Annotated in this window: 49 protein-coding genes and 2 pseudogenes (1 of these 51 running past the window's edge); 26 read left to right on the top strand and 25 right to left on the bottom strand. The window is 62.5% G+C overall.

The genetic code is table 11. The features are described from left to right. Positions 1-134: 134 nt before the first annotated feature. The 3 genes from ACI7M0_RS25935 (at position 135) to ACI7M0_RS25945 (ending at position 4091) form a co-directional block, all read left to right on the top strand. On the top strand, positions 135-1121 hold the full coding sequence (locus ACI7M0_RS25935; RefSeq protein WP_014592824.1) for a GlxA family transcriptional regulator: 987 nt from the start codon (positions 135-137) through the stop codon (positions 1119-1121). A gap of 198 nt (positions 1122-1319) precedes the next feature. Continuing rightward, positions 1320-3107, top strand: coding sequence for a monovalent cation:proton antiporter-2 (CPA2) family protein (locus ACI7M0_RS25940; protein WP_104962806.1), 1788 nt, complete (start codon positions 1320-1322; stop codon positions 3105-3107). Positions 3108-3797: 690 nt separating this feature from the next. Further along, positions 3798-4091, top strand: coding sequence for a hypothetical protein (locus ACI7M0_RS25945; protein WP_012054079.1), 294 nt, complete (start codon positions 3798-3800; stop codon positions 4089-4091). Between the two features lie 349 nt (positions 4092-4440). Here the strand turns inward: ACI7M0_RS25945 and ycaC (ACI7M0_RS25950) are convergent, their stop codons facing one another. Continuing rightward, positions 4441-5070, bottom strand: coding sequence for an isochorismate family cysteine hydrolase YcaC (ycaC, locus tag ACI7M0_RS25950; RefSeq protein ID WP_129931891.1), 630 nt, complete (start codon positions 5068-5070; stop codon positions 4441-4443). Positions 5071-5298: 228 nt separating this feature from the next. Here ycaC (ACI7M0_RS25950) and ACI7M0_RS25955 point away from each other — a divergent pair, with 228 nt between their 5' ends. The 3 genes from ACI7M0_RS25955 to ACI7M0_RS25965 all read left to right on the top strand — a co-directional run bounded on the left by ACI7M0_RS25955 (position 5299) and on the right by ACI7M0_RS25965 (position 9280). Next, a complete protein-coding gene (locus ACI7M0_RS25955) occupies positions 5299-6210 on the top strand; it encodes a LysR substrate-binding domain-containing protein (protein ID WP_010955764.1) in 912 nt (303 codons plus the stop codon). A 207-nt stretch (positions 6211-6417) separates the two neighbouring features. Beyond that, on the top strand, positions 6418-7680 hold the full coding sequence (locus ACI7M0_RS25960; protein WP_104962807.1) for an OprD family porin: 1263 nt from the start codon (positions 6418-6420) through the stop codon (positions 7678-7680). A gap of 1 nt (position 7681) precedes the next feature. Continuing rightward, complete coding sequence (locus ACI7M0_RS25965; protein WP_129931890.1) at positions 7682-9280, top strand: MFS transporter; 1599 nt, start codon at positions 7682-7684, stop codon at positions 9278-9280. A 178-nt stretch (positions 9281-9458) separates the two neighbouring features. Here the strand turns inward: ACI7M0_RS25965 and ACI7M0_RS25970 are convergent, their stop codons facing one another. From ACI7M0_RS25970 to ycaC (ACI7M0_RS25985), 4 genes are all read right to left on the bottom strand, one after another. Continuing rightward, positions 9459-11441, bottom strand: coding sequence for an amidohydrolase (locus ACI7M0_RS25970; protein WP_129931889.1), 1983 nt, complete (start codon positions 11439-11441; stop codon positions 9459-9461). Between the two features lie 199 nt (positions 11442-11640). Beyond that, positions 11641-12459, bottom strand: a complete 819-nt coding sequence (locus tag ACI7M0_RS25975) for an alpha/beta fold hydrolase (RefSeq protein ID WP_129931888.1) — start codon at positions 12457-12459, stop codon at positions 11641-11643. A gap of 40 nt (positions 12460-12499) precedes the next feature. Beyond that, complete coding sequence (locus ACI7M0_RS25980) at positions 12500-12808, bottom strand: hypothetical protein (protein WP_020193757.1); 309 nt, start codon at positions 12806-12808, stop codon at positions 12500-12502. A 117-nt stretch (positions 12809-12925) separates the two neighbouring features. Beyond that, positions 12926-13555, bottom strand: a complete 630-nt coding sequence (ycaC, locus tag ACI7M0_RS25985; RefSeq protein ID WP_003253552.1) for an isochorismate family cysteine hydrolase YcaC — start codon at positions 13553-13555, stop codon at positions 12926-12928. Between the two features lie 312 nt (positions 13556-13867). Here ycaC (ACI7M0_RS25985) and ACI7M0_RS25990 point away from each other — a divergent pair, with 312 nt between their 5' ends. Then, complete coding sequence (locus ACI7M0_RS25990) at positions 13868-15295, top strand: mechanosensitive ion channel family protein (protein WP_104962811.1); 1428 nt, start codon at positions 13868-13870, stop codon at positions 15293-15295. Positions 15296-15403: 108 nt separating this feature from the next. On the opposite strand, the gene ACI7M0_RS25995 is transcribed toward ACI7M0_RS25990, so the two are convergent. Both ACI7M0_RS25995 and ACI7M0_RS26000 read right to left on the bottom strand, forming a co-directional pair. After that, on the bottom strand, positions 15404-16690 hold the full coding sequence (locus tag ACI7M0_RS25995) for an FAD-binding oxidoreductase (RefSeq protein WP_104962812.1): 1287 nt from the start codon (positions 16688-16690) through the stop codon (positions 15404-15406). A 157-nt stretch (positions 16691-16847) separates the two neighbouring features. Next, complete coding sequence (locus ACI7M0_RS26000; protein ID WP_129931887.1) at positions 16848-18338, bottom strand: aldehyde dehydrogenase family protein; 1491 nt, start codon at positions 18336-18338, stop codon at positions 16848-16850. Positions 18339-18473: 135 nt separating this feature from the next. Between ACI7M0_RS26000 and ACI7M0_RS26005 the strand changes: the two genes are divergently transcribed. Then, complete coding sequence (locus ACI7M0_RS26005; protein ID WP_104962813.1) at positions 18474-19364, top strand: LysR family transcriptional regulator; 891 nt, start codon at positions 18474-18476, stop codon at positions 19362-19364. A gap of 175 nt (positions 19365-19539) precedes the next feature. After that, complete coding sequence (locus ACI7M0_RS26010; protein ID WP_019436536.1) at positions 19540-20934, top strand: VOC family protein; 1395 nt, start codon at positions 19540-19542, stop codon at positions 20932-20934. Between the two features lie 98 nt (positions 20935-21032). Here the strand turns inward: ACI7M0_RS26010 and ACI7M0_RS26015 are convergent, their stop codons facing one another. Continuing rightward, complete coding sequence (locus tag ACI7M0_RS26015; RefSeq protein WP_014592836.1) at positions 21033-21959, bottom strand: LysR substrate-binding domain-containing protein; 927 nt, start codon at positions 21957-21959, stop codon at positions 21033-21035. 157 nt (positions 21960-22116) lie between these two features. Here ACI7M0_RS26015 and ACI7M0_RS26020 point away from each other — a divergent pair, with 157 nt between their 5' ends. Next, positions 22117-23505, top strand: a complete 1389-nt coding sequence (locus ACI7M0_RS26020; RefSeq protein ID WP_070096152.1) for a NorM family multidrug efflux MATE transporter — start codon at positions 22117-22119, stop codon at positions 23503-23505. Between the two features lie 183 nt (positions 23506-23688). Here the strand turns inward: ACI7M0_RS26020 and ACI7M0_RS26025 are convergent, their stop codons facing one another. Further along, entirely contained in the window at positions 23689-25356 is a 1668-nt protein-coding gene (locus tag ACI7M0_RS26025; protein ID WP_014592838.1) for a bifunctional diguanylate cyclase/phosphodiesterase, read from the bottom strand. Between the two features lie 297 nt (positions 25357-25653). On the opposite strand from ACI7M0_RS26025, the gene rep reads away from it, so the two are divergent. Continuing rightward, entirely contained in the window at positions 25654-27663 is a 2010-nt protein-coding gene (gene rep / locus ACI7M0_RS26030) for a DNA helicase Rep (RefSeq protein WP_003253537.1), read from the top strand. 111 nt (positions 27664-27774) lie between these two features. After that, entirely contained in the window at positions 27775-28347 is a 573-nt protein-coding gene (locus tag ACI7M0_RS26035; RefSeq protein ID WP_003253535.1) for a xanthine phosphoribosyltransferase, read from the top strand. A gap of 109 nt (positions 28348-28456) precedes the next feature. Here ACI7M0_RS26035 and ACI7M0_RS26040 read toward each other — a convergent pair whose 3' ends face one another. From ACI7M0_RS26040 to dadA, 6 genes and pseudogenes are all read right to left on the bottom strand, one after another. Further along, positions 28457-30316: an acetyl-CoA hydrolase/transferase C-terminal domain-containing protein gene (locus ACI7M0_RS26040; RefSeq protein ID WP_129931886.1), complete on the bottom strand. Its 1860-nt coding sequence runs from the start codon at positions 30314-30316 to the stop codon at positions 28457-28459. Positions 30317-30393: 77 nt separating this feature from the next. Next, positions 30394-31152: pseudogene (locus tag ACI7M0_RS26045) on the bottom strand (RHS repeat-associated core domain-containing protein); the annotation flags it as partial. A 398-nt stretch (positions 31153-31550) separates the two neighbouring features. After that, positions 31551-31955 carry a cytochrome c5 family protein gene (locus ACI7M0_RS26050; RefSeq protein ID WP_033724653.1) on the bottom strand — a complete coding sequence of 135 codons (405 nt, stop codon included), beginning with the start codon at positions 31953-31955 and terminating at the stop codon, positions 31551-31553. Between the two features lie 154 nt (positions 31956-32109). Then, positions 32110-32658, bottom strand: a complete 549-nt coding sequence (locus ACI7M0_RS26055) for a cupin domain-containing protein (RefSeq protein ID WP_003253526.1) — start codon at positions 32656-32658, stop codon at positions 32110-32112. 107 nt (positions 32659-32765) lie between these two features. Next, positions 32766-33839, bottom strand: a complete 1074-nt coding sequence (gene alr, locus ACI7M0_RS26060; RefSeq protein ID WP_129931884.1) for an alanine racemase — start codon at positions 33837-33839, stop codon at positions 32766-32768. 127 nt (positions 33840-33966) lie between these two features. Next, positions 33967-35271: a D-amino acid dehydrogenase gene (gene dadA, locus ACI7M0_RS26065; RefSeq protein ID WP_014592842.1), complete on the bottom strand. Its 1305-nt coding sequence runs from the start codon at positions 35269-35271 to the stop codon at positions 33967-33969. Between the two features lie 156 nt (positions 35272-35427). On the opposite strand from dadA, the gene ACI7M0_RS26070 reads away from it, so the two are divergent. Further along, a complete protein-coding gene (locus tag ACI7M0_RS26070; RefSeq protein ID WP_003253520.1) occupies positions 35428-35916 on the top strand; it encodes an Lrp/AsnC ligand binding domain-containing protein in 489 nt (162 codons plus the stop codon). A 2-nt stretch (positions 35917-35918) separates the two neighbouring features. On the opposite strand, the gene ACI7M0_RS26075 is transcribed toward ACI7M0_RS26070, so the two are convergent. Continuing rightward, positions 35919-36272 (bottom strand): YkgJ family cysteine cluster protein, encoded by a 354-nt coding sequence (locus ACI7M0_RS26075; protein WP_003253518.1) that lies wholly within the window; start codon positions 36270-36272, stop codon positions 35919-35921. Positions 36273-36415: 143 nt separating this feature from the next. On the opposite strand from ACI7M0_RS26075, the gene ACI7M0_RS26080 reads away from it, so the two are divergent. Further along, positions 36416-37708 carry an FAD-binding oxidoreductase gene (locus tag ACI7M0_RS26080; protein WP_129931883.1) on the top strand — a complete coding sequence of 431 codons (1293 nt, stop codon included), beginning with the start codon at positions 36416-36418 and terminating at the stop codon, positions 37706-37708. A gap of 200 nt (positions 37709-37908) precedes the next feature. Here ACI7M0_RS26080 and ACI7M0_RS26085 read toward each other — a convergent pair whose 3' ends face one another. Further along, positions 37909-38139, bottom strand: coding sequence for a DUF1127 domain-containing protein (locus ACI7M0_RS26085; RefSeq protein WP_020193660.1), 231 nt, complete (start codon positions 38137-38139; stop codon positions 37909-37911). Positions 38140-38317: 178 nt separating this feature from the next. Between ACI7M0_RS26085 and ACI7M0_RS26090 the strand changes: the two genes are divergently transcribed. Together ACI7M0_RS26090 and ACI7M0_RS26095 are read left to right on the top strand one after the other, a co-directional pair. Further along, positions 38318-39748, top strand: a complete 1431-nt coding sequence (locus tag ACI7M0_RS26090; RefSeq protein WP_162497232.1) for a PLP-dependent aminotransferase family protein — start codon at positions 38318-38320, stop codon at positions 39746-39748. A gap of 61 nt (positions 39749-39809) precedes the next feature. Continuing rightward, positions 39810-41363, top strand: coding sequence for a phospholipase D family protein (locus ACI7M0_RS26095; RefSeq protein WP_129931882.1), 1554 nt, complete (start codon positions 39810-39812; stop codon positions 41361-41363). A gap of 34 nt (positions 41364-41397) precedes the next feature. Here the strand turns inward: ACI7M0_RS26095 and ACI7M0_RS26100 are convergent, their stop codons facing one another. Both ACI7M0_RS26100 and ACI7M0_RS26105 read right to left on the bottom strand, forming a co-directional pair. Next, the gene (locus ACI7M0_RS26100) at positions 41398-42537 is read right to left on the bottom strand and encodes an MFS transporter (RefSeq protein WP_003253511.1); all 1140 of its coding nucleotides are present in this window, start codon (positions 42535-42537) and stop codon (positions 41398-41400) included. Positions 42538-42647: 110 nt separating this feature from the next. Next, entirely contained in the window at positions 42648-44141 is a 1494-nt protein-coding gene (locus ACI7M0_RS26105) for an aldehyde dehydrogenase (RefSeq protein WP_010955785.1), read from the bottom strand. Positions 44142-44337: 196 nt separating this feature from the next. Between ACI7M0_RS26105 and ACI7M0_RS26110 the strand changes: the two genes are divergently transcribed. Both ACI7M0_RS26110 and ACI7M0_RS26115 read left to right on the top strand, forming a co-directional pair. After that, positions 44338-44697 (top strand): cupin domain-containing protein, encoded by a 360-nt coding sequence (locus tag ACI7M0_RS26110; protein WP_003258971.1) that lies wholly within the window; start codon positions 44338-44340, stop codon positions 44695-44697. A gap of 83 nt (positions 44698-44780) precedes the next feature. Further along, a complete protein-coding gene (locus ACI7M0_RS26115; protein ID WP_064493079.1) occupies positions 44781-44984 on the top strand; it encodes a hypothetical protein in 204 nt (67 codons plus the stop codon). Positions 44985-45051: 67 nt separating this feature from the next. On the opposite strand, the gene rpmG is transcribed toward ACI7M0_RS26115, so the two are convergent. Continuing rightward, the gene (gene rpmG / locus ACI7M0_RS26120; RefSeq protein ID WP_003253507.1) at positions 45052-45207 is read right to left on the bottom strand and encodes a 50S ribosomal protein L33; all 156 of its coding nucleotides are present in this window, start codon (positions 45205-45207) and stop codon (positions 45052-45054) included. An 11-nt stretch (positions 45208-45218) separates the two neighbouring features. After that, positions 45219-45455, bottom strand: coding sequence for a 50S ribosomal protein L28 (rpmB, locus tag ACI7M0_RS26125; RefSeq protein WP_003253504.1), 237 nt, complete (start codon positions 45453-45455; stop codon positions 45219-45221). A 361-nt stretch (positions 45456-45816) separates the two neighbouring features. Here rpmB and ACI7M0_RS26130 point away from each other — a divergent pair, with 361 nt between their 5' ends. Then, on the top strand, positions 45817-47406 hold the full coding sequence (locus ACI7M0_RS26130) for an ABC transporter substrate-binding protein (protein WP_129931881.1): 1590 nt from the start codon (positions 45817-45819) through the stop codon (positions 47404-47406). Between the two features lie 134 nt (positions 47407-47540). Here ACI7M0_RS26130 and radC read toward each other — a convergent pair whose 3' ends face one another. Then, positions 47541-48221: a DNA repair protein RadC gene (gene radC, locus ACI7M0_RS26135; RefSeq protein ID WP_020190327.1), complete on the bottom strand. Its 681-nt coding sequence runs from the start codon at positions 48219-48221 to the stop codon at positions 47541-47543. Between the two features lie 125 nt (positions 48222-48346). On the opposite strand from radC, the gene coaBC reads away from it, so the two are divergent. The 4 genes and pseudogenes from coaBC to argB all read left to right on the top strand — a co-directional run bounded on the left by coaBC (position 48347) and on the right by argB (position 52467). After that, on the top strand, positions 48347-49558 hold the full coding sequence (gene coaBC / locus ACI7M0_RS26140) for a bifunctional phosphopantothenoylcysteine decarboxylase/phosphopantothenate--cysteine ligase CoaBC (protein WP_003253409.1): 1212 nt from the start codon (positions 48347-48349) through the stop codon (positions 49556-49558). A gap of 5 nt (positions 49559-49563) precedes the next feature. Further along, complete coding sequence (gene dut, locus ACI7M0_RS26145) at positions 49564-50019, top strand: dUTP diphosphatase (RefSeq protein WP_064493082.1); 456 nt, start codon at positions 49564-49566, stop codon at positions 50017-50019. Positions 50020-50163: 144 nt separating this feature from the next. After that, a pseudogene (locus tag ACI7M0_RS26150) lies at positions 50164-51531 on the top strand (phosphomannomutase/phosphoglucomutase); the annotation flags it as partial. A 30-nt stretch (positions 51532-51561) separates the two neighbouring features. Continuing rightward, a complete protein-coding gene (gene argB / locus ACI7M0_RS26155; RefSeq protein WP_004575216.1) occupies positions 51562-52467 on the top strand; it encodes an acetylglutamate kinase in 906 nt (301 codons plus the stop codon). Between the two features lie 159 nt (positions 52468-52626). Here argB and pyrE read toward each other — a convergent pair whose 3' ends face one another. Continuing rightward, the gene (gene pyrE, locus ACI7M0_RS26160; protein WP_003253405.1) at positions 52627-53268 is read right to left on the bottom strand and encodes an orotate phosphoribosyltransferase; all 642 of its coding nucleotides are present in this window, start codon (positions 53266-53268) and stop codon (positions 52627-52629) included. Between the two features lie 80 nt (positions 53269-53348). Between pyrE and ACI7M0_RS26165 the strand changes: the two genes are divergently transcribed. Further along, positions 53349-54128 (top strand): exodeoxyribonuclease III, encoded by a 780-nt coding sequence (locus tag ACI7M0_RS26165; protein ID WP_003253401.1) that lies wholly within the window; start codon positions 53349-53351, stop codon positions 54126-54128. Positions 54129-54161: 33 nt separating this feature from the next. Here ACI7M0_RS26165 and ACI7M0_RS26170 read toward each other — a convergent pair whose 3' ends face one another. Beyond that, the gene (locus tag ACI7M0_RS26170) at positions 54162-54530 is read right to left on the bottom strand and encodes a DUF4870 domain-containing protein (protein WP_003253399.1); all 369 of its coding nucleotides are present in this window, start codon (positions 54528-54530) and stop codon (positions 54162-54164) included. Positions 54531-54553: 23 nt separating this feature from the next. Continuing rightward, positions 54554-55276, bottom strand: coding sequence for a ribonuclease PH (rph, locus tag ACI7M0_RS26175; RefSeq protein WP_003253397.1), 723 nt, complete (start codon positions 55274-55276; stop codon positions 54554-54556). A gap of 227 nt (positions 55277-55503) precedes the next feature. Here rph and ACI7M0_RS26180 point away from each other — a divergent pair, with 227 nt between their 5' ends. Both ACI7M0_RS26180 and gmk read left to right on the top strand, forming a co-directional pair. Then, positions 55504-56367 carry a YicC/YloC family endoribonuclease gene (locus ACI7M0_RS26180; protein WP_010955794.1) on the top strand — a complete coding sequence of 288 codons (864 nt, stop codon included), beginning with the start codon at positions 55504-55506 and terminating at the stop codon, positions 56365-56367. A 13-nt stretch (positions 56368-56380) separates the two neighbouring features. Beyond that, positions 56381-56420: the 5' portion of a guanylate kinase gene (gene gmk, locus ACI7M0_RS26185; protein WP_129931879.1), read on the top strand. Its footprint extends 581 nt past the window's final position; 40 of the gene's 621 nt are visible here — the first part of the coding sequence; the start codon lies at positions 56381-56383; the stop codon falls past the right edge of the window.

Genomic DNA, 56420 nt, shown 5'->3' on the forward strand with positions numbered 1-56420 from the left:
CGAAGTCCTGAGCCAAACCTGAATTGTTGTTAATTGTGCGCTGCTGGCCCTGGGCGTTTTGCCGATACCTTAAGATGCGTTTCGTATTCAGCTTCTGGCCGCTAACCGCGGCCGGCATTCAAGGCGAAAGAGGTATGCAGGAAAAACCCGCCCACCGCACCGTGGCCATGGTGCTGTTCAATGATGTGCTACTGCTGGATGTCACCGGCCCCATGGATGCATTCGCCATCGCCAACCGGTTCTTGCCTGCAGCACGGCAATATCGGCTGCTGACCTTGGCCGAGGGGCAGGCAGTGGTACGCGGCTCATGCGGCCTGAAGGTAGTGGCCGACCGGCGCCTGGAAGACTTGCCGGAGGCCGTCGACCTGTTGCTGGTGCCGGGCGGCCCTGGGGCCTATGACATCGCCCTGCCAGGGATCGAGCGCTGGCTGCCCAAGGCCGTGCGCCAGGCAAAGCGCTTCGGTGCCATCTGCACCGGGGTGTTCCTGCTGGGGCGGGCCGGGTTACTCAATGGCTATCGCTGCACCACCCACTGGAATTACGTGGAGCGCCTGGCACAGGCGTTTCCCGAAGCCAAGGTGGAGACCGAGCAGATTTACGTGATGGACCGCTGCCTGATCACCTCGGGCGGTATCACTGCAGGGATCGACCTGGCACTGGCGGTGGTCGCCGAGGACCATGGCAAGGCGCTGGCCCTGGAAGTAGCCAAGGTACTGCTGGTAGCCCGCCACCGTCAGGGTGGGCAGACACCCTACGGGCCATTGCTGGCTGCGGTACCACGCGATGACTCGCCGATTGCCCGGGTGCAGGCCTATATCGTCGACCACATCGAGCAGGCGTTCACCGTGCAGAAAATGGCCGAACTGGTGGCCATGAGCGGGCGTAACTTTGCCCGGACGTTTCTGCGCGAGGTGGGCATTACGCCGCTGCAGTACCTGCAGAATGCGCGCATCGACCGTGCGCGCAAGCTGCTCGAATGCGGTGACCTGCCGATGAAGGTGGTGGCGGCGCAGTGCGGGTTTGGCAGTGACCGACACATGCGCAAGGTATTCTTTGAGCGAATTGGCATGACGCCGGCGCAGTATCGGGCACAGTTTGGTGGCGGTGAACAGTCGGATTAGCGCTGCCTTCTTCGCGGGCGCGCCCGCTCCCACAGAGATAGCACAGGCCTTGAGCCCAGATAAGCGCCGGCACCGATTGTCACCCTGAACAGGACAATGTTTCTTCCCGTTAGATGATTGTCTGACGCCACCCTACCCCTCAGAATTGTCCGTCAAACTGTTCGAACGCTGCCCCGGCAGCTCATGGAGTAAGAGCCAATGCCACACGAAGGCAGCCTTCTGCAAACCGCGGTGATCTTCCTGCTTGCCGCCGTCCTCGCCGTCCCCCTGGCCAAGCGCTTGCAACTGGGTGCCATGCTCGGCTACCTGCTCGCCGGTGTGGTCATCGGCCCGCAAGCACTTGGCCTGGTCCACGACACAGAAAGGGTGGCGCACATTTCCGAACTGGGCGTGGTCTTGCTGCTGTTCATCATCGGCCTGGAGCTGTCGCCCAAACGCTTGTGGCTGATGCGCAAGTCGGTGTTCGGTGTTGGCACTGCCCAAGTGTTGCTGACCGGCGCGGTTATCGGCGCCATCGCCCTGTTCGGCTTCAGCCAGACGCTGCCCGCGGCCATCGTGCTCGGTCTGGGCCTGGCGCTTTCGTCAACCGCCCTTGGCCTGCAGAGCCTGGCAGAGAACAAACAGCTCAATGCCCCGCACGGCCGTCTGGCGTTCGCCATCCTGTTGTTCCAGGACATCGCCGCGATCCCGCTGATCGCCTTGGTACCACTGCTGGCCGCCACTGGCCCGGAAACCAGCAGTGGCGACAGCCTGGAGAATGGGCTGAAGGTATTCGCCAGCATCGCCGTGGTCATCATCGGTGGCCGCTACCTGTTGCGCCCGGTGTTCCGCACCGTGGCTCGCACCGGCCTGCCGGAAGTGTCCACTGCCACCGCCCTGCTGGTGGTGATCGGCACCGCCTGGCTCATGGAACAAGCCGGTATTTCCATGGCCCTGGGCGCCTTCCTCGCCGGCCTGCTGCTGGCAGACTCGGAATACCGCCACGAGCTGGAATCACAGATCGAACCCTTCAAGGGCCTGCTGCTGGGGCTGTTCTTCATCAGCGTCGGGATGGGTGCAAACCTGCACCTGCTGCTGGAGATGCCGCTGGTGGTGCTGGGCCTGACCCTGTTGCTGGTGGCCGTGAAGCTGGTGCTGCTGGTCGGCACCGGACGCCTGGTCGGCGGCCTGAGCGGCGCCAGCGCGCTGCAACTGGGCATGGTGCTGGCCGCCGGCGGCGAGTTTGCCTTTGTGGTGTTCAAGCTGGGCAAGGACCAGGGCCTGTTCGATACCCAGACTTACGACCTGCTGCTGATGACCATTACTCTTTCGATGGCCATCACCCCGCTGCTCATGATTGGCTGCGCCCGTGCCCTCAAACGCGCGCAGCCAGTGCGTGAAGTGCCCGACCATTACAAGGCCATCGACGCCGGCACGCCGCGGGTGGTAATCGCCGGCATGGGCCGCATGGGCCAGATCGTCGCGCGTATCCTGCGGGCACAGAAGATCCCGTTCGTTGCCCTGGAAACCTCGGTGGATGCCATCGAGATGACCCGTATGTTCGAACAGGTGCCGGTGTTCTACGGTAACCCGCTGCGCCCCGAAGTACTGCATGCGGCCAAGGTGGGTGAGGCGGAGTACTTCATCATCACCATCGATGACCCGGAAGCCGCCATTCGTAGCGCTGAACGGGTGAAACGCCTGTACCCGCACCTGAAAGTGCTGGCCCGCGCGCGTAACCGCCAGCACGTGCACAAACTGGCGGATGTGGGCGCCGAGCCGATTCGCGAGACATACCACTCCAGCCTGGAAATGGCCCGCCGGGCACTGGTGGGGTTGGGCCTGAGCGATGAACAGGCGGCGGACCGCATTGCACGGTTTACCCAGCATGACGAAGAGGTGCTGGAGGCCCAGGGGCAAGTGCGTGATGACCGGGCCAAGGTGATGCAGACGGGCAAGGAGGCGCGGGTGGAGCTGGAGCGGTTGTTTGATTCAGATGCGGACTGAGGTCTTTTGGCGCATGCCTTGAGGGTTGTAGTGCCTGTGAGATCGAGCGCCGCCCGCGCGGCGCTTCGCGGGTAAACCCGCTCCTACATTTGTTTCGGGCCAATTATTCCTGTGGGACGCGCACGCGAGCCCCCCTGGCGCACGCCTCGATATCGCGTCGTACAAACAAGGCGGTCGCGCGCGCCTGGCACAGGAGGGACTGGCCAGAAACAAACATAGGAGCGGGTTTACCCGCGAAGCGCCGCGCGGGCGGCGCTCGATCTCATGGGCGCCCAAAAACTATCGCCAGGCACCTGGAAGCCATCATGCAATTTCCTGACGATCACCTCGCCGCCATTACGCGAACACACAAAAACCATCAAAAAATCGTCTAATTCTCAGCTGGGTCCTACTTCCCCGCGAACCATTTCCTACGTTCACGCCAATCCCAAGGAATTATCCTACACACCGTGTCGACGCCCGTCTGATTGTCCAGGGAAGGCCTGCTCTCTAGGCTAACCGGGTCGCTGTCGGTTCAGCGATCGGGTGTGGAAACCCGGATGTGATGAAGGGCTGCCGTTATGGCAGTTGTGCGCGTGAGGCCGTTTGGCCTACCGGCTTGCCTTCTCACCGGTTTTCCACCCCGCGCACAACTGCCGCCTTCTGCGTGGAAACGGGTGGTTGCAGTTCAATCCTGGAGAAGGAATTGCCATGAAAAGAATCGTCCCCGATCCACCCCTCCCCAACACCACACAACGCTCTTTCAGCCGCTGCGATGCCGGCCATCCCCCATTGTTCACCGTAAACCCCGGCGTTTCCGCCCACGATGCCCTGGTGCATGTCGCCCAATACCTGCGCGGTGCCTATGACTGTGGCTACAAAGCCTTGGAGCATCTGGATGACACAGGCAAGAGCCTGTTCTGGAGCAACCTGAACGCACTCGAAATGGCAGAAGGGTTGGTTGAGGCATTGCTGGATGGGATTGAGTCACAGCCCATGAACTGAGTCGCCTGTATCGGCCTCTTCGCGGGTGAACCCGCTCCCACAGAGTCCTCGTCGACACGGGTGTCAGTACCAACCACAGAAAAGGGCCACTGTTTCCAGTGGCCCATCAGATGCTCGATATTCATATGCACACCTCAAGCCGGGGTGTGGAGGTCTCACCCTACACTGATGATTCAGCCATCGATGGGGTTCCTGATCCAGTTACTGCCGCTGAATGACAACTGGCTTCGCGCTCGGGTGAAACGCTAACAATGCCGCCAATACAGGTCAACGACTGGAACAAAGCGCAACAAAAAAACCGGCTCCCTACAAGAGAGAGCCGGCCTTTGTGCGCGTTGCTGATGGTTGATTACTTACCCGCAGTCAGCGCGTTATAGCTGGTCATCAGGTTGCGATAATCCGGAATGTGGTTGGAGCAAAGTGCAGCCAGCCCTTCGACATCGTTGCGCCAGTCGCGGTGCAGCTCGCAGGCCACGCCGAACCAGGTCATCAGTTGGGCACCCGCCTGGCTCATGCGGTCATGCGCGGCATCACGGGTCATCTCATTGAAGGTGCCGGAAGCATCGGTCACCACGAACACCTCAAATTCTTCCTCCAAGGCCGACAGCGCCGGGAACGCCACGCAAACCTCGGTCACAACACCTGCAATGATCAGCTGCTTCTTGCCGGTCGCCTTCACCGCCTTGACGAAGTCCTCGTTGTCCCAGGCGTTGATCTGGCCAGGGCGGGCAATGTACGGCGCATCCGGGAACAGGGCTTTCAGTTCCGGCACCAGCGGGCCGTTGGGGCCTTGCTCGAAGCTGGTGGTGAGGATGGTCGGCAGGTTGAAGAACTCGGCCAGGTCAGCCAGCGCCAGCACGTTGTTCTTGAACTTGTCTGGCTCGATATCGCGCACCAGCGACAGCAGGCCAGCCTGGTGGTCGACCAGCAGTACGGCAGCGTCGTCTTTGTTCAGGCGGTTGTAGGTGAATTTGCTCATGGTCTGTGCTCCCAAGGGTTATGAATTTTTCAGCAATCCGGGGTGTTTCGCGTTGATGGGCACAGATTAAAATCATCACCTTTGCGGCGGTAGTTAGCAGAATCTGGCTTTAGCGTTCTGATTTATGAACGATGGATTTGTAGGGGCTGTGCCGGCCTCTTCGCGGCTAAAGCCGCTCCTACAAGCGAAGAGGCCGGCACAGGCAACCAAATACCCGGAGACCGATCATTGGAAGACCTCAACTCCCTCTACTACTTCACCCAGGTCGTCGAACATGGCGGCTTCGCCCCGGCCGGGCGGGCGCTGGACATGCCCAAGTCGAAGCTCAGCCGGCGAATCGCCGACCTTGAAGACCGCCTGGGTGTGCGGCTGTTGAACCGCACCAGCCGTCACTGCTCGCTGACCGAAATCGGCCAGGCCTATTACAACCGCTGCCTGGCCATGCGCGTGGAGGCCGAGGGCGCAGCAGAGATCATCGAGCGCAACCGCAGCGAACCGCGCGGCTTGGTCCGCATCAGTTGCCCGACCACCCTGCTCAATTCCTGGGTCGGGCCGATGCTGACCCGCTACATGCTCAAGTACCCGCAGGTGGAGCTGTTCATCGAAAGTACCAACCGCCGTGTCGACCTGTTGCACGAGGGCTTCGATATTGCTCTGCGGGTGCGCTTTCCGCCGCTGGAGAACACTGACATGGTGATGAAGGTGCTGAGCAACAGCACCCAGTGCCTGGTCGGCCAGCCTCAATACCTGGCGCAACTGCCCAAAGGGTTTGACCCACAGCTGCTGGGCACACTACCCAGCGTGCATTGGGGCAGTGCACAGCGCGAGTACCAGTGGGAACTGTTCCAGGGTGAGGACAACAGCCGCAGCATCGTCATTCCGCATACGCCACGTATGGTGACTGATGACCTGTTTGCCTTGCGCCACTTCGTGGTAGCCGGAGTGGGGATCGCCCACTTGCCGCGGGTGGCGGTGCGTGAGGATCTGGCGGCGGGACGTCTGGTTGAGCTGATTCCGGACTGGCACCCGCGTTGCGGTATCGTGCATGCGATCTTCCCATCGCGACGTGGGTTGCTGCCTTCGGTGCGAGCGCTGATCGATCATCTGGCTGAGGAGTTCGCCATCAGCGACATGGCTTGAGTGCCTGGCTGGCTGAGCCGGCCTCTTCGCGGGCATGCCCGCTCCCACAGGTATTGCACAAGGCTCGGGGCCAGTGGTGGCCCTGTAGGAGCGGCTTTAGCCGCGAAAGGGCCGGTACAGGCAATGCAAATCCCCACCCAGCACACCCTTACAAGACCTTGGGTCTACTCTTCTTCCACACTCCCGGATCATCCCCCGGAGCCCCTCATGATCCGCGCCACTCACGGACCAAGCCGCGCCCTGCTCGCCACCCTCGCCCTCTGGCCGGCGCTCAGCCAGGCCGATGAACCCGGCTGGTCGCTGCTCAGCCGCAACTATTTCCTGCACAGTGACTTCCGCTCGCCCTCCGGCAGCGGCCAGAACTACCGCCAGGAATGGGCCCAAGGCTTCATCGGCGAGGTGCGTTCCGGTTTCACCGAAGGCACTGTCGGCGTCGGCATCGATGCCCATGGCTTTCTCGGTCTCAAGCTCGACGGCGGCCGCGGCCATAGCGGCACCGGCCTGCTGCCACGCGACAGCGACAGCCGCGCCGAGTCCGAGTACTCCAGTGCCGGTGCCGCGCTCAAAATGCAGTTAGGCAACACCCAACTGCGCTATGGCGAGATGATGGTGGAAACCCCGGTGTTCGACACCGGTGACAAACGCCTGCACCCGGAATACGCCACCGGCTGGTGGGTGGAAAACACCGACCAGCCCGACTGGCGCGTGCAGGCCGGGCGTTTCACTGCCTTCAACAACCAGGACAACAGCTCCACCCACGACGACTTCAGTGGCTACGGCGCGACCACCCACAACCGGGCCATCAGCCTGGCCGGTGCCACCTTCGCACCCAACGGGCCGTTCGGCGCCGCACTGTATGCCGGGCAACTGGAAAACACCTGGCGCCAGGCCTACCTCAACCTGAACCTGGCCCAAGGCAACTGGCGCCTGGACGGCAACCTGTACAAAACCCGCGACACCGGCAACGCCAGCGCCGGGGCGATCGACACCCTCGCCTATAGCCTGCTGGCCAAGTACAGCTTCGGCGCCCAGGCGCTGAGCGTGGCCTACCAGAAGGTCGAGGGCGACACCCCGTTCGACTTCGTCGGCGGCGACTCCATCTACCTGGCCAACGCGATCAAGTACGCCGACTTCAACGGCCCTGGCGAGCACTCGTGGCAACTGCGCTATGACCTGAACTTCGCCACCCTCGGTGCACCTGGCCTGAGCCTGATGGGCCGCTATGTCAGCGGCCGCGGCATCGACGGCAGCCATGCGCCTGCGGGCGGCGCCTATGTGAACCAGTACGGCGACGGCGGCAAGCACTGGGAGCGCGACATCGACCTGAAATACGTGGTGCAGTCGGGGGCTGCCAGGGACCTGAGCCTGTCGCTCTCCCACGTCAGCCACCGCGCCAACCAGGCCCAGGCGGGCGATGATATCGACCGCATCTACCTGATCATCGAATACCCACTCAAAGGCAGCTTCTGACATGAGCACATCACCTTCAGGTGCCTGGAGCCCGTTGCGTAACACCACCTTCCGCATGCTGTGGATCGCCACCATCGCCTCCAACATCGGCACCTGGATGCACGAGGTGGGCGCCGGCTGGCTGATGACCACGCTGTCAGCCAGCCCGCTGCACGTGGCGTTGATCCAGGTAGCCGGCTCGCTGCCGATGTTCTTCCTGGCCCTACCGGCCGGCGCAGCGGCGGACATCGTCGACAAACGCCGCTACCTGTTGCTGGTGCAGCTGTGGATGTCTTGCGTAGCGGTGGTGCTGGCGGCCCTGACCTTGCTCGGGATGATGAACGTCACCTTGCTGCTGGTGCTGACCCTGGCACTGGGCATTGGTACAGCGCTGATGATGCCGGCGTGGAGCGCACTGACACCGGAACTGGTGGGCAAGGAGGACCTGGCCAACGCGGTGGCGCTCTCCAGTGTCGGCATCAACGTGTCACGGGCCATCGGCCCGGCGCTGGCGGGGGTGGTGGTGAGCATGGTCGGCCCGTGGCTGACCTTTGCCCTGAATGCCATCTCGTTCGCGGGTGTGATTCTGGTGTTGTTCCTGTGGAAGCGCGAGGTGAAGGAACCACTGCTGCCGGCCGAACGCTTCGTTGGCGCCATGCGCACCGGGTTGCGCTTTGCCCGCAGTGCCAAGCCTTTGCAGGCCGTGATGCTACGCGCGTTGGCGTTCTTTTTCTGCGCCAGCGCAGGCACTTCGCTGCTGCCACTGATCGTGCGTGGCGAGATGCACGGCACTGCAGCGGACTTCGGCCTGCTGCTGGCGGCCATCGGTATTGGCGCAGTGGCGGGCGCCACCTTGCTGCCGCGCCTGCGTGAGCGCATCAGCCGTGACCGCCTGGTGTTACTGGCCAGCCTGCTGTATGCCCTGTTCCTGCTGGCCCTGGCGTTGGTACGCAATTTCTATGCGCTGCTGCCCGCGATGCTGCTCAGTGGCGCGGCGTGGATCGCGGTGCTGTCCAACCTGCAAGTGGCTGCGCAGACTTCGGTGCCAGCCTGGGTACGGGCGCGGGCTTTGTCGGTATACATTCTGATTTTCTTCGGCGCCATGGCCTGTGGTGGCCTGCTGTGGGGCACGCTGGCCAGCCATGCAACGCTCACCTTCAGCCTGCTGGTGGCCGCAGGCGGCCTGGCGCTGGGTACCTTGCTGACCTGCAAGGTGGCGCTGCCGGAAACCGAGGCAGAGGAGTTGACGCCGTCGCTGCATTGGCCGGTGCCGGTGTTGAGCGATGACATGGACAAGGAAGTCGGACCGGTGATGGTCACCGTCGAGTACCACATCGCCCCCACCAAGGCCGAGGCCTTCCAGCAGGCGGCGCAGGAGCTGGAAGCGATGCGCAAGCGCAATGGCGCATTGTCGTGGGGGTTGATGCGGGACAGTGCTGATCCGGCGTTGTGGCTGGAGTTCTTCTTCGAGGAATCATGGCTGGAGCATCTGCGGCATCACCATCGGGTGACCCGTGGCGAACTGAAGATCGAGGCGCGGGTCAGGATGCTGCAGACCGATGGGGTTGAGGTGCGGATTCGGCATTTGTTGGCTGGCGGGGAGCATAAGGCACACCATTGATGCCGGCCCTTACGGCCCATTCGCGGGTGAACCCGCTCCTACACATGATCTGCGGTAGACACACACCGGACGTTGGAAACAGGCCGTTGTAGGAGCGGGTTTACCCGCGAAAGGGCCGGCACTGAAAACACAAAAAAGGGGCCAGTTATTGGCCCCCCGTTCTTCACATCAGCTCACCTTAGAAAGCGAAGCACGAGCAGCCCAGCGCCCCCCAGAAGCCTTGGAAGTCATTGACCGGAACACTCGATTTGCGCGCCTTGTCATGGCTGTGTGCATGCACCCCGCACGGCCCCGAGCACTGGTGCACGGCGGCTGCCAACGATGGCGTACCGACGCGCCAGTGCCCAGGCACCTTGGTCACCGGCGACCACTCCGGCAGCACCGGCACCTGCGGAGGGCCAAGCTTGTCGAACTCGCCAGCACCGTACACCACCTTGCCATCAACGATGGTCAGCACCGACTCGATGCCCTTGATCGCCTCTTCATCGACACTGAAGAAGTCCAGCGACAATGCTGCCAGGTCAGCCAGCTGGCCCACCTTGATCTGGCCCTTCTTGCCTTGCTCGCTGGAGAACCAGGCGCTGCCCTGGGTGAACAGTTGCAGCGCGGTGTCACGGCTCAGACCTTCCGGGTACAGCTCCATGCCACCGACCGTCTTGCCACTGACCAGCCAGTACAGTGAAGTCCATGGGTTGTAGCTGGACACCCGAGTGGCATCGGTACCCGCGCCCACTGGCACGCCCATCTCGAGCATGCGTTTGATCGGCGGGGTCTGCTCGGCGGCCTTGGCGCCGTAGCGGTCGACGAAGTACTCACCCTGGAAGGCCATGCGGTCCTGGATGGCAATACCACCGCCCAGCGCACGCACACGCTCGATGTTCTGCGGGGTGATGGTTTCAGCGTGGTCGAAGAACCAGGGCAGGCCGTTGAATGGAATGTCGCGGTTGACCTTCTCGAACACGTCGAGCATGCGCGTGATCGATTCGTTGTAGGTGGCGTGCAGGCGGAATGGCCAGCGCTGCTCGACCAGGTGGCGCACCACCGGCTCCAGTTCCTCTTCCATGGTCTGCGGCAAGTCCGGGCGCGGCTCGAGGAAGTCCTCGAAGTCGGCGGCAGAGAACACCAGCATTTCGCCAGCGCCATTGTGGCGCAGGAAGTCGGTACCGCTGTGCAGCTTGACGCTGGAGGTCCACTTCTTGAAGTCGTCCAGTTCTTCCTTGGGCTTCTGGGTGAACAGGTTGTAGGCGATGCGTACGGTCAGCTGATCGTTGTCGGCCAGCTCCTGGATCACGGAGTAGTCGTCGGGGAAGTTCTGGTAGCCGCCGCCGGCGTCGATGGCGCTGGTCAGGCCCAGCCGGTTGAGCTCACGCATGAACTGGCGAGTGGAGTTGACCTGATACTCCAGCGGCAGCTTAGGCCCCTTGGCCAGCGTGGCGTAGAGGATCATCGCGTTCGGGCGGGCGATCAGCATGCCGGTGGGGTTACCAAACTTGTCGCGCTGGATCTCGCCACCTGGCGGGTTCGGCGTTTCCTTGGTGTAGCCGACGGCCTTGAGCGCGGCGCGGTTGAGCAACGCGCGGTCGTACAGGTGCAGCAGGAACACCGGGGTGTCGGGTGCGGCCTGGTTGATTTCTTCAAGGGTGGGCATGCGCTTTTCGGCGAACTGGAACTCGTTCCAGCCACCGACCACGCGCACCCACTGCGGGGTAGGCGTGCGCGCAGCCTGGTCCTTGAGCATGCGCAGGGCATCGGCGACTGACGGCACCCCTTCCCAACGCAGCTCGAGGTTGTAGTTCAGACCGCCACGGATCAGGTGCAGGTGCGAGTCATTGAGGCCCGGGATCACCGTGCGCTGCTTGAGGTCGATGATCTGCGAGGCAGCACCCTTGTGGGCCATGGCCTCGGCGTCGCTGCCCACGGCGATGAAGCGGCCGTCCTTGATGGCGACGGCGGTCGCGGTGGGCTTTTCGCGGTCAACGGTGTGCAGTTTGCCGTTGAACAGAATCAGGTCGGCGGTCATGGAACCTCCTTGCGTGGATGCGTGAGCGGAACCGGCTTGGCCGGTAAAAGGCAATGCGGACCAGAGCGCGCCAGCGGCACCGAGCACAGTGCTGGTGGCGAGGAACTGGCGACGGGTCTTGTCGTTGCGATCCTGGGACATGGGCTTCTCCGACTAGGGGCCGGCAGGGGGACTGCGAAGCATGCCGGTTGATGCAAGGCCTGGGCTTGAATGGATGTGCGGTGGGTTGAAGAAGGTTAGCCCTGGTCAAGCTTTTTGCTGCCTGGGCCGGCCTCTTCGCGGGTAAACCCGCTCCTACAACGTCTGTAGGGGCGGGTTTACCCGCGAATGTTTCCCTCAATTACCGCTGAAGGAACGCCAGCAGGTCCTCATTCAGTTGCTGTGCATGGGTCACCGCAAACCCGTGCGGCGCCCCGGCATACACCTTCAGCTCGGCACCGCGAATCAGCTCCGCCGCCTGCTTGCCAGTGGTCTCGAACGGCACGATCTGGTCGTCATCGCCATGGATCACCAACGTCGGCACATCGACCTTGGCCATGTCGGGACGGAAATCGGTCTCCGAGAAGGCCGTCACACAGTCCAGGGTGCCTTTGATTGACGCCATCAGCGCAATGTTCAGGGTCTGCGTCTGCACACCCTGGGACACCTGCTGCCCATGGTTCAGGCCGTAGAACGGCGTGGCGAAATCGGCGAGGAACTGCGCGCGGTCAGCACGCAGGCCGGCCCGGATGCCCTCGAACACCGACAGGTCGACACCGTCAGGATTATCGTCACGCTTGCCGAACACTGGCGTCACCGCGCCCAGCAACACCAGCCCGGCCACCCGCTCGCTGCCGTGGCGGGCGATGTAGCGGCTGACATCACCGCCCCCCATCGAGAAGCCCACCAGGGTGACATCGCGCAGGTCGAGGTGCTCGATCAGCTGGGCAATGTCATCGGCGAAGGTGTCGTAGTCGTAACCGTTCCACGGCTGGCTCGAGCGGCCGAAACCCCGGCGGTCGAAGGCGATGGCGCGGTAACTGCGGCTGGCCAGGAACTCCATCTGCGAATCCCACATGTCGGCATCCAGCGGCCAGCCGTGGCTGAACAGCACGGGCTTGCCGCTGCCCCAGTCCTTGAAATAGATCGAAGTGCCATCGCGGGTAACGAACGTGCTCATAGCGGTATCTCCTTGAAAGTGTCGAGATGAAGGCGTCGGCTCAGCCGCGCAGCCAGTTGGCGCAGCGGCGGGTTACCCAAGGCATGATGTAGAACACCACGGGCAGGATGACGAACAGGTTGACGATCAGGTTGCCGGTAATCACGCCGCCCAGCTGCGGGAAGCGCGCAAACAGCGGCGCCAGCAGTTGCGGGATGACCATGGTCATCGGGCAGATCACCAGGTAGGTCAGCAGTGCCTGCTTCCAGCGCGGCGGTTGCGCTGCCGGGGTGCCCGGCGAGCCATCAAGCACCTTGTGTTGCAGGCATACGGTCACCACTTCGCGGTTGTCATGGAGTGCGGTGTTCATCGGCGTTCCTTGGGATGAGCTTGCCCGCATCCACTGTGCAACGGCGGACGGGCGCTGGATTGGATAGGTGTGCTGCCCTGGGCGGGCACCGATTGGCGGTGCCCGCGGCGTTTGCGCTTACTTGTTGGCGTTGAAGGCGTTGTAGCTGGTCATCAGGTTGCGGTAGTCGGGGATGTGGTTGGAGCACAGCGCGGCCAGGCCTTCAATGTCGTTGCGCCAGTCGCGGTGCAGCTCACAGGCCACGCCGAACCAGGTCATCAGTTGCGCACCTGCCTGGCTCATGCGGTCGTGGGCGGCGTCGCGGGTCATGGCGTTGAAGGTACCGGAGGCATCAGTGACCACGAACACGTCGAACTCTTCTTCCAGGGCCGACAGGGCCGGGAAAGCTACGCACACTTCAGTCACAACGCCGGCGATGATCAGTTGCTTCTTGCCAGTGGCCTTCACCGCCTTGACGAAGTCTTCGTTGTCCCAGGCGTTGATCTGGCCAGGGCGGGCAATGTACGGGGCGTCCGGGAACAGGGCTTTCAGTTCTGGCACCAGTGGGCCGTTGGGGCCTTGCTCGAAGCTGGTGGTAAGAATGGTCGGCAGGTTGAAGAACTTGGCCAGGTCGGCCAGGGCCAGCACGTTGTTCTTGAACGCGTCCGGCTCGATGTCGCGCACCAGGGACAGCAGGCCCGCCTGGTGGTCGACCAGCAGTACAGCGGCGTCGTCTTTGTTCAGGCGGTTGTATTTGAAGTGGGTCATGGGGGTAGCTCCTAAGGGTTTTGATGTTCAGTAAGTTGGGTGTTTCGCGTTGATGGGAGAAGATTAAAACCACCACCTTTGGAGCGGTAGATAGCGGTTTTTGCCTTTAGCGTTCTGTTTTAGGAACGATAGATTGGCGTTGGTTTTGCTGGCCTCTTCGCGGGCTCCCACAGGGATCGCACAAGATTCAAAACCAGCGCTTTAACTGTGGGAACGGGCAAGTCGCGAAGGGGCCAGCACAGGCTTGCATTGCCTGCCCGGAAAACCTGCTCTATTACTACCCACAGCCCTCCCCTCACCCCCGAGATCACCATGCTGGCGTTCATCCAGTCGTCCCCGTTGTTGCTCGGTTGCGCCCTGATCCTGCTCGACCTCGTGCTTTGGCAACTGATCCCCATTCAGCGCCATGCCTGGCGCATCAGCGCGCGCCTGGTGATCTTCCTGCTGTTCAGCTCAGTGCTGATGGCCGCTGGCATGAGCCCGCTGCAACCACCGCCGTGGCCCGACGATGTCTCGCGCAACCTGATGGCCACGGTATTGGCCATCGGCTGGTGGCTGTTCGGTGCGCGCACGGTAACCGTGGTATTCGGCCTGTTGCTGGTGGCCCGTGGCAGCCATGGTGGGCGCTTGCTGCAGGATGTGCTGGGGGCGTTGATCTTCCTCGCCGCCGTGGTCGCGGCCGCAGGCTATGTGCTGCAACTGCCGGTGAAGGGCCTGCTGGCCACCTCCGGGGTAATGGCCATCGTCATCGGCCTGGCGCTGCAGAGCACACTGGCTGACGTCTTCAGCGGCATCGTGCTGAACACCACGCGGCCCTATCAGATTGGCGACTCAATCTCCATCGACGGCACCGAAGGCAAGGTCCTGGATATCGACTGGCGCGCCACGCGCCTGCTGACCGGTACCGGCAGCCTGGCGGTGATCCCCAACTCGGTAGCGGCCAAGGCGCGGCTGCTCAACCACAGTCGCCCGGCCGATGTGCACGGGGTATCGATCAGCGTGGTGGTCCCGGCCAAGGTGCGGCCAAAGCGTGTGTTCGATGCGCTGGAAAAAGCCTTGCAGGGCGTCAGTGCCATCCTTGCGACCCCGAAGCCGAAGGTGACGGTAAAGGCCTCGACACTGGAGTCGGTGGAGTACGAGGCCAGCGGCTTCGTGGCCGATGCGGGCGCCAAGGGCGATGCACGTAACCAGCTGTTCGACCTGGCGCACCGGCACCTGGAGGCCAGCGGGGTGATGTGGAACGTCGACCTGGCCGTGCCGCCGCGCAGCCGCCAGCGCGAGGTGCTGGATGAGGTGCGAGTGTTCCGCTCGCTAAGTGATGAAGAGCGCGATGCGTTGAGCCAGCGCATGACTGCAGTCGAGTACCTGGCGGACCAGGTGATCCTGGAGGTGGGCGAGCATTCCGATCATCTGCTGGTGATTGGCAGCGGTGTGGTGTCGGCCTCGGTGCGCGACGGAGACAAACTGTTGGAAGCCGGGCGCATGGGGCCGGGTGAGGTGCTGGGGATCGAGGGGATCATCGACGAAGAAGATTCGCTGGCCGAATTCCGCACGCTGACCAGTTGCGTGCTGTACCGGATCGACAAGGAACAAGTGAAGAGCTGTTTGCAGCAGCGTGGCGAAGTGCAGACGGCGTTGAGCAAATTGCAGCGGTTCCGGCGGCAGAGCCGGGAATCGTTGTTGTTGCAGAAGCCGGCCCTGATCAAGAAAGGTGGCTTCCTGAGTTGGTTGCACAAGTGAGCCTGTGCTGGCCTCTTCGCGGGTAAACCCGCTCCTACAAGTTGTGCACCGCCTGAGAGGGCTGTGGTGAACCTGTAGGAGCGGGTTTACCCGCGAAGAGGCCAGTACTTACAACACAACCCTCAGGCACTGCCCCGCGTGGTACAGCGAAAAACCGGACTCATAGAACGCCGTGCGCAGCGAAGGCGCGCTCACACCGCTCATCGGCGAAAACGGAATCGGCAGGCTGTCCGCCTCGCCCTTGAGCAGGAACTCGGCAAACGCCCGGCCAATCACTGTGCCGGTTGTGTTACCGCGCCCGTTGTACCCAGTCACCGCCACCAACCCAGGCGCCGGCTCGAACAGGCGCATCAGGTGGTCAGGGGTGAAGTCGATGCAGCCAGTCCAGTGCATTTCCCACTCGACCTTGCCCAGCTCCGGGTAATAGTGGCTCTGGATGCGATCGGCCCAGCTGCGCACGAACCAGGCTGGCTTGTTGTCGACCCGGCCCAGGCTGCCGAGCAGCAGTCGGCCCTGATCGTCGCGGCGGATGCTGCTGAGCACGGTGCGGGTGTCCCACGAACCTTGGCCATGTGGCAGCACCTTGTCGGCTGCAGTGCCCTGCAGCGGTTTGGAGGCTACCTGATAGTAATAGCCGCGGAAGAACTGCTTCTGCAGGTTGCTCCAGTCGCCTTCGGTGTAGGCGCCGGTGGAAATCACCACTTTATCGGCGCGCACAGCGCCACGCGCGGTCTTCACCCGCCAGCCATCACCTTCACGCTCCAGGCCTTCGACCGAAGACTGCTGGAAAATTTTGCCGCCCAGGCGCGCCACGGCAGCCGCCAGGCCCTGGGTGTAGCCCATGGGGTTGATAGTGCCGGCACGGCGATCAAGCAGCGCAGCGGAAATCTTGTCGGTACCGCAGTATTCCTGGCACTGGGCACCGGTCAGCAGCTCGACGTCGGCACCTCGGCGGCGCCATTGTTCGTGACGCGCTTCGAGGTCGGCGATACCGGTGGCGTTGTGCGCCATGTGCAGTGTGCCTTTGTGCTGGGCCTGGCAGTCGATGCCGAGGCGTTCGATCATGGCGAACACTTCAGCCGGGGCTTCGCCAAGCACCTTGTTCAGGCGGCTGCCCTGCTTCTGGCCAAGGGTGGCCTCGACGTCGTCGGGTCGGATCCACGTGCCGGCGTTGACCAGGCCGACGTTGCGCCCGGAGCCACCGTGGCCGATCTTCCAGGCCTCCAGCACGATCACCGACTTGCCCTGTTCGAGCAGGTGGATGGCCGCCGACAGGCCGGTAATGCCGCCGCCGATCACACAGACATCGGCCTTGTGCTCACCGGCCAGGGCCTGGGCGGCGACGGTCGGTTTGCTGACGTGTTCCCACAAGCATTGTTGACGCAGTTCGGACATGGCCGGCTCCAGCAATTTGTTCTTGTTGGGGCCGCAGGGCGGCCCTTTCGCGGGTAAACCCGCTCCTACAGGGGTCGGTGTCGCTTGGACGAACCCTGTAGGAGCGGGTCTACCCGCGAACCGGGGGCCAGGCCCCCGGCCATGCAGCATCAATCCATCAGTCGAACACGATACCCTGCGCCAGTGGCAGCTCGCGCGAGTAGTTCACGGTGTTGGTCTGGCGACGCATGTAGCCTTTCCAGGCATCCGAGCCAGACTCACGGCCACCGCCGGTTTCCTTCTCGCCACCAAACGCACCGCCAATCTCGGCGCCGCTGGTACCGATGTTGACGTTGGCGATGCCGCAGTCGCTGCCCGAAGCACTCTGGAAGCGCTCGGCTTCACGGATGTCGGTGGTGAAAATGCACGACGACAGGCCTTGTGGCACTTCGTTGTTCAGGCGCAGGGCCTCCTCGAAGTCGTCGTAGGCCAGCACGTACAGGATCGGTGCGAAGGTTTCGTGGCGCACCACGTCACTTTGCGCCGGCATTTCAGCAATGGCTGGCGAAACGTAGTAGGCGTTCGGGTACTGGTCGGCCAGCTGACGCTCACCACCGAATACCTGGCCACCTTCGTCGCGGGCCTTGGCCAGTGCGCCCTGCATGGCATCGAACGACTGCTTGTCGATCAGCGGGCCGACCAGGTTGTCTTTACGTGGGTCGCCGATGCGCACTTTGCCGTAGGCGGCTTTGACGCGGGCAACCACTTCGTCCTTGATCGAACGGTGCACGATCAGGCGGCGCAGGGTGGTGCAACGCTGGCCGGCAGTGCCGACAGCCGAGAACAGGATGCCGCGCACGGCCAGGTCCAGGTCGGCGCTCGGGGCCAGGATCATGGCGTTGTTGCCGCCCAGTTCCAGGATGCTGCGGCCGAAGCGGGCAGCAACGCGTGGGCCGACTTCGCGACCCATGCGGGTGCTGCCAGTGGCGCTGACCAGCGGTACGCGCGGGTCGTCGACCATGGCTTCGCCAGCTTCACGACCGCCGATCACCAGTTGTGCCAAGCCAGCCGGAGCATCGCCGAAGGCTTTCAGGGCTTTTTCGAACAGCGCCTGGCAGGCCAGGGCGGTCAGCGGAGTCTTCTCGGACGGTTTCCATACCACCGAGTTGCCGGCCACCAGGGCCAGGGCGGTGTTCCAGGCCCACACGGCAACCGGGAAGTTGAAGGCGCTGATCACGCCGACCACACCCAGCGGGTGCCAGGTTTCACGCATGTGGTGGCCCGGGCGCTCGGAAGCGATGGTCAGGCCGTACAGCTGGCGCGACAGGCCAACGGCGAAGTCGCAGATGTCGATCATTTCCTGCACTTCGCCCAGGCCTTCCTGGGTGATCTTGCCGGCTTCGATCGAGACCAGCTCGCCGAGGTCGGCCTTGTGCTCACGCAGCACTTCGCCGAACAGGCGCACCAGTTCGCCACGGCGCGGAGCAGGCACACTGCGCCAGGCTTCGAAGGCGCTCTGGGCCTGATCGATGCGGGCGATGGTCTCGGCCTTGCCGAGCAGTTTCACCGAGGCGATCTGGCTGCCGTCGATCGGCGTGTGAACAGGGTATTCGCCCTGGGTGTAAGCCTCGGCGGCAACGCCAAGGCGCTCGAGCAATCCAGCAACCATTTGTGCATCTCCTACATCGGTGATGGGGTGGAAAAATGATGTGGATCAGTATTAATCCGATCACATAGGTACAACAAACGACCTTTATTCCGCATATCATTCCGTCAGGTAATGATTTGAGCCGCAGAGACCGCTATGTCAAAACGCCTGGTACCCTCCATGACCGCCCTGCAGTGCTTTGAAGCTGCAGCCCGCCATCTGAGTTTTACCCGTGCCGCTGAAGAACTGCACCTGACCCAGAGCGCGGTCAGCAAGCAGGTGGCACAGCTGGAAGACATGCTGCGCCACCACCTGTTCCTGCGCATTCGCCGGCGCTTGCAGCTTACGCCAGCCGGCAGCCTGTACCTGGCCGAGGTCAACAAAATCCTGACCCAGGTGGACATGTCCAGCCGCTACGTACTCACCTACGGCGAGCAGACCGAGATATTGAAGGTAGCCACTCAACCGAGTTTTGGCGTGCGCTGGTTGATCCCGCACCTGAAGGGGTTTGGCAAACGGCACAGCAATATCCACCTGGACATTCGCAACGAAATGGAGCCGTTCGCCCTGCTGCAAGGCTCGGCTGACGTGGTGTTCTTCTATGGCCAGGGCACCTGGCCGGGGGCCACTTGCGTGGAGTTGTTCCGCGAAGAGGTGGTGCCGGTGTGCGCGCCAGAGCTGCTGGCCGGGCGCAAGCTGGCCGGTGCCGAGGAGCTGGCCGAGCTGGTGCTGCTGCAAAGCACCTCTCGGCCGGAGGCCTGGCATGAGTGGTTCCTGGAGCAGGACCTGCAGAGCGTCAGCGCCTACCACGGGCCGCGCTTCGATACGTTCTATATGGCGTTGAGCGCAGCACAGGCCGGGTGCGGGGTAGCGCTGGTGCCGCGCTACCTGGCGGCGAAGGAACTGGCCGACGGTAGCCTGGTGGTGCCGTGGAACCATGCGATGCGCAGTGCCGGGGCGCATTACCTGGCGTACGCCGAACATGCGGCAGAGGTGCCAAAGGTGCGGGCGCTGGTGGAATGGATTGGCGAGCAGTTGCAGGTTTGACGGCCTCTTCGCGGCTAAAGCCGCTCCTACGGGGACCGCGTAGGCGCGGTTTTAGCCGCGAAAGGGCCGTCGAGGTCGATCAAAAAAGGAATGACACACTCACTTTTTTTCGCTTGTGAGCAAAGTGCATTCCCAGCTTTCATGTAAGCGTCCGAACCCAACCAGGAAGCTAGCGATGCCCGCCAACGATTTCGTCAGCCCAGACAGCATCCGCGCGCAGTTCTCTGCCGCCATGTCGCTCATGTACAAACAGGAAGTGCCGCTGTACGGCACGCTGCTGGAGCTGGTGAGCGAAATCAACCAGCAGGTCATGGCCCAGCAACCCGAAGTAGCAGAGGCCCTGCGCTGGACCGGCGAGATCGAGCGCCTGGACCAGGAACGTCACGGCGCCATCCGCGTCGGCACCGCCGAAGAACTGGCCACCATCGCCCGCCTGTTCGCCGTCATGGGCATGCAGCCGGTCGGCTACTATGACCTCAGCTCCGCTGGCGTACCGGTGCATTCCACTGCCTTCCGCGCGGTGCACGAGCAATCTCTGCATGTCAGCCCGTTCCGTGTGTTCACCTCGCTGCTGCGCCTGGAGTTGATCGACAACCCGCAGTTGCGCGAGCTGGCACAGGGCATCCTGGCCAAGCGCCAGATCTTCACCTCCCGCGCCCTCGAACTGATCGCCCAGTGTGAGCGCGAAGGTGGCCTTGACGCCGCGGATGCAGAGACGTTCGTGCAGGAAGCGCTGCACACCTTCCGCTGGCACCAGGACGCTACCGTCACTGCCGAGCAATACCAGCAGCTGCACGACCAACACCGCCTGATCGCCGATGTGGTGGCCTTCAAGGGCCCGCACATCAACCACCTGACCCCGCGTACCCTGGATATCGATGCAATCCAGCTCGGCATGCCTGCCAAGGGCATCCCGCCGAAGGCCGTGGTTGAAGGCCCACCCACCCGCCGCCACCCGATCCTGCTGCGCCAGACCAGCTTCAAGGCCCTGCAGGAAACGGTCGCCTTCCGCGACCAGCAAGGCCGCGAAGGCAGCCACACCGCGCGCTTTGGCGAAATCGAGCAACGCGGCGCGGCACTGACGCCGAAAGGTCGCCAGCTTTACGACAAGTTGCTCGACGCTACCCGCGCTGCGCTGGGTGGCGCTCCAGCCGAAGCCAATGCCGAGCGTTACATGGCGCTGCTACAGGCAAACTTTGCCGAGTTCCCGGATGACCTGGCGCAGATGCGTGAACAGGGCTTGGCGTACTTCCGCTACTTCGCCACCGAGAAAGGCCTGGCCGCACGCGACCAGGAAGGCCGCCCGACCACCCTGCAAGGCTTGATCGACGCGGGCCACGTGCACTTCGAGGCGCTGGTGTACGAGGACTTCCTGCCGGTGAGTGCGGCGGGGATCTTCCAGTCCAACCTGGGTGACGATGCGCAGGCCGAATACGGCAGCAACGCCAACCGCGAAGCGTTCGAAGCGGCGCTGGGGTTGCAGGTACAGGATGAGCTGGCGCTGTATGCGCAAAGCGAGCGCCGGTCGCTGCAGGCCTGTGCACAGGCGTTGAACCTGGGCTCGATGTAAATCTGTACCGGCCTCTTCGCGGGCTTGCCCGCTCCCACAGGTACAGGGCATACGACCTGTGGAAGCGGGCGAGCCCGCGAAGAGGCCGGTGCAGGTGATCAAAGAGGCGGCAGGATTTCCACATCCGGCAAATCCATTGCCGCCACCTCGCCTTCCAGGAACGCACTCAACCGCCGCAACCGCTCGCCGCCTCGCCGGGTGCGCGGCCACACCAGGTAGTAATCCATGCCGCTGGGCACCGCCGTCGGCCATGGCAGGCTCAAGCGCTTCTGCGCCACATCTTCGGCCACCATCAGCAGGTCGCCCATGGATATCCCGTAGCCACGCGCCGCGGCAATCATGCCCAGCTCCAGGGTATCGAACACCTGGCCGCCCTTGAGCGACACCTGGTCGCCAAGCCCCATCCGCTCCAGCCATTCCCGCCAGTCACGCTTGTCCACCGTGGGGTGCAGCAGTTCGACAGAGGCCAGCCTGCAAACATCCCAGGGCTCCTCGTCGAGCAGGTCCGGCGCGCCGACCGGGATCAGTAGCTCAGGGAACAGCTTGCGCACCTCCCACTCCGGCGGGAATACCCCGTCGCTGAGCAACACCGCGCAATCGAACGGCTCCTGGTTGAAATCCACATGGTCGACATCCATCCAGGCGCTGGTCAGCTGCACTTCATTGCCCGGCTGCAGATGCCGAAAGCGGCTAAGGCACGCCAGCAACCAGCGCATGGTCAGGGTCGAGGGGGCTTTCATGCGCAATATGTCGTCTTCACCGCACAAGGTTTCACAGGCCCGCTCAAACGCCGCGAAGCCCTCGCGCACGCCCGGCAGCAGTACCCGCCCCGCTTCGGTAAGTTGCAGGCTGCGGCCACTGCGCACGAACAGGCGGCAGGCAAAATGCTCCTCCAGCGTACGGATATGCCGGCTGATGGCGCTTTGGGTGATGGACAGCTCTTCGCCCGCACGGGTGAAGGAGCTTAGCCGCGCGGCAGCTTCGAATGCGCGCAGGGCATACAGCGGTGGTAGCTGGCGTGGCATGAGGCACCTGCAATATGGGCGTGTGAGGCAAATCCCCGAGAAACCTATATACATGAGTTCAACTCATGCCAACTATCGCATTTATCCTTTTGTGCAAAGTTGACCGAAGCCTCAGAATCGCCCTTCGTTGATCACCCCAGAATGAAGGACTGCCCCCATGCACGTCGCGCCCACCACAGAACTCAAGGCTTTGCTGCGCCTGGCCGGGCCGCTGATTGCCTCGCAGTTGGCGCACATGCTGATGGTGCTGACCGACACCCTGATGATGGCCCGCATCAGCCCTCAGGCTTTGGCGGGGGGTGGCCTGGGGGCAGCCAGTTATTCGTTCGTGTCGATCTTCTGCCTGGGCGTGATCGCCGCCGTCGGCACGCTGGTGGCCATTCGCAAGGGTGCCAACGACATCGAAGGCGCCACCCGACTGGCGCAGAACGGCCTGTGGCTGGCCTGGGCCTTGGCGCTGTTCGCCGCGCTGGTGTTGTGGAATCTTGAACCTGTGCTGCTGCTTTTCGGGCAGAAGCCCGAGAACGTGGCCTCGGCCGCCGAATTTCTCACCCTGCTGCCACTGGCCCTGCCCGGTTATCTGACCTTCATGGCCTTGCGTGGCTTCACCAGCGCGCTGGGTCGCTCGACCCCGGTGATGGTCATCAGTTTGTTCGGCACGGTGCTCAACTACCTGTTCAACGTGGCACTGATCGAAGGCATGTTCGGCCTGCCCAAGCTGGGCCTGATGGGTATCGGTCTGGTCACTGCAGTGGTGTCGATGGGCATGGCCGCTGCCTTGGCGTTGTATATCCGCTGGCACCCGGCCTATACCGCCTACCCGCTGCGCAAGGGCCTGTCACGCCCATCACTGGCGGCCCTGCGCGAGCTGTGGCGGCTGGGCCTGCCGATTGGCGGTACCTACATGGTGGAAGTGGGCCTGTTCGCATTCGCCGCGCTGTGCATGGGCGTGCTGGGCAGCACCGAGCTGGCGGCGCACCAGATTGCCCTGCAGATCGTGTCCACGGCATTCATGGTGCCGACTGGCTTGTCCTATGCGGTGACCATGCGCGTCGGCCTGTACTACGGCGCTGGCAACCTGCTGGCGGCGCGCAGCGCCGGGCGGGTGGGCATAGGGTTTGGGGCCATGATCATGTTTGCCTTCGCCGCGCTGTTCCTGCTGCTGCCCGAAGCACTGGTAGGGCTGTTCATCGACCGTAATGACCCGGCCTTTGCCGCGATCTTCCAGGTGGCCGTGCAGTTGTTGATGGTGGCGGCGTGGTTCGAACTGTTCGACGGCATGCAGACGATTGCCATGGGCTCGATCCGTGGCCTGAAAGACGCCAAGACCACCTTCCTGATCGGGCTGGTGTGCTACTGGCTGGTGGGGGCGCCGAGCGCCTGGTTGTTCACCTTTACCCTAGGCGGTGGTGCAGTAGGGATCTGGTGGGGGCTGGCGCTGGGGCTGGCATGTGCGGCGGTGGCGCTGACGTTTGGCTTTGAGTGGCGGATGAAGCGGTTGTTGGGGAAGGCTTGGGCTACCGGGAAGGCGACGGCTTCGGCCTGACGTGGGGGCCTCTTCGCGGGTAAACCCGCTCCTACAACGGCCTGTGTCCAACCCCGGTGTGTGTGTCCACCGCAGATCAGTGTGTAGGAGCGGGTTTACCCGCGAATGGGCCGGGCCTGCTGGCCAATCTCCACCAGACGTTCACCGTTGCCGCCACCACCGTATTCGCGGGTAAACCCGCTCCTACAGGACGGCCTCCAACTGGCGTCCGGGCGCCTGCAGCAAATACGCCATCAATTCCCCTATCGGTAGCGGTTTGCTGACCAGGAAGCCTTGCACCTGGTCGCAACCAAACCCACGCAGCAACGCCAGTTGCTCTTCACTCTCCACACCCTCGGCCACCACCTCGAGGTTGAGGTTGTGCGCCAGGTTGATCATGGCGTGTACCAGCTTGCGATTCTCTTCGCGCATTTCCATTTCCGCAACAAAGCTGCGGTCCACCTTGAGCAAGGTGATCGGCAGGCTGTTGAGGTGCACGAACGAAGAAAACCCGGTGCCGAAATCATCGAGCGAGAAGCGCACGCCCAGGCGGCCCAGCGCGTCCATGGTCTGGCGCACCACCTCGTTGCGGCGCATCACCGCCGTCTCGGTCAGCTCGAACTCAAGCCAGCGGGCATCCACACCGTGCTCAAGGATCAGGCGACTCAACGTGGCCAGTAGCTGGCTGTCCTGGAACTGACGGAAACTCAGGTTGACCGCCATGTGCAGCGGTTCCAGGCCACGCTCGCACAATGCCTGCATGTCACGCAGGGCACGGGAAATAACCCAATAACCCAAGGGCACGATCAGGCCGCTCTGCTCGGCCAGTGGCACGAACTCGCTAGGCGGCAGCAGCCCGCGTTCGGCATGGCGCCAGCGCACCAGCGCCTCCAGGCCAACAATGCGCCCGTCAGCCAGGTTCAGCCGGGGCTGATAGTGCAGCTCCAGTTCGTCGCGGCGCAGGGCGCGGCGCAACTCGCTTTCCAGGTCGGCAAGGCTGCGTGCGTTGCGGTTGATGCGTTCGTTGAACACATGGAAGGTGCAGCCCTGGCTGCCCTTGGCCTGACGCATGGCGATGTGCGCGTGCCACATCAACGGATCGGCGCCGCTCTGCGCGCGAGCATGTGCAAGGCCCAGGCTGCAGCCCAGCAGCAGGCTCTCGCCGTCGATCCAGTAGGGCTCGGCCAAGGCCTCGACGATGCGTTCGGCAATCCATTCGGCGCGGTTGGCATCACGACGGGTGTCGATCAGCAGGGCGAACTCGTCGCTACCCAGACGTGCCAGCTGGTCACCCGCCTCCAGCTGATGCTTCAGCCGTGCCACCACCTGCAGGATCAACCGGTCACCGCTCTGGTGGCCCAGGGCGTCGTTGACGTGGCGGAAGTTGTCCAGGTCCAGGTGGCCAAGCGCAACACCACGGCCTTCGTTTTCGGCCAGGCGTGCATTGAGCAAAGCCTGGAAGCCCTGGCGGTTGGCGATGCCGGTCAGCGGGTCCTGCTCGGCAAGGCGCTGCAAGGTGGCGACCAGCACCCCGCGCTCTCGCACATGACGCAGTGAGCGGCGCAGAGTATCGGCGTTGAGCTGGTCGCGCACCAGCCAGTCGCTGACAGCGCTGGGCGCGGCCTCAGGCTCGTGGTCAAGCAGCAGGATGGTCGGCAGCTCGCAACGCCCGGGGGCAGGCTGCAAGCCTGGCGTTGCCAGCACGACGGCCTGGCGATCATGGCTGAACAGGCTGTCGACCGCCTCCCAGTTTGGCGCAGTCAATAGCACGGCGCTGCCACCCAGTGCGGGCATGCACGCGTGCAACGAGGCAGCCCATTCCGGCTCATCGGCCAACAGCAGCAAACGCAAAGGTTCGACAGGCGTGGACAAGCGGGCTCCTTAGGGCTTGACGGTGCAACGAGATCTGGAGGGGATGCTACTGCATTCAATGAAAATGATTTTCACTTTTATACATGGTTTTTTCGAGCGTAGCATTCCGACGTATTTTGTCGTGCATCCTGCGCGAAACGAGTCAAACCGGCAAATATGATTTTTTCAGCTACTAGCATTAGTGACACTAATAATTAGGCGGACAAAAGTCTGACTCAGACGTCAGACGGTCGCGCCACAACGGCCCCATGCCTGTTAGAATGCGCGGCTATTTTCTGGCGACCCCCGGTTTCTAGCATGTCCCGACTCAATCCCCGGCAGCAGGAAGCCCGTGACTATGTCGGCGGCCCTCTTTTGGTGCTCGCCGGTGCAGGTTCGGGCAAGACCAGCGTGATCACGCGCAAGATTGCCCACCTCATCCAGAACTGCGGCATCCGCGCCCAGTACATCGTGGCGATGACCTTCACCAACAAGGCTGCGCGCGAGATGAAGGAGCGGGTCGCCACCTTGCTGCGCCCGGGGGAAGGCCGTGGCCTGACCGTGTGTACGTTCCACAACCTGGGCCTGAACATCATCCGCAAGGAACACGAGCGCCTGGGCTACAAACCGGGTTTCTCGATCTTCGACGAGTCCGACATCAAGGCGTTGCTGTCGGACATCATGCAGAAGGAATACTCCGGCGACGACGGCATCGACGAGATCAAGAACATGATCGGTGCCTGGAAGAACGACCTGGTCCTGCCGCCAGAAGCCCTGGAAAAGGCGCGCAACCCGCGCGAGCAGACCGCCGCCATCGTCTACACCCACTATCAGCGCACGCTCAAGGCGTTCAACGCGGTGGACTTCGACGACCTGATCCTGCAGCCGGTCAAGCTGTTCCAGGAACACCCCGAGGTGCTGGAGCGCTGGCAGAACCGCGTGCGCTACCTGCTGGTGGACGAATACCAGGACACCAACGCCAGCCAGTACCTGCTGGTGAAGATGCTGATCGGCATGCGCAACCAGTTCACCGTGGTGGGCGACGACGACCAGTCGATCTACGCCTGGCGCGGCGCACGCCCTGAGAACCTGATGCTGCTCAAGGAGGACTACCCCTCCCTGAAGATCGTCATGCTCGAGCAGAACTACCGCTCCACCAGCCGCATCCTGCGCTGCGCCAACGTGTTGATCGCCAACAATCCGCATGCGTTCGAAAAGCAGCTGTGGAGCGAAATGGGCGTGGGCGACGAGATCCGCGTGATCCGCTGCAAGAACGAGGAAGCCGAGGCCGAACGCGTGGCCATGGAAATCCTCACCTTGCACCTGCGCACCAACCGCCCGTACAGCGACTTCGCCATCCTCTACCGCGGCAACTACCAGGCCAAGCTGATCGAGCTGAAGCTGCAGCATCACCAGGTGCCGTATCGCCTGTCGGGTGGCAACAGTTTCTTCGGCCGCCAGGAGGTCAAGGACCTGATGGCCTACCTGCGCTTGCTGGTGAACCCGGACGACGACAACGCCTATTTGCGGGTAATCAACGTACCGCGCCGGGAAATCGGCTCCACCACCCTGGAAAAGCTCGGCAACTACGCCACCGAGCGCGGCATTTCGATGTACGCCGCCAGCGAGGAACTGGGCCTGGGTGAGCACCTGGACGCCCGCTACACCGAGCGTTTGCAGCGCTTCAAGCACTGGCTGGATGGGGTGCGCCACAAGGTTGCCCTGGAAGACCCGATTGCCGCGTTGCACGAAATGATCCGCGACATCGACTACGAAAACTGGATCCGCCAGCAGACCGCCAGCGACAAGGCTGCAGAGTTCCGGATCAGCAACGTCTGGTTCCTGGTGGAAGCGCTGAAAAACACCCTCGAGAAGGACGAAGAGGGTGACATGACCATCGAAGACGCCATCGGCAAGTTGGTGCTGCGCGACATGCTCGAGCGCCAGCAGGAAGAAGAAGAGAACGCCGAAGGTGTTCAGATGATGACCCTGCATGCCTCCAAGGGCCTGGAATTCCCCTACGTGTTCATCATGGGCATGGAAGAGGAAATCCTCCCGCACCGCTCCAGCATCGAGGCCGACACCATCGAAGAGGAACGCCGCCTGGCCTACGTGGGCATCACCCGCGCGCGCCAGACCCTGGCCTTCACCTTCGCCGCCAAGCGCAAGCAGTACGGTGAAATCATCGACTGCACGCCCAGCCGGTTCCTCGACGAACTGCCGCCGGACGACCTGGCCTGGGAGGGCCTGGACGATGCGCCGGTCGAGGTGAAGGCCGCTCGCGGCAACAACGCCCTGGCCGATATCCGGGCAATGCTCAAACGCTGATCAACCATTACTCTTTAACTTTGCCGCTTTTAGCGGCCACGGTGGTTTGTATGGCCGATTTGAGCTCACAGATCGCCCATACAGACCACTATCTACATCGAGGAAATCACAGTGGAAGCACTGCATCAGAAGATTCGCGAAGAAGGCATCGTGCTTTCCGATCAGGTTCTCAAAGTCGACGCGTTTCTCAACCACCAGATCGATCCCGCGCTGATGCAGCTGATCGGTGACGAGTTCGCTCGCCTGTTCGCCGACGCCGGCGTGACCAAGATCGTCACCATCGAAGCCTCGGGCATTGCCCCGGCGGTGATGACCGGTCTGAAACTGGGTGTGCCGGTCATCTTCGCTCGCAAGCACCAGTCGCTGACCCTGACCGAGAACCTGCTGACCGCCTCGGTGTATTCCTTCACCAAGCAGACCGAGAACACCGTGGCCATCTCGCCGCGTCACCTCAACAGCAGCGACCGCGTGCTGGTGATCGACGACTTCCTGGCCAACGGCAAAGCCTCGCAGGCGCTGATCTCGATCATCAAGCAGGCAGGTGCCACCGTGGCGGGCCTGGGTATCGTGATCGAGAAGTCGTTCCAGGGCGGCCGTGCCGAACTGGACAGCCAGGGCTACCGCGTTGAATCGCTGGCCCGGGTGAAGTCGCTGGAAGGTGGTGTGGTCAGCTTCATCGAATAAACGCAACACCTGCTTCGCGGGCACGCCCGCTCCCACAGGGACAGCACAGGTCTCGAACGCTGTGCCGTACCTGTGGGAGCGGGCGTGCCCGCGAATGGCCGCAACCCTTTTATCTGGTTGCCGCCAGCCCCGCCAACAACAAGCGCTGGTAAAGTTCTTCTTTAAGCCCCTGCGGCTGCCCCAACTGCATCCGCTCCAGGTGGCTTTCATACCCCTCCGGCCCCGGTGCATCCAACGCTGCCTTGCCCAGCTCCAGCACCTCGCTCAGCTTGAACTTGCTCTTCAACCAGTTCAGCGCCCGCAACAGATCCCGCTCTTCGGCCGTAAAGTCCGTGCCCATCGGATACTCCGGGAACAGCCGCGCATGCTGTGCCCTGATCGCCTCCAGGCGTTGCGGGGTATTGTCGGTAAAGCGCGCCTCCAGCTGAAAGTCGTCGGCAAGCTTGCCAGCTTCTTTTGCCTGCTTGATCAGGCCCGGCTGGAACCGCGAATCGCTCACCGCCAACAACCGCGCAATCACCTCGCTGTCAGTCTGCCCACGCAAGTCCGCAATGCCGTACTCGGTCACCACGATATCGCGCAGGTGCCGGGGAATGGTGCAGTGGCCATAGGTCCAGAACAGGTTCGAGGTCACCTCTCCGCCTGCCTCGCGCCAACTGCGCAATAGCAGGATCGAACGCCCGCCCTCCAGCGCATGGCCCTGGGCAACGAAGTTGTACTGCCCGCCCACGCCACTGAGCACGCGGCCGTCTTCAAGCTGGTCGGCCACCCCGGCACCGAGCAGGGTCATGCCGAACGCGGTGTTGATGAAGCGCGCATCACGACGTTGTCGGCGCTTGATTTCCTCCTGCCCATATAGCTCGTTGATGAAGCTGATACGGGTCATGACAAACTGCGCGCGCAGCTCCAGCGGCATCTCGCGCAAGCGCTGGTAGAACGCCTGCGGGCCGAGGAAAAAGCCGCCATGCAGTATTGCGCCCTGCTCGTCCGCCGGGCGTCGTAGCAGCCCTGCTTCAGCCAGCACCAGCAGGCCGTTGACGAACATCTCGCTGCAGCCGTACAAGCCATGAGCAAAGGTGTCCAGGCCCCCTTCTCGCTCGATCAATGCCTGCCACGGTCCGACATCCAGCGCCTTGAGCACCGCACGGTAACCGGCGTTGTCGCCCTGACGTGCCAGCAATGCCGCGGCAACCGCATCGCCCATGGCACCAATGCCGATCTGCAGCGTACCGCCATCGCGTACCAGGCTGCTGGCGTGCAGGCCGATGCAGTGGTCCTGGATGCCCACCGGCATGTTTGGCGTAGAAAACAGCCGACGTTGCTCGGCTTCGTCGAGCAGCAGGTCGAACGCATCGATAGGCAGCTCGGCATCGCCTGGCATATAGGGCAGTTCGGCATGCACCTGGCCCAGCATAAGGATGGTTTCGCCAGCCGCGCGGCGCTTGGCAATCATCGGCAGCAGGTCGAGGGTGATGTCCGGGTTGCAGGCCAGGCTCAGGTGCACGGGCTTCTCGGGGGTGGCGGCCACCAACTGGGCGATCAGGTTCAGGCCTTTGGCGTTGATATCCCGTGCGGCGTGGCTGTAGTTGCTGCTGACGTAGTCCTGCTGCGCCGATTCGCTGTGCAGCAGGCTACCGGGCTGCATGAAGAACTGTTCGACCCGAATATTGGGTGGCAACGTGTCGTTGCGCAGGTCTGCGAGGTAACTGAGCTCTTCGTAGTCAGCGAACACTCGCTCGACGAAGGGTTCGAGAAAACGCCGCTGCAGGCCATCGCCCAGTGGCGGGCGGCCGAGGGAAAGTGCGGTATAGATGGTCAGGCGCCGTTCGGGCAGCTCGCGTACGCGGGCGTAAAGCGCGTTGACAAAGGCGTTGGGTTTCCCCAGGCCCAAAGGTAGGCCCATATGGATATGGGCTGGCAGCCGGGACAAGACCTGCTCGACAGCTTGGTCGATGGAGCAGAGGTGCATGGGGCCTCCTGAAACATCCGTGGGTTCAGGGGTTGGACATAAGCTCATGCGGGTTGGTTGCCTAGGGCAAACTCTGGTCAACCCCACCTTACTTTAAGCGTCTTACTAATTAAAAATGGAAATACCACTTCTTCGCTCACATGAACCTTGTGATACGCGCTCTTATCGATCGCTATCGCATTTTTATGAACATACCAATAGTCCTTACCGCGAACCCAAGACTCAGACTCATGCACGTAAAACCCTACTATAGATCCGTCCTGGCCTGTGTAGTTGCTGGCCGCATCAATATTCGTTGTGCCATAAACGTGCGCGCCGTAAGATCCATTCTTTTTATAGCCAGGATCGAGCCCGCTCAACAATGATTGAACATTCTTTTTCTGAGTGCCATGCACCATCCTCAATACATAGCCATCCGGCACACTTTTCGGCGATTTCACCACATTGATCTTGGTATGGGAAGGTATATTACTGTATGTCTTGGTAATTACTTCAGTTTCAAAAACAATCGCCCGGTGCAATTTACCAAGCGTCGTAGGCTTTTTCTTTGAAAAAAAATGCCTGAACAATCGCGAGATAGATTTGAATAAAGAGAAATAACCACTCGGATCTTCCCGGTTCACCGGATCCCCTAGACAGTAGGCATATGAGTTCAGACCACCCGCTGCGAACGGGCTCATGCTGTCGGGGCTAATGAAGCGCATCAATGATGGGTTGAATGCTCGACGACCGTTACCCAGTAGATAACAGCCGGTAACAGGATCCTGTCGGCCACCATTAAAACCGAGCACGGCCTGGAAAATCGAGAGATAGCCATAAGGCGAATAGGCCAGATGCCGAAGGGCGCTGCCGGGGATCAGCTTTTGCGGCTGTGTTCGACCGGCTGCATGTTGCTCGGGACAGTTATCGCCCAGATCCATTGTTAGCCACCACTGCAATCAGAAGCGTCAGTGTTCTTCAGAACCCTGAAAAATAGAACTGGTAAAAATGCTAGTTCTCATGGAATCAGGCTCAGCCCGATCGGGGCTTCTGAAGACGTCCATGGACATGGCTCTAGCGGGTTGGTTGCCTGTGCTGGACCTTTCGCGGGCACGCCCGCTCCCACAGGATAACCATAATCCTCAGGTTCTGTGGGGGGCTTGTGGGAGCGGGCAAGCCCGCGAAAGGGCCAGCGCAGGCACCACAAAAACAAAGCCCGCCATCAACGGCGGGCCTCATGCAATTCAGCTGTAAATCACAGCCCGGACATTTTCTTGATCGCTTCTTTCAGGTCTTCATCCGAGCAGTCTGCACAGGTCCCTTTCGGCGGCATGGCGTTGATGCCGGTAATGGCCTTGGCCAGGATACCGTCCAGGCCGCCCTGATGGTCGGCGCGTTCTTTCCACGCGGCGGTGTCACCAATTTTAGGCGCGCCGAGCAAGCCGCTGCCATGGCAGGCATTGCAGTGCTTGGCGATGATTTCATCCGGCGTCTTGGCTCCCCCGCCACCCGCTGCAGCGGCCACTTCCATGCCTTTGCACTCCTGGCCCTGGACGCACACCTGGCCAACCGGCTCCAGGCGCTTGGCGATGTCGTCATTGGTCGCAGCGGTTGCGCTCATTGCCCAGAGGGCGAATACGGCTGCTGGTACGGCCAGCATCTTCTTGATTTGATTCACGCGAACACCCTCATGGTGGCTAATCACGCTCGCGGCCACGGATCGGCGAGCGTTGAAAAGTATAGCGGGAACCCAGAGGCCGTGAAACGACCCCACACAGGAAAGGGGTATTGCCGACTCAATGCACTGCGCTGGATCAAAAGTTTGAAGGCGTCGCCGCACTGATCAGCCGCGCCGGCTGGTCGAATGGGTTGCGGAAGCGATGTGGGCGGGTGCTTTCGAAGTAGTAGCTGTCGCCTTCTTCGAGAACGAAAATCTCGTTGCCGACCACCAGCTCCAGGCGGCCTTCAAGCAGGATACCGGTCTCCTCGCCGTCGTGGGTGAGCATCTCGGCACCGGTGTCCGCACCTGGCGGGTACACCTCGGTCAGAAAAGCGATGGCACGGTTGGGGTGCGACTTGCCCACCAGCTTCATGGTCACAGCACCGTCCGAGATATCAATCAGCTCATGGGCCTTGTAGACGATCTGAGTGGGGCTTTGGGGCTCCAGCTCGACCGAAAAGAATTCGACCATGGACATGGGAATGCCGCTCAGCACTTTGCGCAGCGAGCTGATAGAGGGGCTTACGCTGTTCTTCTCGATCATCGAGATGGTGCTGTTGGTCACGCCAGCACGCTTGGCGAGTTCGCGCTGCGACAGGCCCTTGAGCTTGCGGATGGCTTGCAGTCGTTCGCCGACGTCCAAAGCTGGAGCCTCCTGAAACGGTGAAAGGCGGGTGGATGTGAACGATATCATGGCAATGCCGTTCAGTATTTACAACACACCGCCCCCAACCTGTCCGCTTCAGCGTCTCATTCGCCGATGTAGTCCCGTGGTACCCGCTTCAGGTTACAGAAGATCTGATAGGGAATAGTGCCCGCATGCGCGGCCACTTCACTGGCCAGCACCTGCTTGCCCCAGAATTCGACCGGGCTGCCGACAGTGGCTTGCGGTACGTCGGTGAGGTCGATGCTGAGCATGTCCATCGACACCCGGCCGATCAGCTGGGTGCGCTTGCCAGCGACCAGCACCGGGGTGCCGTTGGGCGCCTGGCGCGGGTAGCCATCGGCATAGCCCATGGCGACCACACCCACGCGGGTCGGCCGAGGGCTGACGAACTTGGCACCATAGCCAACCGGCTCGCCGGCAGGCAGCTCGCGCACGCTGATCACCCGCGATTGCAGGGTCATCACCGGTTGCAGGCGTGCGGCCTCGGCCTGCGCCACTTCGAACGGCGTGGCGCCGTACAGCATCAGGCCTGGGCGTACCCAGTCGCTGGGCGCTTGCGGCCAGCCCAGCACGCCGGGCGAGTTACGCAGGCTGCATTCGGCGGCCAGGCCCTGTCGGGCAGCTTCGAACACAGCGATTTGCTGGGAGGTAGCGTCAGCGTCCAGTTCGTCGGCGCGAGCGAAGTGGCTCATCAACACGATGCGCGAAACCTTGCCGCTGGCCAGCAGTCGCTGGTAGGCATCGTGGTAGTCCTTGGGGTGCAGGCCAACGCGGTGCATGCCACTGTCCAGCTTCAGCCAGACGTTGAGCGGTTTGTGCAGCGGGGTTTTATCGATGGCTTCCAGTTGCCACAGCGAGTGCACCACGCACCACAGGTCGTGCTCGGCGATCAGCGCCAGTTCGCTGGCTTCGAAAAAACCTTCCAGCAGCAGTACCGGGGCTTTGATACCGGCGGCGCGCAGTTCCAGCGCCTCTTCGATGCAGGCCACGGCAAAGCCGTCGGCTTCGGCCTCCAGGGCCAGGGCGCAGCGCACGGCGCCGTGGCCGTAGGCATCGGCCTTGATCACGGCGAGGGCTTTGGCACCCGTCAGTTCACGGGCCAGACGGTAGTTGTGGCGCAGGGCCTGGAGGTCGATCAGGGCGCGGGCGGGACGCATGGCGGCTGCCTTATGGTGGTTCGGGTTGAAATCGGTGGTGGATTCTTCGCGGGCTTGCCCGCTCCCACAGGTAGTGCACAGCGTTCAAAAGCTGTGGTGTACCTGTGGAATGGGCCGGCACAGGCTATTACTGCTGGTGAACCGGCGCGCTTTGCCCGTGCTTGGCCACTTCCCGGCTGTTGCCATAACGGGAGATATCCAGGCCTTCGGCACTGATCTGCGGCTTCTTGCGCGCAATCAGGTCGGCCAGCAGGCGGCCGGAACCGCACGCCATGGTCCAGCCCAAGGTACCGTGACCGGTGTTCAGGAACAGGTTGCGGAACGCCGTGGCACCCACGATCGGTGTGCCGTCCGGGGTCGCCGGGCGCAAGCCGGTCCAGAAGCTGGCCTGGCTCAGGTCACCGCCGCGAGGATAAAGGTCGTTGACGATCATCTCCAGCGTTTCGCGCCGACGCGGGTTCAGCGACAGGTCAAAACCAGCGATTTCAGCCATGCCCCCAACGCGGATGCGGTTGTCGAAACGGGTGATGGCAACCTTGTAGGTCTCGTCGAGAATGGTCGAAGTCGGGGCCATGTCGCTGTTGGTGATCGGCACGGTCAGCGAATAGCCTTTCAGCGGATACACCGGAGCCTTGATGCCCAGCGGCTTGAGCATCTGTGGCGAGTAGCTGCCCAGTGCCAGCACGTAGCGGTCTGCCGTTTCCAGCTTGCCGTCGATCCACACGCCATTGATGCGGTCACCCGCGAAGTCCAGGCGCTGGATATCCTGGCCGAAGCGGAACTCCACGCCCAGCTTCAACGCCATGTCGGCAAGCTTGGTGGTAAACAGCTGGCAGTCGCCAGTCTGGTCGTTCGGCAGGCGCAGGGCGCCGGCCAGGATATCTTTCACGCCGGCCAGGGCGGGTTCGACGCGGGCAATGCCGTCGCGGTCGAGCAGCTCGTAGGGCACACCGGACTGTTCGAGTACGGCAATGTCCTTGGCCGCAGCATCGACCTGGGCCTGGGTGCGGAACAGCTGGGTGGTGCCCAGGCTGCGGTTTTCGTAGTTGATGCCGGTTTCGGCGCGCAGCTCGTCGAGGCAGTCACGGCTGTACTCGGACAGGCGCACCATGCGCTCCTTGTTCACCGCGTAGCGGCTGGCAGTGCAGTTGCGCAGCATCTGTGCCATCCACAGGTACTGGTCGACATCGCCCGTGAGCTTGATGGCCAGGGGGGCGTGACGCTCCAGCAGCCACTTGATGGCTTTGAGCGGTACGCCAGGGGCAGCCCAGGGCGAGGCATAGCCGGGCGAGATCTGGCCGGCGTTGGCAAAGCTGGTTTCCATGGCCACCGCCGGCTGGCGGTCGACCACCGTGACTTCGAAACCTTGCCGGGCCAGGTAGTAGGCACTGGCGGTTCCGATTACACCGCTACCAAGTACCAGAACTCGCATCGTTTTATCCCTCACACGCGGCGCGCCGCACACTTTTATTGAAATGGCATGAATGGGCGCAGTATAGGAATTTGAGACCAGTGCAATTCACTATATAAAAGCCTATTATTGGCGAGAATTCTCGGCAAAATCGCCTTTCACGGAGGGGCATCCCCTATGAGAACCCAGCACCAGACCAAGCGTGAACTGGACAAGATCGACCGCAACATCCTGCGTATCCTGCAGAATGACGGGCGTATTTCCTTCACCGAACTGGGCGAGAAAGTTGGGCTGTCCACCACCCCTTGCACCGAGCGGGTTCGCCGCCTGGAGCGCGAGGGCATCATCATGGGCTACAACGCCCGCCTGAACCCGCAGCACCTCAAGGGCAGCCTGCTGGTGTTCGTGGAAATCAGCCTGGACTACAAGTCGGGCGATACCTTCGAGGAGTTCCGCCGCGCGGTCTTGAAGCTGCCCCACGTGCTGGAATGCCACCTGGTGTCGGGCGACTTCGACTACCTGGTGAAAGCGCGTATTTCGGAAATGGCCTCATACCGCAAGCTGCTCGGCGACATCCTGCTGAAACTGCCGCACGTGCGCGAATCGAAGAGCTACATCGTGATGGAAGAGGTGAAGGAGAGCCTCTGCCTGCCGATCCCGGACTGAGGCTAGACCAGCACCTGGCGGGTGGTGGCAATGAACTGGTGGACCAACTGTTCAGCGGCGGGGTCGATCATCGGTTCAGGGCCACGACCACGCGGGCAGGCCATGCGCGGGGTGGTGCCGAACAGCCGGCAGATCATCGGCCGTTCTTCATACACCGTGCAGCCGTTGGGGCCCAAGTGCACGCAGTCCAGACGCTCCAGAGCAGCGTCCTGCTCGGCCTGGGACTTGCGCGGCAGGCGGGCCATTTCCTCCGCCGAGGTGGTGACCGGGCCGCAGCAGTCGTGGCAGCCGGGCTCGCACTCGAAAGAGGGGATGAGTTCGCGCAGGAAGTGGATCTTGTGGCGGTTGCAGGACATGACGGGATACAAGCTGACAAAGTGATTGGATTATAGGCTTATTCGCGGGTTAACCCGCGAACGAGTATGAAGCCCTCGCTGGTTGCCCGGCCGCGATGGCACAGCTTATCCTCGTCCCCCCTCCATTTTTCAGGGCCGCCCCAATGATCCACAGCGCGCAGCACGCCGCCTCCTATTACGCCGCCAGCAGCGCGCCACACCCCGACCACGCCTTCCTGCAAGGCGAACACATCGCCGACGTGTGCATCATTGGCGGCGGCTACTCGGGCCTGAACACCGCCATCGAGCTGGCCGAGCGTGGTTTCTCGGTCATCCTGCTGGAAGCGCGCAAACTTGGCTGGGGCGCCAGTGGGCGCAATGGCGGGCAACTGATCCGAGGGGTCGGCCATGGTCTGGAGCAGTTCCTCCCGGTCATCGGCGAAGAAGGCGTGCGCACCATGAAGCTAATGGGCCTGGAGGCCGTACAGATCGTGCGCGAGCGGGTAGAAAAGCATGCTATCGCCTGCGACCTGGCCTGGGGCTACTGCGACCTGGCCAACAAACCCGCCGAGCTGCTGGGCTTTGCCGAAGACGCCGAGGAGCTGCGCAGTCTGGGCTATGCACATGAGCTGCGGCTGGTCGGCAAGGACGATATCCACAGCGTGGTGGGTGCCGACTGCTATGTGGGGGGGCTGGTCGACATGGGCTCCGGGCATCTGCATCCGCTCAATCTGGCACTGGGTGAAGCCGCCGCAGCCGCCCGCCTGGGCGTGAAGTTGTTCGAGCAATCCGAAGTCACCCGCATCGACTACGGCACTGAAGTAAAGGTGCATACTGCCCAAGGCCGGGTACGCGCCAAGACCCTGGTACTGTGCTGCAACGCCTACCACAACGACCTCAATCGCGAGCTGGGCGGCAAGGTGCTGCCGGCCGGCAGCTACATCATCGCCACCGAGCCGCTGGGCGAAGAACGCGCACGCGCATTGCTGCCGCAGAATATGGCGGTGTGTGACCAGCGCGTGGCGCTGGACTACTACCGCCTGTCCGCCGACCACCGCCTGCTGTTTGGCGGTGCCTGCCACTATTCAGGCCGCGACCCGAAGGACATCGCCGCCTATATGCGGCCGAAGATGCTCAAGGTGTTCCCGCAGCTTGCCGACGTGCGCATCGACTACCAGTGGGGCGGCATGATCGGCATTGGTGCCAATCGCCTGCCGCAGGTTGGCCGCCTGGCCAGCCAGCCGAACGTGTATTACGCCCAGGCCTACTCGGGCCATGGGCTCAACGCCACCCACCTGGCCGCGCGCCTGCTGGGTGAAGCCATCAGTGGCCAGGAAAGCGGGCGCTTCGACCTTTTCAACAAGGTGCCGCACATCACCTTCCCTGGCGGCAAGCACCTGCGCTCGCCACTGCTGGCGCTGGGGATGCTGTGGCATCGCCTGAAAGAGCTGGCCTGAAAGTCCCCATCCTTGTGGCAGCAACTGTCTTGCTTAAAATCTAAAAGCTGACGCGCCCCCTGTGGGAGCGGGCGTGCCCGCGAACACGGGCGAAGCCCGTGCCATCCTCCGCGACTTCTGCTTCGCGGGCATGCCCGCTCCCACAGGGTCGGTGCAAGTTTTAAGTCTGGGGCACAACAGGCCCTCCTGCGACCATCGTGTCAGTCCTTCCAGAAGGGTTTCCGCCCTTCGATCCGGGCCTGCTCCCAGCTCAGCCCGACATCGCGCAACTCGGCATCGGTCAGCTGCAACAACGCCCTGCGGGTATGCCAGCGATGCAGCATCAGCCCCCAACGCCCCAAACCCTCTGGCGCGTTGAACACCTTGGCCTGCTGCCCGGCTTCCAGTTCCTTGGCCAACAGTTGCAAGCGCACATCGCTCATGCCACCCATCACCGCATCCTCCCGTTCAGTTGTTACCGTGGAGAAAGCATGCGCGTCGGCACCCTCGACAATACAGATCCAATACAGGCTTATTATTCCCATACAGAATTGGCCGCTGGCCGACTGAATGCTGTATTTTCAGCCCAACTGTACCGGTCGCTATGCCAATGCAGCACAGGAGTATGCCTTGACCCTCTACCTGAATCTCGCCGAAATACTCGGCGCCCGCATCGAGCAGGGCCTCTATCGCCCTGGCCAGCGCCTGCCGTCTGTACGCGCACTGAGTGAGGAGCACGGGGTCAGCCTGAGCACCGTGCAGCAGGCCTATCGCATGCTCGAAGACAGCGGCATGGTCTCGCCGCGGCCCAAGTCCGGCTACTTCGTCAGCGATCAACGGCAGTTGCCGGCACTGCCCGCAGTCAGCCGCCCGGCCCAGCGCCCGGTGGACATCTCGCAATGGGAGCAGGTGCTGGAGCTGGTGCGCAGTACGCCGCGCCATGATGTGGTGCAACTCGGCCGCGGCATGCCCGACATCGACAGCCCTACCCTGAAGCCGCTGCTGCGCAGCCTTGCCCAGTTGAGCCGGCGCCAGGACATGCCTGGCCTGTACTACGACAACATCCACGGTAACCTGGCCCTGCGCGAACAGGTGGCCCGGCTGATGCTCGACTCCGGCTGCCGCCTGGGGCCGGCCGACCTGGTGATCACCACCGGCTGCCATGAGGCGCTGTCATGCAGCATCCGCGCAGTCTGCGAGCCAGGCGACATCGTCGCGGTCGACTCGCCCAGCTTCCACGGCGCCATGCAAACCCTCAAAGGCTTGGGCATGAAAGCGCTGGAAATCCCCACCGACCCGGTCACCGGCATCAGCCTGGAGGCGCTGGAGCTGGCCCTGGAGCAGTGGCCGATCAAGCTCATTCAGATCACCCCCAGCTGCAACAACCCGCTGGGCTACATCATGCCTGAGGCACGCAAGAAGGCCCTGCTGAGCCTCGCCCAACGCTATGACGTGGCGATTCTGGAAGACGATGTGTACGGCGACCTGGCCTATACCTACCCACGCCCACGCACCCTGAAGTCGTTCGACGACGATGGCCGCGTGCTGCTCTGCAGTTCGTTCTCCAAAACCCTCGCGCCCGGCCTGCGGATCGGCTGGGTGGCGCCCGGGCGCTACCTGGAGCGCGTGCTGCACATGAAATACATCAGCACCGGCAGCACCGCCAGCCAGCCTCAGCTGGCCATCGCTGACTTCATCGCCGCCGGGCACTACCAGCCCCATGTACGGCGCATGCGCAGCCAGTACCAGCGTGGCCGCGACCTGATGGGCGACTGGGTGACCCGCTACTTCCCGGCGGGCACCCGGGTCAGCCGGCCCCAGGGCGGCTTCATGCTGTGGGTGGAATTACCCGAACATCTCGATACGCTTCGGCTGAACCGCGCTTTACTGGAGCAGGGCGTGCAGGTTGCCGTGGGCAGCATCTTTTCGGCCTCGGGCAAGTTTCGCCACTGCCTGCGCATGAATTTCGCCGCCAGGCCAACGCCGCAAATCGAAGCCTCCGTGCGCAAGGTTGGTGAAACCGCCCTTCGTCTACTGGATGACGAAAGCGCCGACGCGTAACTTTGCGCCGCCCGTCACGGTCAAACCCCTAAAGCCCTTGCTGTAACAGGACGGTCCACCCTTGAGACTCCAGCGAGCCTTGCCTCTGCTGCTGGTGTTGTTGCTCGGCCTTGCCGGTTGCACAAGCATCAGCGCGCCCCGGGAAACCAGCCAGGCGTTGCCTGCCCACGAATCGGCCTTCGGCCGCTCGGTGCTGCGCCAGGCCGCGCCCTATGGCGGCCGCTCGGGCTTTCGCCTGCTGCCCAACAGCAACGAGGCATTTCGCGCCCGCGCCGAACTGATACGCAATGCCCAGGCGAGCATCGACCTGCAGTACTACATCGTCCACGACGGCCTCAGTACCCGCGCCCTTGTGCATGAACTGCTGCGCGCCGCCGACCGTGGCGTGCGCGTGCGCATCCTGCTCGACGACACCACCAGCGACGGCCTGGACACCGTCATGGGCACCCTCGATGCCCACCCGAACATCCACATTCGCGTGTTCAACCCACTGCATCTGGGGCGCAGTACCGGCGTTACGCGCGCCGTGGGCCGGCTGTTCAACTTGTCGCGCCAGCACCGACGCATGCACAACAAGCTGTTCCTGGTGGACAACAGCATGGCCATCGTCGGCGGTCGCAACCTGGGCGACGAGTATTTCGATGCCGAGCCCAACCTCAACTTCACCGACATCGATCTGCTGGGCGTGGGCCCGGTGGCCGAGCAGTTGGGGCACAGCTTCGACCAGTACTGGAATAGCGCCCTCAGCCGGCCGATCACCGATTTCCTCTGGCATGACCCGGATGCCAACGACCTGCGGGCCAGCCGCCAGCGCCTGGAAGTGTCGCTGGCCAAAGCCAGGACCCAGCGCAAGGCCCTGTACGACCGCTTGATGGCCTATCAGTCGCAGCCGCGCCTGGATGTGTGGCGCAACGAGCTGATCTGGGCTCACGCACAGGCGCTATGGGATGCTCCCAGCAAGGTGTTGGCCGAAGACGAACCGGACCCGCAATTACTGCTGAGCCAGCAACTGGCTCCGGACCTGGCTAACGTGCACCGCGAGTTGGTCCTGGCATCGGCCTACTTTGTACCGGGCGAACCGGGGCTGCTGTACCTGACCGGCCGCGCCGACGCTGGCGTTTCGGTGAAGTTGCTGACCAACTCGCTTGAAGCCACCGACGTGCCGGCAGTGCATGGCGGCTATGCCCCCTATCGTCGAGCCTTGCTTGAGCACGGGGTGCAGCTTTACGAGCTTCGCCGCCAGCCAGGCGACCCCAGCGCGGGGCGATTGAGTTTTCGTGGCAGCTCGGATTCGAGCCTGCACACCAAGGCGATCGTGTTCGACCGGCGCAAGACCTTCATCGGCTCGTTCAACTTCGACCCGCGCTCGGTATTGTGGAACACCGAGGTCGGGGTACTGGTGGACAGCCCGGAGCTGGCCGAATACACCCGCGAGCTGGCCCAGCAGGGTATGGCGCCTGCGCTGAGCTATCAGGTGAAACTGGTAGGCAACAAGCTGGTGTGGGCGACCGAGGACAATGGCCAACGGCACGTGCTGACGTCTGAGCCGGGTGGGGTCTGGCGGCGGTTCAATGCCTGGATCAGCAAGGCGGTTGGCTTGGAGAAGATGCTATAGCGGCGATTCCGGGGCCTTGCGGCCCCAAAAATCATCAGGCAGAAACCGGCTCAAAGGCTCCGCGCCGCCGGGTCAATACCACCAACCCCGCAGCCCCGGCCGCCATCAGGAACAGCAACGCATGCCCGCTGATCCACTGGCTCCCCGCCCCCGCCAACAACGGCCCGAGCAAACAGCCAATGCCCCACAGCTGAGCCACGTGGGCATTGGCCCGTACCAGCTCATCATCGCGGTAGCGCTCACCGATCAGCACCAGCGACAAGGTGAACAAGCCGCCGGCACTGGCGCCGAACAACACCCACAACGGCCAGATAACCGGGGTGTGCAACAGCAGCGGGATCGCCAGGCTGGACACCAGCAGGGTCACCGCACAGCCAGTGAACAGGGTACGTCGCGACATATGGTCGGCCAGCGCGCCGATGGGCAATTGCAGCACCGCATCACCCACCACCACGGTACTCACCATGAACAAGGCGATTTCGGTGCTGAAACCCTGCTGCAGGCAATACACCGGCAGCAAGGTGAGGATCATCGCCTCGAACGAGGCGAACAGGGCAATGGCCCAGGCAATTACCGGCAAGCGTCGGCAGAAGGCGAACAGGTCGCCAAAGGTGACACTGCAGGCTTCCGTGCTCGGCGCTCCACCACGCCCCAGCAGAACCAGCGGCGCGGCCAGCAGCAGGCCGGTCGCCGCCCAGAAGCCGAAGTCGTCATCAGAGCCGAGGAAACCCAGCACCAACGGCCCGGCCAACTGGCTCAGGGCGTAGCTGCTGCCATACAGCGCCACCAACCGGCCACGCCACTGTTCGACCACCAGTTGGTTGATCCAGCTTTCGCCAAGGATGAACACCACGGTCAGAGACATGCCGATCATCAGCCGCAGCAGCAGCCATAACGGGTAACTAGGCAGCAGCGCGAGTAGGCCAATCGACAGCGCCCCGCCCCACAGGCATAGGCGCATCGCCGAAGGTACGCCAACCCAACCTGCCAGGCGGCTGGCCAGGCTGGCGCCGGCCAGTACGCCCAACGCCGGCATTGCCGCCATCACGCCGATGGCGAAGCTGCCGTAGCCCCAGGCCTCCAGGCGCAGGGACACCAGCGGCATGCTCACGCCAAGCGCCAGCCCGACACTGAGCACCGATGCCAGTACGGCGAAGTAGGTACCCCAACGCATTACAGCCTCCCAGCCAATATTTCCAGGGGCCCATTTGCGGGCAAGCCCGCTCCTGCAACGGTCGCGAAGACCTGCAGGAGCGGGCTTGCCCGCGAAAAGGACCTACCGGGTTACAGCTTGATCCAGGTCGCCTTCAGCTCGGTGTACTTCTCCAGTGCGTGCAGCGACTTGTCACGGCCGTTGCCCGACTGTTTGAAGCCACCGAACGGCGCGGTCATGTCGCCACCATCGTACTGGTTGACCCAGACGCTGCCTGCACGCACGGCACGGGCGGTCTTGTGGGCTTTGGAAATGTCCGAAGTCCAGATACCAGCGGCCAAGCCATACGGGGTGTCGTTGGCAATGGCCACGGCTTCTTCGGCGGTGTCGAATGCAATCACCGACAGCACCGGGCCGAAGATTTCTTCCTGGGCAATGCGCATGGCGTTAGTCACGCCGTCGAAGATGGTCGGCTCGACGTAGGTGCCGCCGGTCTCTTCCAAGGTGCGCTTGCCGCCGGCCAGCAGCTTGGCGCCGTCCTTGTGGCCAGCCTCGATGTACGACAGCACGGTGTTCATCTGCTGGGTATCGACCAAGGCACCGACAGTGGTCTGCGGGTCCAGCGGGTTGCCTGGCTTCCAGCCCTTCAGGGCCTCTACCACCATCGGCAGGAACTTGTCCTTGATCGAACGCTCGACCAGCAGGCGGGAACCTGCAGTGCACACTTCGCCCTGGTTGAAGGCGATGGCGCTGGCGGCGGCCTCGGCGGCTGCTTGCAGGTCCGGGGCGTCGGCAAAGACGATGTTCGGGCTCTTGCCACCGGCTTCCAGCCAGATGCGTTTCATGTTCGATTCGCCCGCGTAAACCATCAGCTGCTTGGCGATCTTGGTCGACCCGGTGAACACCAGGGTGTCCACGTCCATGTGCAGGGCCAGTGCCTTGCCCACGGTGTGGCCATAGCCTGGCAGCACGTTCAGCACGCCAGCCGGGATACCGGCTTCGATCGCCAGTTGGGCGATGCGGATGGCAGTCAGCGGCGATTTTTCGGACGGTTTGAGCACGACCGAGTTACCGGTGGCCAGTGCAGGGCCGAGTTTCCAGCAGGCCATCAGCAGCGGGAAGTTCCACGGCACGATGGCACCAACCACACCCACGGGTTCGCGGGTAACCAGGCCAAGCTGGTCATGCGGGGTCGGGGCAACTTCGTCGTAGACCTTGTCGATGGCTTCGGCAGTCCAGTGAATGGCTTGGGCCGCACCTGGGATGTCGATGCTGGAGGAGTCGCCGATCGGCTTGCCCATGTCCAGCGTTTCCAACAGCGCCAGCTCTTCAACGTTCTTGCGCAGCAGGTCGGCGAAGCGGATCAGCTTGGCCTTGCGCTTGGCGGGGGCCAGCTGCGACCACACGCCGGAGTTGAAGGTGGCACGGGCGTTTTCAACAGCGCGGTTGGCATCGGCCAGGTCGCAGCTGGCAACCTTGGCCAGGAAGCGTCCGTCGACCGGGCTCAGGCACTCGAAGGTTTCACCGGATACGGCATCGGTGTATTCGCCGTTGATGAAGGCACGGCCTTCGATCTTCAGTTGCTGGGCACGTTGTTCCCAGTCCGCACGGGTCAGGGTGGTCATACGAAACTCCTCCTCTTGTTTAGGTGCAACGCCGCACTGAGGACTCACAGGCGTTGTCAGAATTCTGGCCGGGCGCCACGCGCACACTGGCAAGCGATACCCTAAACCAGCCGGTGTAAACTATCAATATATTTGACACGAGAGGCTCAAAAGCCTACTGATGTTAATTTTATTAAACAACAACAGGAGCCGAACCATGAGTATTGATAGCATCATCGACTTCGCGCAGGTCATCACCGAGGCCGAACGCTACCGCCCGGCTGCAGAGAAAATCCTCAAGGGCGAGCCGGACCAGGCGGTCTACAACCACTATTCCAGCCCGTGCGGGCAGTTTGCCGCTGGCGTATGGGAAGGTGAGGTGGGTCAGTGGACAGTGAACTACACCGAGCACGAATACTGCGAGATCGTTCAGGGCGTTTCGGTGCTGCGCGACCAGGACGGTGGGGCGAAAACCCTGCGTGCCGGCGATCGGTTCGTCATCCCCGCCGGCTTCAAAGGCACTTGGGAGGTGCTGGAGCCGTGCCGCAAGATCTATGTGATGTTCGAGCAGAAATAACTATGTAGCGCAGGGAGTTTGCAGGCATGCGTGAGGATGACCCTGCCCGTTTCGGGCCATTCAGCCTCACAAGGAAAATCAGCATGACCAACGAAGAAGTTCTGCAAACCCTCGCCCACCTGGTCGGCACCCGCTACGTGCCGGAGCTGAAAGAAACCATCCGCGCCCTCACCGGGCGCGCTCGCGTTGTTGGCCCCAACGAGATATCCACCCGCGACTACGACGCCGCGCGCATCCAGATCAAGGCCGACGCCGACCTGATGATCCAGAGCTTCAGCTTCAACTGACCCTGACAGCAGCTAAAAAAAAACCCGCTTCCTTTCGGATGCGGGTTTTTTTCAGGTCGCCGATCAATTACTTGATCTTGGCTTCCTTGTACACCACGTGCTTGCGAACAACCGGATCATATTTCTTGATCTCGATTTTGTCCGGGGTGGTGCGCTTGTTCTTGTCGGTGGTGTAGAAGTGGCCGGTACCGGCACTCGAAACCAGACGGATCAATTCACGCATGATGCTCTCCCTTAAACCTTGGCGCCAGCTTTACGGATGTCAACCAGAACGGCGTCGATGCCGCGCTTGTCGATGATACGCATGCCTTTGGCGGAAACGCGCAGACGCACGAAACGCTTCTCGGATTCAACCCAGAAACGGTGGTGCTGCAGGTTCGGCAGGAAACGACGACGGGTTTTGTTGTTTGCGTGGGAAATGTTGTTCCCGGTTACTGGACCCTTACCAGTAACTTGACAGACTCTCGACATGACTCAGCCCTCTAAAACCACATGCCCAACCCGGCATGGGTTGGCCGCTTAATCTCTCAGTCTTTGGCGCCTGGGCGCCGTGATTCTGGAGGCCTTATCGACCGGATCCGCTTATGCGACAGGCCGAGCCCCTAGAAAAGAGCGCTGCTTTATACCAGAAAGACTTGGCTGCAACAACAGTAGATGCACATTACCGCTAGCCAGAACGCGCCGGGCCAGCATAGCGGCAGGCCCCGCCAGTCGTCGACCGCTCGTCGCAAGATTTGCAAAAAAGGGTGTGGTCATTTGCCGGCGGGCGCACTAGGGTAAGCCTTTTCCAGACTGCACTGGCAGATGGGCCACTGACAGCCAAGGAGCCACCATGCGTGTCGCCGCACTTTCCTTATTGTTCACCACCCTGTTCGCCGCTGGCGCTGCCCAGGCCGCTCCGCTGAGCGTTTGCAGCGAGGCCAGCCCCGAAGGCTTCGACGTGGTGCAGTACAATTCGCTCACCACCACCAACGCCACCGCCGACGTGCTGATGAACCGCCTGGTGGAGTTCGATGCGGCACAAGGCAAGGTGGTGCCGAGCCTGGCGACCAGCTGGACGGTATCGGCCGACGGCCTGGTGTATGACTTCACCCTGCGCGATGACGTCAAGTTTCACAGCACCCCCTACTTCAAGCCAAGCCGCAAGCTGAATGCCGACGACGTGCTGTTCAGCTTCCAGCGCATGCTCTACCCGGCCCATGCCTGGCACAAGACTGCGCCGGGCGGCTACCCGCATGCCCAATCGCTACAGCTGGGCAGCCTGATCAAAGCGATCGAGGCACCGTCGCCGAACACCGTGCGCTTCACCCTCAGCCACCCGGACGCCACCTTCCTGGCCACCCTGAGCATGGGCTTCGCCTCGATCTACTCCGCCGAATACGCCGACAAGCTGCTCAAGGCCGGTACGCCGGAGAAGCTCAACAACCAACCGATCGGCACCGGGCCGTTCGTGTTCCAGCGTTTCCAGAAAGACGCCGTGGTGCGCTACCGCGCCAACCCGGACTACTTCGCCGGCAAGCCGGCGGTCGACCCGCTGATCTTCGCCATCACCACCGATGCCAACGTGCGCCTGCAGAAGCTCAAGCGTGGCGAGTGCCAGGTTGCCCTGTCGCCCAAGCCGTTGGACATTGCCGAAGCGGGCCAGGACGGTAACCTCAAGGTGGCCACCACCCCGGCATTCATGACTGCCTTCGTCGCCATCAACAGCCAGCACCCGCCGCTGGACAAGCCGGAAGTGCGTCAGGCGATCAACCTGGCCTTCGACAAGCAAGCCTACCTCAAGGCCGTGTTCGAAGACTCTGCGGTGGCTGCCAATGGCCCCTACCCGCCCAATACCTGGAGCTACGCCAAGGACCTGCCCGGCTACCCGCTGGACCTGAAGAAAGCCAAGGCCCTGCTGGCCAAGGCCGGCCTGGCCGAAGGCTTCAGTACCACCATCTGGACCCGGCCCTCGGGTAGCCTGCTCAACCCCAACCCCAGCCTTGGCGCGCAGATGCTGCAAGCCGACCTGGCGAAGATTGGCGTTAAAGCGGAGATCCGCGTGATCGAATGGGGCGAGCTTATCCGCCGCGCCAAGGCCGGCGAGCATGACTTGCTGTTCATGGGCTGGGCGGGCGACAACGGCGACCCGGACAACTTCCTCAGCCCGCAGTTTTCCTGTGCGGCGGTCGAGTCAGGGACCAACTTCGCACGCTTCTGCGACAGCCGCCTCGACCAGCTGATCAGCGCCGGGCGCACCACCAACGACCAGAGCGTGCGCAGCCGGCTGTACCAGCAGGCGCAGACACTGATCCAGCAGCAGGCGCTGTGGGTGCCACTGGCGCACCCAACGGCGGCGACCTTGCTGCGCCAAGGCGTCGAGGGGTACCAGGTGAGCCCGTTCGGGCGGCTGGATTTCAGCAAGGTGACGGTGACCAAGTAAGCCTGTACCGGCCTCTTCGCGGGTAAACCCGCTCCTACAGGACAGCGCCAGCCTGGCAGTTGACGCTACCCCTGTAGGAGCGGGTTTACCCGCGAAAGGGCCCGTACTGACCCTATAAGGCTCTCAGTACTCCCTCAGGCCACAATCCACCCATGCTCGACCATCGACAATGGCTCCCCGTCACCGATGATGATGTGGTCCAGCACCCGCACGTCGATCAACGCCAATCCCCGCTTCAACGACAGGGTCAAATGCACATCGTCCTGACTCGGTTCACTGATCCCTGAAGGATGGTTGTGGCACAGGATCAATGCCGCAGCGTTGTGCACCAACGCCCGCCGCACCACCTCTCGCGGATAGACACTCGCCCGATCTATCGTGCCCCTGAACAGGATCTCAAATGCCAGTGGCCGGTGCTTGGTATCGAGAAACAGACACCCGAACACCTCGCTGGCCTCATGCCTGAGCATGGCTTTCAAGTAGCGTCGCACCGCTGCCGGGCTGTCCATGGCAGACTCCCGCTCAATCGACGTTGCAAGGTGCCTGCGGCCGATCTCAAGCAGTGCCTGCAGCTGGCTGTACCTCACCGGGCCCAACCCAAGCTCGCCGACGAAGGCCTCGCGGTCAGCCTCCAGCAACCGGCGCAAGCTGCCGAACTTCACCAACAAGCCTCGCGAAAGCTCCACGACATTACGCCCACGTACGCCTGAGCCGAGAAAAACGGCCAGCAGCTCCGTATCTGTCAGGCTCCCTGCCCCTCGCTGCAACAACTTCTCCCTAGGCCGTTCTTCCGCCGGCCACTCCCTGATGTTCATTCCACCCCTGCCTTTGCTGCGGCCCATTTCGGCCCTGTGTTAATCTATTTCGCCTCGTACATGCGACGTTCCGCCGCAGGCATTTCAAACGTCGTCGCCCGCTCTCACTGGAAAAAGGCAAGCCTATGCAGCGGCTGTATCGCAAGCGCATCGTTCTCGGCGTGGGTGGCGGCATTGCCGCCTACAAAAGCGCCGAGCTGATTCGCCGTCTCCTGGAGCACGGCGCGCAGGTGCGCGTCGTCATGACCCGGGGTGGTGCAGAATTCATCACCCCGCTGACCCTGCAGGCGCTGTCGGGCCACCCCGTACACATGGACCTGCTCGACCCGGCCGCCGAAGCAGCCATGGGCCATATCGAACTGGCCAAGTGGGCGGACCTGGTGCTGATCGCCCCAGCCACCGCCGACCTCATGGCACGCATGGCCCAGGGCATGGCAGACGACCTGCTGACCACGCTGGTGCTGGCCACTGACGCCACCGTCGCCGTGGCGCCGGCGATGAACCAGGCCATGTGGCGTGACCCGGCCACCCAAGCCAACCTCGAGCTGCTCAAGAGCCGTGGCATTCAGGTGTTCGGCCCGGCATCCGGCAGCCAGGCCTGTGGCGACGTCGGCCTGGGGCGCATGCTCGAAGCCACCGACCTGGCCTGGTGCGCCGCGGAAAGCTTCAAGCGCCAGGCACTGACCGGCAAGCACGTGCTGATCACCGCCGGGCCGACCCAGGAAAACATCGACCCGGTGCGCTACATCACCAATCATAGCTCCGGCAAGATGGGCTTCGCCCTGGCCGAAGCGGCCGCCGAAGCAGGGGCTCGGGTGACCCTCGTCACAGGCCCTGTGCACTTGCCAACCCCTGACCGGGTCAGCCGCATCGACGTCGTCAGCGCGCGGGACATGCTCGCAGCCTGTGAAGCGGCCATGCCGTGCGACCTGTTCATCGCCTCGGCAGCGGTTGCGGACTACCGCCCCGAAGTGGTTGCCACACAAAAACTGAAGAAAGATCCTACGACCGGCGACGGCATGCTGCTGCAGATGGTGCGTAATCCCGATATCCTTGCCACCATTGCTGGCCGCGCCGACCGCCCGTTCAGCGTCGGCTTTGCCGCCGAAACCGAGCACCTGCTCGATTACGCCACGCGCAAGCTCAAGGACAAGAACCTCGACCTGATTGTCGCCAATGATGTGGCCAACCCCAGCATCGGCTTCAACAGCGAAGAAAACGCCTTGACCGTGATCGACCGCCAGCAGCACCAGACCCTCTTCGCGCAGACCAGCAAGGGCAAGATCGCCCGGCAACTGGTCGCCTTCATCGCCGAACGGCTCAACCAGGTTCAATAAGTTACATGCACGCTCTTCAAGCCAAGATCCTCGACCCACGCCTGGGCAGCGAATTCCCGCTACCCGCATACGCTACCCCCGGCTCCGCCGGCCTCGACCTGCGCGCCCTGCTCAAGGAAGACACCATCCTCGAACCGGGCCAGACCATCCTGATTCCTACCGGCCTGTCGATCTACATCGGCGACCCGGGCCTGGCGGCAGTCATCCTGCCGCGCTCGGGCCTGGGCCATAAGCACGGCATCGTGCTGGGCAACCTGGTCGGCCTGATCGATTCGGACTACCAGGGCGAACTGATGGTGTCGTGCTGGAACCGCGGCAACACACCGTTCACCATCGCGGTTGGCGAGCGCATCGCCCAGCTGGTGCTGGTGCCGGTGGTGCAGGCTCACTTCGAAATCGTCGAAGCGTTCGACGAAAGCCAGCGTGGCGCTGGCGGCTTCGGTCACTCCGGCAGCCACTGAGCCGGCAAATGACCGTTCAGGCCAAGGATGGCGAACTCTCTGGCGAAACCACCGTCCAAGCGTTCAGTTTGCGCCTGCCCAGAAAGCCTTTGACTAATGGAGCTTCCAGAGATGAACGACATGGCCCACCTGGTCCCCGCCGCATTGCCCGACAGCATTTTCCGCGCATATGACATCCGCGGCGTGGTCGGCAAGACCCTTCACGCCGAAACCGCCTACTGGATCGGCCGCGCCATCGGCGCGCAAAGCCTGGCCCAGGGCGAACCGCAGGTTTCGGTAGGGCGCGATGGCCGCCTGTCGGGCCCGATGCTGGTGGAACAGCTGATCAAAGGCCTGGTCGATGCGGGCTGCCACGTCAGCGACGTCGGCCTGGTGCCTACCCCGGCGCTGTACTACGCAGCCAACGTGCTGGCCGGCAAGTCCGGTGTGATGCTGACCGGCAGCCACAACCCGTCGGACTACAACGGTTTCAAGATCGTCATCGCCGGTGACACCCTGGCCAACGAACAGATCCAGGCCCTGCTGACCCGCCTGAAAACCAACGACCTGACCCTGGCCCAAGGCCGCGTGGAAAAGGTCGAGATCCTCGACCGCTACTTCAAGCAGATCGTCGGCGACGTGAAGCTGGCGAAAAAGCTGAAGGTGGTGGTGGACTGCGGCAACGGCGCCGCTGGCGTGGTTGCACCGCAACTGATCGAAGCCCTGGGCTGCGAAGTGATCCCGCTGTTCTGCGAGGTCGACGGCAACTTCCCCAACCACCACCCGGACCCGGGCAAGCCGGAAAACCTCGAGGACCTGATCGCCAAGGTCAAGGAAACCGGTGCCGATATCGGTCTGGCCTTCGACGGTGACGGCGACCGCGTCGGCGTGGTGACCAACACCGGCAGCATCGTCTACCCCGACCGCCTGCTGATGCTGTTTGCCCAGGACGTGCTGTCGCGCAACCCGGGCGCCGAGATCATCTTCGACGTCAAATGCACCCGCCGCCTGACCCCGTTGGTCGAACAGCACGGTGGCCGCGCCTTGATGTGGAAAACCGGCCATTCGCTGATCAAGAAGAAAATGAAGCAGACCGGTTCGCTGCTGGCAGGCGAGATGAGCGGTCACATCTTCATCAAGGAACGCTGGTACGGTTTTGACGACGGTATCTATAGCGCCGCGCGCCTGCTGGAGATCCTCAGCAAGACCGAGCAGAGCGCCGAAAACCTGTTTGCCGCCTTCCCGAACGACATTTCCACGCCGGAAATCAATATTGATGTGACCGACGAGGGTAAATTCAGCATCATTGATGCACTGCAACGCGACGCCGACTGGGGCGAAGCCAACCTGACCACCATCGACGGTGTGCGGGTCGACTACGCCAACGGCTGGGGCCTGGTTCGCGCCTCCAACACCACCCCGGTGCTGGTGCTGCGTTTCGAGGCCGACAGCGACGCCGAATTGCAACGTATCAAGGATGTTTTCCGCACCCAGTTGCTGCGGGTAGAGCCTGAGCTGCAACTGCCGTTCTGACCGACTATCTGTTCCTTACAGGAGCCCTGCATGACCCTCGATCGCGATGCCGCTTCCCATGTAGCCGAGGTTTTGTCCGAAGCACTGCCTTACATTCGCCGCTTTGTCGGCAAGACCCTGGTGATCAAGTACGGCGGCAACGCGATGGAGAGCGAGGAGCTCAAGACGGGCTTCGCCCGTGACATCGTGCTGATGAAGGCTGTGGGCATCAACCCGGTGGTAGTCCACGGCGGTGGCCCGCAGATCGGTGACCTGCTCAAGCGCCTGTCGATCGAAAGCCACTTCATCGACGGCATGCGCGTCACCGATTCGGCGACCATGGACGTTGTGGAGATGGTGCTGGGCGGCCAGGTCAACAAGGACATCGTCAACCTGATCAACCGCCACGGCGGCAGCGCCATCGGCCTGACCGGCAAGGACGCGGAGCTGATTCGCGCCCGCAAGCTGACTGTCAGCCGCCAGACGCCTGAGATGACCACTCCGGAAATCATCGACATCGGCCACGTGGGCGAAGTGGTGAGCGTGAACACCGACCTGTTGAACATGCTGGTGAAGGGCGACTTCATCCCTGTCATCGCGCCAATCGGCGTGGGTGCCAACGGCGAGTCGTACAACATCAACGCCGACCTGGTGGCGGGCAAGGTGGCCGAAGCGCTGAAGGCCGAGAAGCTGATGCTGCTGACCAACATCGCCGGCCTGATGGACAAACAGGGTCAGGTGCTGACTGGCCTGACCACCGAGCAGGTCAACGAACTGATCGCTGACGGCACCATTTATGGCGGCATGCTGCCGAAGATCAAGTGCGCGCTGGATGCGGTGCAGGGCGGCGTGAACAGCTCGCACATCATCGATGGCCGCGTGCCGAATGCAGTGCTGCTGGAGATCTTCACCGACAGCGGCGTGGGCACCCTGATTACCAACCGCAAGCCGCGCTGATTGATCGGTTAGCCTGCACTGGCCTCTTCGCGGGTAAACCCGCTCCTACAAAGGAAATCCCCATGTAGGAGCGGGTTTACCCGCGAAAGGGCCAGATCAGGCGGCACAAAAAAAGGCGACCCTCTGAAGAAGGTCGCCTTTTTCATTCCTGGGCCAGGATCAGATCCCGTACTGCGCCCGGTAGGCCTCGACAGCCGGCAGATGCTGTTTCAGCTGTGGATCGTCAGCCAGGAACTCCAGCACCTGGGTCAGCGAAACAATGCTGACCACCGGGATACCGAAGTCGCGTTCCACTTCCTGGATCGCCGACAGTTCGCCATTGCCGCGCTCTTCACGGTTCAGCGCGATCAGTACACCAGCGGCCTTGGCCTGCTGGGCGTTGATGATCTGCATGACCTCACGAATGGCGGTACCGGCAGTAATCACGTCGTCGATGATCAGCACGTCACCGGCCAGCGGCGCGCCGACCAGGCTGCCACCTTCGCCATGGTCCTTGGCTTCCTTGCGGTTGAAGCACCATGGCACGTCCAGCTGATGCTGGTCGGCAAGGGCCACGGCGGTAGTCGCCGCCAAAGGGATACCCTTGTAGGCCGGGCCGAACAGCACATCGAACGGGATCTTGCTGTCGACGATGGCGGCGGCGTAGCAACGCCCCAGCTCAGCCAGTGCGGAGCCGGTGTTGAACAAGCCGGCATTGAAGAAATACGGGCTGGTACGCCCCGATTTCAGGGTGAATTCACCGAAACGCAGTACCCCGCGATCGATGGCAAAACGGATAAAGTCGCGCTGATACGGCTGCATGAATAGTCCCGGACACCACGGATTTAGCTAAATGGGTTGAGCTCGGGTATCATACACGCACGAGATTTTTGGGGCCATTTATGCGGATCATCAGTGTGAACGTAAATGGCATTCAGGCTGCGGCCGAGCGTGGTTTGCTCAGCTGGCTGCAAGCCCAGAATGCCGACGTCATCTGCCTTCAGGATACCCGCGCCTCGGCCTTTGAACTCGACGACCCAGCTTTCCAGCTCGATGGCTATTTCCTTTATGCCTGCGACGCGGAGGTGCCTGCCCAAGGTGGTGTGGCCCTTTACTCGCGCATGCAGCCCAAGGCAGTCATCACCGGCCTGGGCTTCGAGACAGCCGACCGCTACGGGCGTTACCTGCAAGCAGATTTCGACAAAGTCAGTATTGCCAGCCTGCTGCTGCCTTCGGGCATGAACGGCGACGAAGACTTGAACCAGAAATTCAAGTTGATGGACGACTTCGCCAAGTACCTGGACAAGCAGCGTCGCAAGCGTCGCGAATACATCTATTGCGGCTCGTTCTACGTGGCGCAGCAGAAGCTCGACATCAAGAATTGGCGTGACAGCCAGCAGTCGCCGGGCTTCCTGGCGCCAGAACGCGCCTGGATGGATGCCATCACTGGCGAGATGGGGTATGTCGATGCCTTGCGCGAAGTCAGCCGTGAAGGCGACCAGTACAGCTGGTGGCCGGACAACGAGCAGGCCGAGATGCTCAACCTGGGGTATCGGTTCGACTACCAGATCCTGACCCCGGGCCTGCGCCGCTTCGTGCGCAACGCTCGCCTGCCGCGTCAGCCACGCTTCTCCCAGCATGCGCCGCTGATCGTCGACTATGACTGGACGCTGACCATCTAAAAGGCCATTGGGGCTGCGTTGCAGCCCCAATGGTTATTTGATCGGCCGCCAGATCATCGGGTAGCGATAAGGCTTGCCCTCATTCGCCCGCACCGCCGCAATGATGATCAATATCATCACTGCCACCGTGAGCATGGCAAACAGCACCAGCCCGATAAACACGAACATCAGCAGGAAGCAGATGAACCCGGCAATGGTCACGCTGATCTGAAAGTTCAGCGCCTCTTTGCCCTGGGCGTCGATAAAAGGGTCTTGCTCGCGCTTGAGGTGCCATAGCACCAGCGGGCCCAGCAGGTGCCCAAGCGGCACTACCAGGCCCAACAGCGCGGAGAGGTGGCAGAACATCGCCCATTGCCGGATTTCGGCATTGGGCGGGGTGATCGACAGGTTCGAATCGCTCATGCCCCGCACCTCCTTGGCTGGTTTCAGTCAGCCAGTGCTGCCTGCTGCAGTTCGAAAATCTCGTTCATGCCCTTCTGCGCCAAAGCGAGCATGGCGTTGAAATCTTCCGGCTGGAACGGTGCGCCTTCGGCAGTACCCTGCACTTCGATGAAACCACCAGCGCTGGTCATGACCACATTCAGGTCGGTTTCGGCTGCGGAGTCTTCCAGGTAGTCCAGGTCGAGCACCGCTTCACCCTGGTACATGCCTACCGACACGGCAGCGATCATGTGCTTGAGCGGGTTGCCGCCCTTGAGGCCGCCGCGCTTCTTGATCACTGCCAAAGCGTCGCACAAGGCAACCATGGCGCCGGTGATGGACGCGGTACGGGTACCACCATCGGCCTGAATCACGTCGCAATCGACGTACAGGGTGATGTCACCGAGCTTGCTCATGTCCAGCGCGGCGCGCAGCGAACGGCCGATCAGGCGCTGGATTTCCAGGGTGCGGCCACCCTGCTTGCCACGGCTGGCTTCGCGCTGGTTACGTTCGCCGGTGGAGCGCGGCAGCATGCCATACTCGGCGGTCAGCCAGCCTTGGCCCTGGCCTTTGAGGAAGCGCGGTACACCGTTTTCAACGCTGACCGTGCAGATGACTTTGGTGTCACCGAACTCGACCAGTACCGACCCTTCGGCGTGCTTGGTGTAGTTGCGGGTGATGCGGATCGAGCGGAGCTGATCGGCAACGCGACCACTTGGACGTTTCATCTGGGATACCTGTACTGGGACTTTGAATCTGCCGAGCATTATAGAGCCCGCAGCCCGGGGAAGACATGCCTATTGTCGCGCCCGGCACAGCCCGTCGCCTTTTCCTACCGCAGTAGCCACCCGTCAGTAACATAGGCGGATTGGGCGCCACGGCGACACTGCGCTACAATCCTGCGCCTTGCAGCCGAGAGGCTCCCACCGTTCATTCATTACGCGAGGTACTCCCCATGGTGCACAGCATGACCGCTTTTGCTCGTGTCGAGCGCGCCGGCAGCCAAGGCACCCTGGTCTGGGAGCTGCGTTCGGTCAACCACCGTTATCTGGAGCCGCACCTGCGCCTGCCCGAGGCCCTGCGCGACCTCGAAGGCGGTGTACGTGAAGGCCTGCGCCAGGGCCTGTCACGCGGCAAGGTGGAATGCACCTTGCGCCTCAACGAAGACAGCAATGGCAAACCGCTGAAAGTGGACCATGAGCGCGCCGCGCAACTGGTTGCCGCCGCCGAGGAAGTGGCTGGCCTGATCAAGCAGCCGGCCCCCCTGAACCCGCTGGAAGTGCTGTCATGGCCAGGCGTGCTGGTGGCCGACACCAGCGACCCCCAGGCACTGAACGCCGAAGCCATGGCGCTGTTCGACGAAGCGCTGGCCGAACTCAAGGCCGGGCGCCAGCGCGAAGGCCAGGAACTGGCCCGGCTGATCAACGAACGCCTGGACAACATGGCCAGCGAAGTCACTACCCTGCGCGCCCTGGTGCCGCAGATGCTGGCGGCGCAGCGGCAGAAGATTCTCGACCGCTTCGGCGACATGCAAGCCGAACTGGACCCACAGCGCCTGGAGCAGGAGATGGTACTGCTGGCCCAGAAAAGCGACGTGGCAGAGGAACTCGACCGCCTCAGCACCCACGTCACCGAAGTGCGCCGCGTGCTCAAGGGTGGCGGCGCCGCAGGCCGACGCCTGGACTTCCTGATGCAGGAACTCAACCGCGAAGCCAACACCCTCGGCTCCAAGGCCTTCGACCCACGCAGCACGCAAGCGGCGGTCAACCTGAAGGTATTGATCGAACAGATGCGTGAACAAGTACAGAACATCGAGTAAGGCCACCCCGACCATGAACCACAGCAGCGGCACCCTCTACATCGTTTCGGCCC

This window comes from Pseudomonas sp. 10(2024), from assembly GCF_045164175.1.
Classification (GTDB): Bacteria; Pseudomonadota; Gammaproteobacteria; order Pseudomonadales; family Pseudomonadaceae; genus Aquipseudomonas; species Aquipseudomonas alloputida.

What these genes read in the sequence shown, in the direction of transcription:
- ACI7M0_RS25935 (WP_014592824.1), top strand. Translation starts at nt 135, where the DNA reads ATGCAGGAAAAACCCGCCCACCGCACCGTGGCCATGGTGCTGTTCAAT.
- ACI7M0_RS25940 (WP_104962806.1), top strand. Translation starts at nt 1,320, where the DNA reads ATGCCACACGAAGGCAGCCTTCTGCAAACCGCGGTGATCTTCCTGCTT.
- ACI7M0_RS25945 (WP_012054079.1), top strand. Translation starts at nt 3,798, where the DNA reads ATGAAAAGAATCGTCCCCGATCCACCCCTCCCCAACACCACACAACGC.
- ycaC (WP_129931891.1), bottom strand. Translation starts at nt 5,070, where the DNA reads ATGAGCAAATTCACCTACAACCGCCTGAACAAAGACGACGCTGCCGTA.
- ACI7M0_RS25960 (WP_104962807.1), top strand. Translation starts at nt 6,418, where the DNA reads ATGATCCGCGCCACTCACGGACCAAGCCGCGCCCTGCTCGCCACCCTC.
- ACI7M0_RS25965 (WP_129931890.1), top strand. Translation starts at nt 7,682, where the DNA reads ATGAGCACATCACCTTCAGGTGCCTGGAGCCCGTTGCGTAACACCACC.
- ACI7M0_RS25970 (WP_129931889.1), bottom strand. Translation starts at nt 11,441, where the DNA reads ATGTCCCAGGATCGCAACGACAAGACCCGTCGCCAGTTCCTCGCCACC.
- ACI7M0_RS25975 (WP_129931888.1), bottom strand. Translation starts at nt 12,459, where the DNA reads ATGAGCACGTTCGTTACCCGCGATGGCACTTCGATCTATTTCAAGGAC.
- ACI7M0_RS25980 (WP_020193757.1), bottom strand. Translation starts at nt 12,808, where the DNA reads ATGAACACCGCACTCCATGACAACCGCGAAGTGGTGACCGTATGCCTG.
- ycaC (WP_003253552.1), bottom strand. Translation starts at nt 13,555, where the DNA reads ATGACCCACTTCAAATACAACCGCCTGAACAAAGACGACGCCGCTGTA.
- ACI7M0_RS25990 (WP_104962811.1), top strand. Translation starts at nt 13,868, where the DNA reads ATGCTGGCGTTCATCCAGTCGTCCCCGTTGTTGCTCGGTTGCGCCCTG.
- ACI7M0_RS25995 (WP_104962812.1), bottom strand. Translation starts at nt 16,690, where the DNA reads ATGTCCGAACTGCGTCAACAATGCTTGTGGGAACACGTCAGCAAACCG.
- ACI7M0_RS26000 (WP_129931887.1), bottom strand. Translation starts at nt 18,338, where the DNA reads ATGGTTGCTGGATTGCTCGAGCGCCTTGGCGTTGCCGCCGAGGCTTAC.
- ACI7M0_RS26005 (WP_104962813.1), top strand. Translation starts at nt 18,474, where the DNA reads ATGTCAAAACGCCTGGTACCCTCCATGACCGCCCTGCAGTGCTTTGAA.
- ACI7M0_RS26010 (WP_019436536.1), top strand. Translation starts at nt 19,540, where the DNA reads ATGCCCGCCAACGATTTCGTCAGCCCAGACAGCATCCGCGCGCAGTTC.
- ACI7M0_RS26015 (WP_014592836.1), bottom strand. Translation starts at nt 21,959, where the DNA reads ATGCCACGCCAGCTACCACCGCTGTATGCCCTGCGCGCATTCGAAGCT.
- ACI7M0_RS26020 (WP_070096152.1), top strand. Translation starts at nt 22,117, where the DNA reads ATGCACGTCGCGCCCACCACAGAACTCAAGGCTTTGCTGCGCCTGGCC.
- rep (WP_003253537.1), top strand. Translation starts at nt 25,654, where the DNA reads ATGTCCCGACTCAATCCCCGGCAGCAGGAAGCCCGTGACTATGTCGGC.
- ACI7M0_RS26040 (WP_129931886.1), bottom strand. Translation starts at nt 30,316, where the DNA reads ATGCACCTCTGCTCCATCGACCAAGCTGTCGAGCAGGTCTTGTCCCGG.
- ACI7M0_RS26050 (WP_033724653.1), bottom strand. Translation starts at nt 31,955, where the DNA reads ATGCTGGCCGTACCAGCAGCCGTATTCGCCCTCTGGGCAATGAGCGCA.
- alr (WP_129931884.1), bottom strand. Translation starts at nt 33,839, where the DNA reads ATGCGTCCCGCCCGCGCCCTGATCGACCTCCAGGCCCTGCGCCACAAC.
- dadA (WP_014592842.1), bottom strand. Translation starts at nt 35,271, where the DNA reads ATGCGAGTTCTGGTACTTGGTAGCGGTGTAATCGGAACCGCCAGTGCC.
- ACI7M0_RS26070 (WP_003253520.1), top strand. Translation starts at nt 35,428, where the DNA reads ATGAGAACCCAGCACCAGACCAAGCGTGAACTGGACAAGATCGACCGC.
- ACI7M0_RS26075 (WP_003253518.1), bottom strand. Translation starts at nt 36,272, where the DNA reads ATGTCCTGCAACCGCCACAAGATCCACTTCCTGCGCGAACTCATCCCC.
- ACI7M0_RS26080 (WP_129931883.1), top strand. Translation starts at nt 36,416, where the DNA reads ATGATCCACAGCGCGCAGCACGCCGCCTCCTATTACGCCGCCAGCAGC.
- ACI7M0_RS26085 (WP_020193660.1), bottom strand. Translation starts at nt 38,139, where the DNA reads ATGGGTGGCATGAGCGATGTGCGCTTGCAACTGTTGGCCAAGGAACTG.
- ACI7M0_RS26100 (WP_003253511.1), bottom strand. Translation starts at nt 42,537, where the DNA reads ATGCGTTGGGGTACCTACTTCGCCGTACTGGCATCGGTGCTCAGTGTC.
- ACI7M0_RS26105 (WP_010955785.1), bottom strand. Translation starts at nt 44,141, where the DNA reads ATGACCACCCTGACCCGTGCGGACTGGGAACAACGTGCCCAGCAACTG.
- ACI7M0_RS26110 (WP_003258971.1), top strand. Translation starts at nt 44,338, where the DNA reads ATGAGTATTGATAGCATCATCGACTTCGCGCAGGTCATCACCGAGGCC.
- ACI7M0_RS26115 (WP_064493079.1), top strand. Translation starts at nt 44,781, where the DNA reads ATGACCAACGAAGAAGTTCTGCAAACCCTCGCCCACCTGGTCGGCACC.
- rpmG (WP_003253507.1), bottom strand. Translation starts at nt 45,207, where the DNA reads ATGCGTGAATTGATCCGTCTGGTTTCGAGTGCCGGTACCGGCCACTTC.
- rpmB (WP_003253504.1), bottom strand. Translation starts at nt 45,455, where the DNA reads ATGTCGAGAGTCTGTCAAGTTACTGGTAAGGGTCCAGTAACCGGGAAC.
- ACI7M0_RS26130 (WP_129931881.1), top strand. Translation starts at nt 45,817, where the DNA reads ATGCGTGTCGCCGCACTTTCCTTATTGTTCACCACCCTGTTCGCCGCT.
- radC (WP_020190327.1), bottom strand. Translation starts at nt 48,221, where the DNA reads ATGAACATCAGGGAGTGGCCGGCGGAAGAACGGCCTAGGGAGAAGTTG.
- coaBC (WP_003253409.1), top strand. Translation starts at nt 48,347, where the DNA reads ATGCAGCGGCTGTATCGCAAGCGCATCGTTCTCGGCGTGGGTGGCGGC.
- dut (WP_064493082.1), top strand. Translation starts at nt 49,564, where the DNA reads ATGCACGCTCTTCAAGCCAAGATCCTCGACCCACGCCTGGGCAGCGAA.
- argB (WP_004575216.1), top strand. Translation starts at nt 51,562, where the DNA reads ATGACCCTCGATCGCGATGCCGCTTCCCATGTAGCCGAGGTTTTGTCC.
- pyrE (WP_003253405.1), bottom strand. Translation starts at nt 53,268, where the DNA reads ATGCAGCCGTATCAGCGCGACTTTATCCGTTTTGCCATCGATCGCGGG.
- ACI7M0_RS26165 (WP_003253401.1), top strand. Translation starts at nt 53,349, where the DNA reads ATGCGGATCATCAGTGTGAACGTAAATGGCATTCAGGCTGCGGCCGAG.
- ACI7M0_RS26170 (WP_003253399.1), bottom strand. Translation starts at nt 54,530, where the DNA reads ATGAGCGATTCGAACCTGTCGATCACCCCGCCCAATGCCGAAATCCGG.
- rph (WP_003253397.1), bottom strand. Translation starts at nt 55,276, where the DNA reads ATGAAACGTCCAAGTGGTCGCGTTGCCGATCAGCTCCGCTCGATCCGC.
- ACI7M0_RS26180 (WP_010955794.1), top strand. Translation starts at nt 55,504, where the DNA reads ATGGTGCACAGCATGACCGCTTTTGCTCGTGTCGAGCGCGCCGGCAGC.